This is a genomic window from Vibrio atlanticus, from assembly GCF_024347315.1.
GTDB lineage: Bacteria > Pseudomonadota > Gammaproteobacteria > Enterobacterales > Vibrionaceae > Vibrio > Vibrio atlanticus.
Genome location: NZ_AP025460.1, coordinates 2,537,547 through 2,595,217, shown reverse-complemented (window position 1 = coordinate 2,595,217; position 57,671 = coordinate 2,537,547). Strand labels below are relative to the sequence as shown.

53 protein-coding genes (2 of these 53 cut by a window edge) are annotated in these 57,671 nt (G+C 43.3%); 28 read left to right on the top strand and 25 right to left on the bottom strand.

The window, feature by feature from the left end; translation table 11 throughout:
- The 3 genes from OCV30_RS11490 to OCV30_RS11480 all read left to right on the top strand — a co-directional run.
- A protein-coding gene (locus tag OCV30_RS11490; RefSeq protein WP_065679054.1) for a Dyp-type peroxidase crosses the window boundary here: on the top strand, positions 1–449 show its 3' portion. Its footprint begins 475 nt before the window's first position; only the last 449 of its 924 coding nucleotides appear in the window; its start codon lies off the left edge, out of view; it ends in the stop codon at positions 447–449.
- 120 nt (positions 450–569) lie between these two features.
- Positions 570–1,703: a flagellin gene (locus OCV30_RS11485; RefSeq protein ID WP_017096843.1), complete on the top strand. Its 1,134-nt coding sequence runs from the start codon at positions 570–572 to the stop codon at positions 1,701–1,703.
- A gap of 297 nt (positions 1,704–2,000) precedes the next feature.
- Positions 2,001–3,167, top strand: coding sequence for a flagellin (locus OCV30_RS11480; protein ID WP_065679053.1), 1,167 nt, complete (start codon positions 2,001–2,003; stop codon positions 3,165–3,167).
- A 742-nt stretch (positions 3,168–3,909) separates the two neighbouring features.
- Here OCV30_RS11480 and crr read toward each other — a convergent pair.
- From crr to cysZ, 5 genes are all read right to left on the bottom strand, one after another.
- On the bottom strand, positions 3,910–4,419 hold the full coding sequence (gene crr, locus OCV30_RS11475; protein WP_009847364.1) for a PTS glucose transporter subunit IIA: 510 nt from the start codon (positions 4,417–4,419) through the stop codon (positions 3,910–3,912).
- Between the two features lie 106 nt (positions 4,420–4,525).
- Positions 4,526–6,250 carry a phosphoenolpyruvate-protein phosphotransferase PtsI gene (ptsI, locus tag OCV30_RS11470; protein WP_065679052.1) on the bottom strand — a complete coding sequence of 575 codons (1,725 nt, stop codon included), beginning with the start codon at positions 6,248–6,250 and terminating at the stop codon, positions 4,526–4,528.
- Between the two features lie 153 nt (positions 6,251–6,403).
- Complete coding sequence (locus OCV30_RS11465; RefSeq protein ID WP_004734263.1) at positions 6,404–6,661, bottom strand: HPr family phosphocarrier protein; 258 nt, start codon at positions 6,659–6,661, stop codon at positions 6,404–6,406.
- A 303-nt stretch (positions 6,662–6,964) separates the two neighbouring features.
- Entirely contained in the window at positions 6,965–7,933 is a 969-nt protein-coding gene (gene cysK, locus OCV30_RS11460) for a cysteine synthase A (protein WP_012604562.1), read from the bottom strand.
- A 236-nt stretch (positions 7,934–8,169) separates the two neighbouring features.
- Positions 8,170–8,928, bottom strand: coding sequence for a sulfate transporter CysZ (gene cysZ, locus OCV30_RS11455; protein WP_012604561.1), 759 nt, complete (start codon positions 8,926–8,928; stop codon positions 8,170–8,172).
- Between the two features lie 229 nt (positions 8,929–9,157).
- On the opposite strand from cysZ, the gene zipA reads away from it, so the two are divergent.
- The 5 genes from zipA (at position 9,158) to cueR (ending at position 15,962) form a co-directional block, all read left to right on the top strand.
- The gene (gene zipA, locus OCV30_RS11450) at positions 9,158–10,294 is read left to right on the top strand and encodes a cell division protein ZipA (protein ID WP_065679051.1); all 1,137 of its coding nucleotides are present in this window, start codon (positions 9,158–9,160) and stop codon (positions 10,292–10,294) included.
- Between the two features lie 92 nt (positions 10,295–10,386).
- Positions 10,387–12,399, top strand: coding sequence for an NAD-dependent DNA ligase LigA (gene ligA, locus OCV30_RS11445; RefSeq protein WP_065679050.1), 2,013 nt, complete (start codon positions 10,387–10,389; stop codon positions 12,397–12,399).
- A 524-nt stretch (positions 12,400–12,923) separates the two neighbouring features.
- Positions 12,924–14,078 (top strand): porin, encoded by a 1,155-nt coding sequence (locus OCV30_RS11440; RefSeq protein ID WP_009847358.1) that lies wholly within the window; start codon positions 12,924–12,926, stop codon positions 14,076–14,078.
- A gap of 125 nt (positions 14,079–14,203) precedes the next feature.
- Positions 14,204–15,028: a DUF2057 domain-containing protein gene (locus OCV30_RS11435; RefSeq protein WP_065679049.1), complete on the top strand. Its 825-nt coding sequence runs from the start codon at positions 14,204–14,206 to the stop codon at positions 15,026–15,028.
- A 538-nt stretch (positions 15,029–15,566) separates the two neighbouring features.
- Positions 15,567–15,962: a Cu(I)-responsive transcriptional regulator gene (gene cueR / locus OCV30_RS11430; RefSeq protein WP_009847356.1), complete on the top strand. Its 396-nt coding sequence runs from the start codon at positions 15,567–15,569 to the stop codon at positions 15,960–15,962.
- Positions 15,963–15,999: 37 nt separating this feature from the next.
- On the opposite strand, the gene OCV30_RS11425 is transcribed toward cueR, so the two are convergent.
- The 5 genes from OCV30_RS11425 to OCV30_RS11405 form a co-directional block, all read right to left on the bottom strand.
- A complete protein-coding gene (locus tag OCV30_RS11425) occupies positions 16,000–16,455 on the bottom strand; it encodes an NfeD family protein (RefSeq protein ID WP_009847355.1) in 456 nt (151 codons plus the stop codon).
- 3 nt (positions 16,456–16,458) lie between these two features.
- Positions 16,459–17,388 (bottom strand): SPFH domain-containing protein, encoded by a 930-nt coding sequence (locus tag OCV30_RS11420; RefSeq protein WP_009847354.1) that lies wholly within the window; start codon positions 17,386–17,388, stop codon positions 16,459–16,461.
- 210 nt (positions 17,389–17,598) lie between these two features.
- Positions 17,599–18,453, bottom strand: a complete 855-nt coding sequence (locus OCV30_RS11415; RefSeq protein WP_065679048.1) for a co-chaperone YbbN — start codon at positions 18,451–18,453, stop codon at positions 17,599–17,601.
- Positions 18,454–18,848: 395 nt separating this feature from the next.
- Positions 18,849–19,676, bottom strand: coding sequence for an SDR family oxidoreductase (locus tag OCV30_RS11410; RefSeq protein WP_065679047.1), 828 nt, complete (start codon positions 19,674–19,676; stop codon positions 18,849–18,851).
- Positions 19,677–19,719: 43 nt separating this feature from the next.
- Entirely contained in the window at positions 19,720–20,634 is a 915-nt protein-coding gene (locus OCV30_RS11405; RefSeq protein ID WP_065679085.1) for a TIGR01777 family oxidoreductase, read from the bottom strand.
- A 300-nt stretch (positions 20,635–20,934) separates the two neighbouring features.
- Between OCV30_RS11405 and OCV30_RS11400 the strand changes: the two genes are divergently transcribed.
- From OCV30_RS11400 to yfcE, 5 genes are read left to right on the top strand one after another with little or no spacing between them, the layout of a single operon-like run.
- Entirely contained in the window at positions 20,935–21,669 is a 735-nt protein-coding gene (locus OCV30_RS11400) for a DUF1538 domain-containing protein (protein WP_009847350.1), read from the top strand.
- Positions 21,666–22,460 carry a DUF1538 domain-containing protein gene (locus OCV30_RS11395; protein WP_065679046.1) on the top strand — a complete coding sequence of 265 codons (795 nt, stop codon included), beginning with the start codon at positions 21,666–21,668 and terminating at the stop codon, positions 22,458–22,460. Before OCV30_RS11400 ends, OCV30_RS11395 begins: the two co-directional genes overlap by 4 nt.
- The gene (locus OCV30_RS11390; protein ID WP_009847348.1) at positions 22,450–22,800 is read left to right on the top strand and encodes a P-II family nitrogen regulator; all 351 of its coding nucleotides are present in this window, start codon (positions 22,450–22,452) and stop codon (positions 22,798–22,800) included. The genes OCV30_RS11395 and OCV30_RS11390 overlap by 11 nt, the downstream gene beginning before the upstream one ends.
- Positions 22,797–23,204, top strand: coding sequence for a CBS domain-containing protein (locus OCV30_RS11385; RefSeq protein ID WP_009847347.1), 408 nt, complete (start codon positions 22,797–22,799; stop codon positions 23,202–23,204). Before OCV30_RS11390 ends, OCV30_RS11385 begins: the two co-directional genes overlap by 4 nt.
- A 47-nt stretch (positions 23,205–23,251) precedes the next feature.
- A complete protein-coding gene (gene yfcE / locus OCV30_RS11380) occupies positions 23,252–23,797 on the top strand; it encodes a phosphodiesterase (protein ID WP_065679045.1) in 546 nt (181 codons plus the stop codon).
- A gap of 30 nt (positions 23,798–23,827) precedes the next feature.
- On the opposite strand, the gene OCV30_RS11375 is transcribed toward yfcE, so the two are convergent.
- The 3 genes from OCV30_RS11375 to OCV30_RS11365 all read right to left on the bottom strand — a co-directional run bounded on the left by OCV30_RS11375 (position 23,828) and on the right by OCV30_RS11365 (position 25,702).
- Positions 23,828–24,139, bottom strand: a complete 312-nt coding sequence (locus OCV30_RS11375) for an Rdx family protein (protein WP_017096855.1) — start codon at positions 24,137–24,139, stop codon at positions 23,828–23,830.
- A 134-nt stretch (positions 24,140–24,273) separates the two neighbouring features.
- Entirely contained in the window at positions 24,274–24,789 is a 516-nt protein-coding gene (locus tag OCV30_RS11370; RefSeq protein WP_009847344.1) for a regulatory protein ToxS, read from the bottom strand.
- 1 nt (position 24,790) lies between these two features.
- Complete coding sequence (locus OCV30_RS11365) at positions 24,791–25,702, bottom strand: transcriptional regulator (protein ID WP_009847343.1); 912 nt, start codon at positions 25,700–25,702, stop codon at positions 24,791–24,793.
- 270 nt (positions 25,703–25,972) lie between these two features.
- Between OCV30_RS11365 and htpG the strand changes: the two genes are divergently transcribed.
- The 3 genes from htpG to hemH all read left to right on the top strand — a co-directional run bounded on the left by htpG (position 25,973) and on the right by hemH (position 30,149).
- Positions 25,973–27,877, top strand: a complete 1,905-nt coding sequence (htpG, locus tag OCV30_RS11360; RefSeq protein WP_065679044.1) for a molecular chaperone HtpG — start codon at positions 25,973–25,975, stop codon at positions 27,875–27,877.
- A 388-nt stretch (positions 27,878–28,265) separates the two neighbouring features.
- Positions 28,266–28,910: an adenylate kinase gene (adk, locus tag OCV30_RS11355; protein WP_009847341.1), complete on the top strand. Its 645-nt coding sequence runs from the start codon at positions 28,266–28,268 to the stop codon at positions 28,908–28,910.
- Between the two features lie 276 nt (positions 28,911–29,186).
- Complete coding sequence (gene hemH / locus OCV30_RS11350) at positions 29,187–30,149, top strand: ferrochelatase (RefSeq protein ID WP_065679043.1); 963 nt, start codon at positions 29,187–29,189, stop codon at positions 30,147–30,149.
- Positions 30,150–30,255: 106 nt separating this feature from the next.
- Here the strand turns inward: hemH and OCV30_RS11345 are convergent, their stop codons facing one another.
- Complete coding sequence (locus OCV30_RS11345; protein ID WP_012604544.1) at positions 30,256–31,641, bottom strand: peptide MFS transporter; 1,386 nt, start codon at positions 31,639–31,641, stop codon at positions 30,256–30,258.
- 501 nt (positions 31,642–32,142) lie between these two features.
- Here OCV30_RS11345 and rfaH point away from each other — a divergent pair.
- Positions 32,143–32,649 (top strand): transcription/translation regulatory transformer protein RfaH, encoded by a 507-nt coding sequence (gene rfaH, locus OCV30_RS11340; protein ID WP_012604543.1) that lies wholly within the window; start codon positions 32,143–32,145, stop codon positions 32,647–32,649.
- An 82-nt stretch (positions 32,650–32,731) separates the two neighbouring features.
- On the opposite strand, the gene asnB is transcribed toward rfaH, so the two are convergent.
- The 4 genes from asnB to nagA all read right to left on the bottom strand — a co-directional run bounded on the left by asnB (position 32,732) and on the right by nagA (position 38,659).
- Positions 32,732–34,402 carry an asparagine synthase B gene (asnB, locus tag OCV30_RS11335; RefSeq protein WP_065679042.1) on the bottom strand — a complete coding sequence of 557 codons (1,671 nt, stop codon included), beginning with the start codon at positions 34,400–34,402 and terminating at the stop codon, positions 32,732–32,734.
- Between the two features lie 234 nt (positions 34,403–34,636).
- A complete protein-coding gene (locus OCV30_RS11330; protein WP_065679041.1) occupies positions 34,637–36,223 on the bottom strand; it encodes a cation:proton antiporter family protein in 1,587 nt (528 codons plus the stop codon).
- A gap of 82 nt (positions 36,224–36,305) precedes the next feature.
- The gene (gene nagC / locus OCV30_RS11325; RefSeq protein WP_009847335.1) at positions 36,306–37,520 is read right to left on the bottom strand and encodes a DNA-binding transcriptional regulator NagC; all 1,215 of its coding nucleotides are present in this window, start codon (positions 37,518–37,520) and stop codon (positions 36,306–36,308) included.
- Between the two features lie 2 nt (positions 37,521–37,522).
- The gene (gene nagA, locus OCV30_RS11320; RefSeq protein ID WP_065679040.1) at positions 37,523–38,659 is read right to left on the bottom strand and encodes an N-acetylglucosamine-6-phosphate deacetylase; all 1,137 of its coding nucleotides are present in this window, start codon (positions 38,657–38,659) and stop codon (positions 37,523–37,525) included.
- A 517-nt stretch (positions 38,660–39,176) separates the two neighbouring features.
- Between nagA and nagE the strand changes: the two genes are divergently transcribed.
- From nagE to glnS, 3 genes are all read left to right on the top strand, one after another.
- Positions 39,177–40,694: an N-acetylglucosamine-specific PTS transporter subunit IIBC gene (nagE, locus tag OCV30_RS11315; RefSeq protein ID WP_231847894.1), complete on the top strand. Its 1,518-nt coding sequence runs from the start codon at positions 39,177–39,179 to the stop codon at positions 40,692–40,694.
- Positions 40,695–40,868: 174 nt separating this feature from the next.
- Positions 40,869–42,245, top strand: a complete 1,377-nt coding sequence (locus OCV30_RS11310) for an IS4 family transposase (protein WP_261879028.1) — start codon at positions 40,869–40,871, stop codon at positions 42,243–42,245.
- A gap of 264 nt (positions 42,246–42,509) precedes the next feature.
- Positions 42,510–44,177: a glutamine--tRNA ligase gene (glnS, locus tag OCV30_RS11305; protein ID WP_065680109.1), complete on the top strand. Its 1,668-nt coding sequence runs from the start codon at positions 42,510–42,512 to the stop codon at positions 44,175–44,177.
- A gap of 198 nt (positions 44,178–44,375) precedes the next feature.
- On the opposite strand, the gene fcrX is transcribed toward glnS, so the two are convergent.
- Positions 44,376–44,825 (bottom strand): ferric iron uptake transcriptional regulator FcrX, encoded by a 450-nt coding sequence (gene fcrX / locus OCV30_RS11300; protein WP_004734226.1) that lies wholly within the window; start codon positions 44,823–44,825, stop codon positions 44,376–44,378.
- 207 nt (positions 44,826–45,032) lie between these two features.
- On the opposite strand from fcrX, the gene OCV30_RS11295 reads away from it, so the two are divergent.
- Positions 45,033–45,539 (top strand): DUF4442 domain-containing protein, encoded by a 507-nt coding sequence (locus tag OCV30_RS11295; protein WP_009847330.1) that lies wholly within the window; start codon positions 45,033–45,035, stop codon positions 45,537–45,539.
- A 46-nt stretch (positions 45,540–45,585) separates the two neighbouring features.
- Here the strand turns inward: OCV30_RS11295 and OCV30_RS11290 are convergent, their stop codons facing one another.
- From OCV30_RS11290 to OCV30_RS11275, 4 genes are all read right to left on the bottom strand, one after another.
- Positions 45,586–46,923 carry an IS4 family transposase gene (locus OCV30_RS11290; RefSeq protein WP_065680110.1) on the bottom strand — a complete coding sequence of 446 codons (1,338 nt, stop codon included), beginning with the start codon at positions 46,921–46,923 and terminating at the stop codon, positions 45,586–45,588.
- Positions 46,924–47,087: 164 nt separating this feature from the next.
- Positions 47,088–47,621, bottom strand: a complete 534-nt coding sequence (gene fldA / locus OCV30_RS11285; RefSeq protein WP_009847329.1) for a flavodoxin FldA — start codon at positions 47,619–47,621, stop codon at positions 47,088–47,090.
- Positions 47,622–47,678: 57 nt separating this feature from the next.
- Entirely contained in the window at positions 47,679–47,897 is a 219-nt protein-coding gene (locus OCV30_RS11280; protein ID WP_009847328.1) for a DUF2788 domain-containing protein, read from the bottom strand.
- 108 nt (positions 47,898–48,005) lie between these two features.
- Positions 48,006–48,767, bottom strand: a complete 762-nt coding sequence (locus OCV30_RS11275) for an alpha/beta fold hydrolase (protein ID WP_065679342.1) — start codon at positions 48,765–48,767, stop codon at positions 48,006–48,008.
- 93 nt (positions 48,768–48,860) lie between these two features.
- Here OCV30_RS11275 and seqA point away from each other — a divergent pair, with 93 nt between their 5' ends.
- Both seqA and pgm read left to right on the top strand, forming a co-directional pair.
- On the top strand, positions 48,861–49,400 hold the full coding sequence (seqA, locus tag OCV30_RS11270; RefSeq protein WP_012604536.1) for a replication initiation negative regulator SeqA: 540 nt from the start codon (positions 48,861–48,863) through the stop codon (positions 49,398–49,400).
- An 89-nt stretch (positions 49,401–49,489) separates the two neighbouring features.
- Positions 49,490–51,136, top strand: a complete 1,647-nt coding sequence (gene pgm, locus OCV30_RS11265; RefSeq protein WP_065679341.1) for a phosphoglucomutase (alpha-D-glucose-1,6-bisphosphate-dependent) — start codon at positions 49,490–49,492, stop codon at positions 51,134–51,136.
- A gap of 121 nt (positions 51,137–51,257) precedes the next feature.
- Here pgm and OCV30_RS11260 read toward each other — a convergent pair whose 3' ends face one another.
- Positions 51,258–52,016, bottom strand: a complete 759-nt coding sequence (locus tag OCV30_RS11260) for a DUF1853 family protein (protein ID WP_065679340.1) — start codon at positions 52,014–52,016, stop codon at positions 51,258–51,260.
- 106 nt (positions 52,017–52,122) lie between these two features.
- On the opposite strand from OCV30_RS11260, the gene OCV30_RS11255 reads away from it, so the two are divergent.
- Positions 52,123–52,881, top strand: coding sequence for a Nif3-like dinuclear metal center hexameric protein (locus OCV30_RS11255; protein WP_065679339.1), 759 nt, complete (start codon positions 52,123–52,125; stop codon positions 52,879–52,881).
- Positions 52,882–53,180: 299 nt separating this feature from the next.
- On the opposite strand, the gene OCV30_RS11250 is transcribed toward OCV30_RS11255, so the two are convergent.
- Positions 53,181–54,470 (bottom strand): citrate synthase, encoded by a 1,290-nt coding sequence (locus OCV30_RS11250; RefSeq protein WP_004734217.1) that lies wholly within the window; start codon positions 54,468–54,470, stop codon positions 53,181–53,183.
- Between the two features lie 414 nt (positions 54,471–54,884).
- Between OCV30_RS11250 and sdhC the strand changes: the two genes are divergently transcribed.
- The 4 genes in view from sdhC to OCV30_RS11230 are tightly spaced (at most 12 nt apart) and all read left to right on the top strand, a layout consistent with a single transcriptional unit that may run on beyond the window.
- Entirely contained in the window at positions 54,885–55,277 is a 393-nt protein-coding gene (gene sdhC, locus OCV30_RS11245) for a succinate dehydrogenase cytochrome b556 subunit (RefSeq protein ID WP_012604532.1), read from the top strand.
- On the top strand, positions 55,271–55,618 hold the full coding sequence (sdhD, locus tag OCV30_RS11240) for a succinate dehydrogenase, hydrophobic membrane anchor protein (RefSeq protein WP_004734215.1): 348 nt from the start codon (positions 55,271–55,273) through the stop codon (positions 55,616–55,618). Before sdhC ends, sdhD begins: the two co-directional genes overlap by 7 nt.
- Positions 55,619–57,385 (top strand): succinate dehydrogenase flavoprotein subunit, encoded by a 1,767-nt coding sequence (gene sdhA, locus OCV30_RS11235; protein ID WP_009847321.1) that lies wholly within the window; start codon positions 55,619–55,621, stop codon positions 57,383–57,385.
- 12 nt (positions 57,386–57,397) lie between these two features.
- A protein-coding gene (locus tag OCV30_RS11230) for a succinate dehydrogenase iron-sulfur subunit (protein WP_009847320.1) crosses the window boundary here: on the top strand, positions 57,398–57,671 show its beginning. The gene runs 440 nt beyond the window's last position; only the first 274 of its 714 coding nucleotides appear in the window; it begins with the start codon at positions 57,398–57,400; its stop codon lies beyond the right edge, outside the window.

Genomic DNA, 57,671 nt, shown 5'->3' with positions numbered 1-57,671 from the left:
CACAGCGCGCTGAAGTGGCGATTGTGCCTGAAGGTGAATTCGCGGGTGGTAGCTACGTAATGGTGCAACGTTTTGTGCATAACCTACCTGCTTGGAACCGATTAAACGTATCGGCACAAGAGAAAGTGGTTGGCCGTACTAAGCCAGATTCGATCGAGCTAGATGATGTTCCAGCGGCGTCTCACGTTGGCCGTGTGGATATCAAAGAAGAAGGCAAGGGTCTTAAAATCGTTCGTCATAGCCTGCCTTACGGCACAGCAACGGGCGATCACGGCTTACTGTTCATTGCTTACTGTAACGTTCGTCATAATTTTGATGCGATGTTAGAGAGTATGTACGGCGAAACAGATGGCAAAACAGACCAACTGCTTCGCTTTACTAAAGCCGTTACTGGCGCTTACTACTTTGCTCCTTCAGCTGAGATGTTGAGTGTACTAACGATTAAGTAAGTCGTCTCAAATAGAATAAACAAAGGGAGCCTCATGGCTCCTTTTTTTTAAAGTTTTATATAAATAGGTCGATACAAGAGCAATCGTAAGTTTTATTCATCTTTTTGTAAGTGAAGGTCTATGGCTATAACTGTTAATACGAATGTTTCAGCATTAGTGGCTCAGAGGAATCTCTCTAATGCCAATAACATGCTGAACCAATCTTTGGAGCGCTTGGCTTCAGGGAGTCGTATTAATAGTGCAAAGGACGATGCTGCTGGCTTACAAATCTCCAATCGATTAGAAGCACAGATGAGCGGCATCGATGTTGCGGTTCGAAATGCTAACGACGGTATCTCCATTATGCAGACAGCAGAAGGGGCGATGAATGAAACCACCAATATCATGCAACGCATGCGAGACCTGTCACTGCAAGCGACTAATGGTTCGAATAGCCAATCGGAAAGGACGGCTATTCAAGAAGAAGTAACCGCCTTAAATGATGAGTTGAACCGAATTGCGGAAACCACTTCATTTGGTGGGAAAAAGCTCCTTAACGGCAGTTTTGGTAGCTCGTCATTTCAAATCGGTGGTAGCTCTGGTGAGGCGGTGCAGATAGGTTTGAAAAACATGCGCACCGATGATATCAACATGGGCGGCTTTAGCTATGTTGCCAATGGCATGGCAAGTGACTCGTGGGAAGTTAAATCCAACCAGACAGATATGACGATGGCGTTTACCGATCGTTTTGGTCAGCCTCAAGAGATCAACATTAATGCCAAGGCGGGCGATGACATTGAAGAGCTAGCGACTTATATCAATGGTCAAACGGATCTGGTTTCGGCTTCCGTCAATGATGAAGGGCAGCTTCAGATCTACATGTCAGGCGAAGACACGGCAGGCACGATCTCTTTCTCAGGCTCGTTAGCCAGTGAGCTTTCGATGTCGGCGGGTTATTACGAGTCAGTCGATGATATTAATGTCACTGATGTTGGTGGAGCACAGCGCGCCGTGTCTATTTTGGATACAGCGATGAAGTATGTTGATAGTCACCGTTCTGAACTCGGGGCGATGCAAAACCGCTTTGATCATGCGATTAATAACCTTGAAAATGTTCATGAGAACTTGGGGGCATCAAACAGTCGAATCAAAGATACAGACTACGCCAAAGAAACCACTCAAATGCTCAAACAACAAATACTGCAGCAAGTCAGTACCACTATTTTAGCTCAAGCTAAGCAAGCGCCGAACTTAGCTTTAACGCTGCTAGGCTAATAAATTAGGTCAATTCTTATAAAGGTATTCTCGGTTAACTAAAGTCCTTTGGTTAATTAAAATACAATATTTCCCCCGGCTGACTTTTCGACAACTTTAGCCTTTTTCTCATCTTTTTTTGATAATTTCACTGCCAGTCACGCTTTCTTATCCTTTCTCGCTATTTCTTTAATTTTGTTGCTTTTTTTCTAAAGGTTTCAGCATTCACGCCGTTATTAAAAGTAACTTAGAGATAACTACTTGGTTTTCCGAGACGTCGGAAGCCGCTATACCGGAAAATCAATTGGAGAAATCACCATGGCAGTGAATGTAAATACCAACGTATCAGCAATGACAGCACAACGTTACCTAAACAGTGCAAACAGCGCTCAACAAACATCAATGGAACGTCTATCTTCAGGTTCTAAAATCAACAGCGCAAAAGATGACGCTGCTGGCCTACAAATCTCGAACCGTTTGAACGTTCAGAGCCGCGGTCTTGATGTTGCTGTACGTAACGCGAACGATGGTATCTCTATCGCTCAAACAGCAGAAGGTGCGATGAATGAAACATCAAACATTCTACAACGTATGCGTGATTTGTCTTTGCAATCAACAAACGGTTCAAATACTAAATCTGACCGTGTAGCAATCCAAGAAGAAGTAACGGCGCTTAATGATGAATTAAATCGTATCGCTGAAACAACCTCTTTTGGTGGCAACAAGCTGCTTAACGGTACTCACGGTACTAAGTCATTCCAAATTGGTGCAGACAATGGTGAGGCAGTAATGCTTCAACTGAAAGACATGCGTTCTGATAACGACCAAATGGGCGGCAGCAGCTACCAATTTACAGAAGCTAAAGGTAAAGATTGGGGCGTGAAAGCTGGTGCGAATGACTTAACCATGTCATTAAAAGACAGCTTCGGTGACCAACGAGAAATCAACATCTCTGCTAAAGCTGGCGATGATATTGAAGAGCTAGCGACTTACATTAACGGTCAACAAGACCTAGTAAAAGCATCAATTGATGAAGAAGGTAAACTGCAAATCTTCGCTGGCAACAATAAAGTTGATGGAGAAATTGCATTTTCTGGTGCTTTATCAGATGAATTAGGCATGCAAGCAGGTGCGAAACCTGAGGACCCAAAAACTCTAGAGGGTAAGCAAGTAACGGTTGATACTATCGACGTAACGTCTGTTGGTGGCGCTCAAGAATCTGTAGCTGTTATCGATGCGGCACTTAAATATGTAGATAGCCACCGTGCTGAACTGGGTGCTTTCCAAAACCGTTTCGACCACGCAATTAACAACTTAGACAACATCAACGAGAACGTTAATGCATCTAAGAGCCGTATCAAAGATACCGATTTCGCGAAAGAAACGACTAACATGACTAAGTCTCAGATTCTTTCACAGGCTTCAAGTTCAATTCTTGCGCAAGCGAAACAAGCTCCAAACTCAGCACTTAGCCTACTAGGCTAATCGGTTGAAAGGCCACGTTGACTTTAAGCGTTGTTGATCACAAGCGTCAACGTTAGGCTTCCACAAATTAGCTCGTGGTGAGAGATGAGCGCTAAACAAACCCAGCTTCGGCTGGGTTTTTTATTGCCTGTTATTTAGCGAAGGTGAATTTGGAAAAGTGCCGTAATGCTGAAAGTAGCAAAAGCGCGATTCCCTATCACGCTCGTCCCTCGCTGTAGGGAATAACGGGACCGGGAAATGATACTTCCATCATCTATTGCATTGAAGCAGCCTTTCGTCATTCCAGAACCGAGCAGAGCGAGGTATCAGGAATCTGCTTTTGGTCGAGGCTTGATTCGGATTAGACATTAGGCTCTTGTTGTGGTCGAAAGATAATAAACTAGATAGCGCTAACTGCCTTTCACATAGGTGAATAACCAGGAATAAGTAATGTGGTCAACATTCGTCATCTCTAAATCGAGCTGAGCGAGATATCAGAGATCTGTTGTCTACCTGAAGTCATACCGCATGATCTAACATGCAGGTTCAGCGCCTAGGATGGCGTTTAACTTGGTTTAATAACAAAGTAGGGCGGTTAGTTGGCAATTAAGGATTGGTATTGCTGTGGCTTATTGAGGGGCTGTCTACAATGAGGTGAAGAGCGGCAGTCAGAACCGTCGGTTAAGGAACTCGACAAATATAGCAGGCACAAAAAACGCTACCCTTAGGTAGCGTTTTAATTAAAGCAGATAAGTAATCGGGATTACTTAGTTACTTTAAGAACTGGAGTTTCGCCAACAGTTACAGAACCAGAAAGCTTGTTTAGCTCCTTGATTTCGTCCATGTTAGAGATAACAACTGGAGTAAGCGTAGATTTTGCTTTCTCTTCTAGAAGCGCAAGGTCGAAAGTGATGATTGTGTCACCAGCTTTAACAGATTGACCTTCTTCAGCAACACGAGTGAAGCCTTCGCCTTTAAGTTCAACAGTATCGATACCGAAGTGAACGAAAAGCTCAATACCGTCGTCAGACTCGATAGAGAATGCGTGGTTAGTTTCGAAGATTTTACCGATAGTACCGTTAACTGGAGCTACCATTTTATCGCCAGCTGGTTTGATAGCAATGCCATCACCAACGATTTTTTCAGCGAAAACTACATCTGGCACGTCTTCGATGTTTACGATTTCACCAGAAAGAGGTGCGATGATTTCGATTGCACCAGCATCAGCGCTGTCATCAGATACAAGCTTTTTCAGTTTGTCAAACAGACCCATTGTGTCATGCTCCTAACGTTTAGTTTTATTCTGTAGAATATACTATACCAATCTAACAAATTAGACGACTATTTTTAGCCGTCTAACTTCATTAAGCTCTTGGTGATTACTGAGTTTTCTCAGCGATGAACTTTTCTACACAAGCTTCAATTTCTGCAGCTGTAGGTAGAGATAGTGCTTCGTCAGCCATAGCTTTAACTTCAGCGAAGTTAGAGTTACGGATTACTTTCTTAACTTTAGGGATAGAGATACCGCTCATAGAGAACTCATCTAGACCCATACCAAGAAGAAGTAGAGTTGCACGCTCATCACCTGCTAGTTCGCCACACATACCTGTCCATTTACCTTCTTTGTGAGAAGCATCGATTACTTGCTTGATAACAAGAAGAACCGCTGGAGATAGTGGGTTGTATAGGTGAGAAATCATTTCGTTACCACGGTCTACCGCAAGTGTATATTGCGTTAGGTCGTTAGTACCGATAGAGAAGAAAGATACTTCTTTCGCTAGGTGGTGTGCGATTGCAGCGGCTGCTGGAGTCTCAACCATTACGCCGATTTCGATTTCTTCATCGAAAGCTAGGCCTTCAACGCGAAGTTCAACTTTGTACTCTTCGATTGCTTTTTTCAGTTCACGGATCTCTTCAACAGAAATGATCATTGGGAACATGATGCGTAGTTTACCGTGTGCAGATGCACGTAGGATACCACGTAGTTGGTCACGTAGAATTTCACGACGATCCAAGCTGATACGTACTGCACGCCAGCCTAGGAAAGGGTTCATCTCTTGTGGAAGGTCCATGTATGGTAGGTCTTTATCGCCACCGATATCCATAGTACGGATAATCACTGACTCGCCTTCCATTGCTTCCGCTACTTCTTTGTAAGCAACGTATTGCTCTTCTTCAGTAGGAAGTGCAGTACGGTCCATGAATAGGAATTCAGTACGGTACAGACCAACGCCTTCACCGCCGTTACGCAGAATACCGTCACAGTCTTTTACTGTACCGATGTTGCCACAAACTTCTACACGGTGACCGTCTAGAGTTTCAGCATGTAAATCTTTTAGTTTTGCTAGTTCAACTGCTTCTGCTTCGAAATCAGATTTGATTTTCTTAGCTTCTGCTAATTCAGCGTCAGAAGGGTTGATGATGATCTTGTTGTTCATCGCGTCTAGCACAAGCATGTCGCCGTTTTTAACTTGCTTAGTGATATCGTTAGTACCAACGATAGCTGGAAGCTCAAGTGAACGTGCCATGATTGAAGTATGAGATGTACGACCGCCGATGTCACAAGCAAAACCAAGAACGTAGTCTAGGTTGATTTGTGCCGTTTCAGATGGCGTTAAATCGTAAGCAACTAGGATAACTTCTTCATTGATATCTGCTAGAGATACAATGTTGATGCCTAGTGCATTTTTAACGAAGCGAGTACCGATATCACGGATATCAGTCGCACGTTCTTTTAGGTACTCATCATCAAGCGACTCAAGTGCAACAGCTTGCTCTTCGATCACTGTGTAGATCGCGTTGTCTGCGTGCATTTTGTCTTTCTTGATGAGTGCTAAAATCTCTTCTTCTAGCTCTTCATCTTCAAGCAGCATGATGTGGCCTTCAAAGATTGCTTCTTTTTCTTCGCCAAAAGTTTCAAGTGCTTTTTGCTTTACAACTTCAAGTTGTTGAGAAGATTTGTTACGAGCGTCAAAAAAACGCTGAACTTCTGCTTCAACTTGATCGTCTGAGATAGATTGAGTGTTTAGGACAATTTCATCTTCTTGAAGTAGTAGTGCTTTACCGAAAGCAATACCAGGAGATGCTAGGATGCCTGAAATCATAGCCTTACCTTAGTTGTTCAACTGTAAACGGGAGAATGTGTGACTTTAAGTCGTCGACTAATGTCGCGCTTATTGCTATCTATTTCGAATTGCTATCTATTTCGAACAAAGCCACTTTGCTGTGCAAAATGGCTTTGAAAGAAGGAGACCGTATTAGTGTAGTTGATCCATAAGAGCAACTAGGTGGTCTACAGCTTGCTGAGCTTGAGGGCCTTCAGCTGAAATAGTAACGTTAGTACCTTTTACTAGGCCTAAAGTTTGTAGTTTGAACAGGCTTTTCGCGCTAGCGCTTTTGCCGTTAGAAGTCACTGTGATGTCAGCGTCGAAAGATTTTGCTTCTTTAACAAACTGTGCAGCTGGACGAGTGTGAAGACCGTTTTCTGCTGTGATTTCTACTTGCTTCTCGTACATTTTATATACCCCAATTAATTTATTTTTTGTAAGTTTGTAACCAGATTTAGCTTAACTGCTTTAGCTCAAATGCGCTAGAGGCTAGTACGCCATGTTCGTGTTAGAACTTAGACTGGTTATAAATTTTTATCCAGCCATGGTCGTCTTTTGTTGAGTACTCATGACTTTCAGAATTTGTTTATTGCTTCTTTTATTTTGAAGCGAAAAATAAAACAGACCCGATATTACCAAAGGTGAGGCAGGGATCAACAAAAAAGCCCCTAAATGGGGCTTTTTTGGACGAAAAATTGATTTGACCACATATTATTGTTGGTTCTCTTTTTCCGTAAAGATACCAGCAAATAGGGCCGTACTAAGGTAACGTTCGCCCGAGCTTGGTAGTACAGTAACGATAGTTTTCCCTGCAAATTCAGGCAGTTCCGAAATTCTGTTTGCTGCTACTACTGCTGCACCAGATGAGATGCCCGCTAGGATACCTTCTTCTTTCATTAGGCGTTGAGCCATCTCAATAGCTTCTTCAGAAGTTACCGACTCTACACGGTCAATAATGTCTAAATCTAGGTTGCCAGGAATGAAACCTGCGCCAATACCTTGGATTTTGTGTGGTGCTGGTTTGATTTCTTCACCTGCAAGTGCCTGTGCAATCACTGGAGATTCTGCTGGTTCAACAGCTACAGAAGTGATGGCTTTGCCTTTTTCACCTTTAATGTAACGACTTGTTCCAGTGATAGTGCCACCTGTACCTACACCGGCTACAAACACATCGATCTCACCATCTGTTGCTTCCCAAATTTCAGGGCCAGTTGTCTGCTCGTGAATTTGTGGGTTCGCTGGGTTGTTGAATTGTTGCAGTAGTAGATACTTGTCTGGGTCTGAAGCAACAATCTCTTCAGCTTTAGCAATCGCGCCGTTCATACCTTTTGGTGCTTCAGTTAGCACTAGGTTTGCGCCAAGAGCTTTAAGCAGCTTACGACGTTCTAGGCTCATTGATTCAGGCATTGTTAGTGTTAGCTTGTAACCGCGCGCTGCAGCAACAAATGCAAGAGCAACACCTGTATTACCACTGGTAGGCTCAACAAGCTCGATACCTGGCTTAAGCGTACCTGCTTTTTCTGCTTCCCAGATCATGTTTGAACCGATACGACACTTAACGCTGAAGCTTGGGTTACGAGCTTCGATCTTAGCTAGGACGTTACCTTTGCTTACTTTGTTTAGGCGGACTAGAGGTGTGTTACCAATCGTTAGGGTGTTGTCTTCGTAGATCTTGCTCATGCGATATTCCTTCATTTAATGACAGAACTAAACGTAGTATATCTACCAATTTACCGTCTAGTGTCTTTCGATGTTTGTTTAGCTTGAATTTAGATTAAACAAGTTGAAAAAAAGGTAAAAGGATTAAAAAGTTATATCATATAGAGATGTCGCAGGATTCACGCCTATCTTTATTGAAATCAGAACTTCAAAAAGATAGGCGTTGTTAGAGCAGGCTGTAGAACTATAGGCGATAGCTATAGACGAGAGCGTAGGGCTTGGTCTTTAAACTCTGCAACCCACATTGCAGTAGCGCCGCAGACGGCAACTGGCATCACAATCAGGTTTAAAACTGGAATGGTAGTAAACACGGAAACAAGTGCGCCGAAGCTGTAGCTCTTACCTTGCTTTTGTTTCAAATTATTTCTCATGTCATCGAACTTGATTTTATGGTTGTCGAATGGGTAGTCAGCGTACTGAATAGCTAACATCCATGCAGTGAAAATGAACCATAAAAACGGTGCAACAGTTTGTCCTAGCGCTGGAATTAACAAAAGTAGGAACAAACCGATCGCTTTTGGCAGGATATAGACAAGCTTGCGCCATTCTCTTGCTAAAATACGAGGGGTGTCTTTAAGTACATCCAGTAAACCATCATCATTGACTTTTTTACCACTCAGCAGTTCTTCGACTTTTTCCGCGAGTAATCCGTTGAAAGGCGCGGCAATAAAGTTAGCGAGTGTACTGAAGAAATACGAAAACGTGGCCAAAACGGTTAACACAAGTAGTGGCCATAGGATATATGACAACCACGACAAGAAACTTGGCAATGCACCAATCCAGCCTTCAATCCAAGTGTTTAAGTTGGAGAAAATATAAAATAAAGCACCGCCCACAAGTAACACGTTAGCGATAAGAGGAAGCAGTACAAACTTACGGATACTCGGCGATAAGGCAATTTTAATTCCGAAAATAAAATAGCCAAAGCCAGAGCGAGGAACAGATTCAATAGTCATATTTAAATTGGGTCACATGTGAATTTGGTTAAATAGCAAACATCTCTAGTGTACTCGACCGAAATTAAGAAAAAAAGCGTGGTGAAAATCACACCAAGTAATGAACTAATTGTATTAAGTGGTTCAAAAACAGTGGCTACTTTTGATAGAGTAGTGAGATTAGCCAAATTAACCTAACTTAGTGACAGCGTTTTTATAGCTAGTTGACTAAGAAAGCTGAGAGCGAAAAATGCAGGAATTGCGATTTGTACTCATTATTGTTGGCGCATTAGCTATCGCCGCATTATTGTTCCATGGTCTATGGACGAGTAAGAAAGAAGGGAAAGCAAAGTTTGGAGATAAGCCGCTTGGTAAGCTTGATAATGACAGCTTAGATGAAGCTGAAACGATCCCAAACCGTTCATTCGCTCCTGAGGATGATTTTGAGATAATCCGAAAAGAGCGTAAAGAACCGGATTTTGCTGTCTCACCGTCTGCAACTGATCCGCTGATTGACTCAGACCCATTGTCAGCGCCACAGCAAAAAGAAGCTCACGAAGACGAAATAGAATTGAATGATCTTCCTTCTTTCAGTGTTGAAGACCCGATCGAAGTTAAAGGTGAGCTTGAACAGGTTGAGGAAGAGAAGGTTGTTGAACCTGAAGTTCCTAACTTTGAATTGACTGACGAGCAAAAACAAAATCACGCAGGCTTTAAAGAGCAGTACGGTTCGTTTGAAGAAGCCTCTGATGCGGTCGCTGATCCACTACTTTCTAGCGAAGGCTTAACGCCAAGCGAACCATTTATTGGGAAAGAAGTGGTTGCTGCACAAAGTGTTACTTCGGTTGAAGAAACTAAGTTAGATAAAGATGCTAACTTAGCTGGGGAAGCTCAGTTGGGTAACGAAGTTAATTTAGCTGACGAAAGTAAGTTAGATGAAAAAGCTCACTCAAATGAAGATCTTGGCCTTGAAGTCATTGTTCTTAATGTCCACTGTGCTGGGGAGATCCCGTTTGTGGGTACTGAACTTTTCCGTAGCATGGAGAACAACGGCCTAGCTTATGGTGAAATGTCGATTTATCACTGCTTTGCACAAGCGAGCGATGAGCCAAAAGTTATTTTCAGCGTAGCAAATATGATGCAGCCAGGAACACTAGAACATGACGACCCTGCTGACTTTACCACCAAAGGTATTTCGTTCTTTATGACGCTGCCTTGTTATGGTCAAGCTGATCAAAACTTCAATTTGATGCTGAGTGCTGCACAGAAAATTGCCGACGATATGGGCGGAAACGTATTGGATGAGTCACGTAACTTAATGACGCCAAACCGTTTGTCTGACTACCGCAAGCAAATCCGAGACTTTATGACGGCAGCTAACGCCTAGCCGTATTGTTTAGCCTTGTAAATAATCTATATTTATAGAAAAGGGCTCCTAAGGGAGCCCTTTTTGATATTTCAATCACGACAGAGAATGATATGAAAGAATCGATTCAAGTTACCTTAGAGCAGTTAAGAGAAACTCTGCACTATCATGCCGTTCGTTATTACGTAGAAGATAGCCCTGAGATCCCTGATGTCGAGTACGATCGATTGATGCAACAACTGCTAAAGATCGAAGAAGAGAACCCAGAACTTGTGACGGTAGATTCGCCGAGTCAGCGTGTCGGCGGTCAGCCTCTAGACGGCTTCACTCAAGTGACCCATGAGATCCCGATGCTTTCTTTAGATAATGCTTTCTCTGATGACGATTTAGATGCGTTCAATAAGCGCATGTCTGATCGAGCGCCAACAGCGAACCTAAAGATCTTCTGTTGTGAACCTAAGCTTGATGGTTTGGCGGTGAGCCTACTCTATGTAAAAGGCACCTTAGTACAGGCAGCGACGCGTGGTGATGGTGCGACTGGCGAAAATATTACCGAAAACGTGCGTACCATCAGCTCGATTCCGCTTAAGTTACAAGGTGAAGGCTGGCCAGAACGTATTGAAGTCCGTGGCGAAGTGTTTATGCCAAAAGCGGGCTTCGACAAATTGAATGAGATGGCATTGAAGAAGGGTGAGAAGGTCTTTGTGAATCCACGTAATGCCGCCGCAGGTAGCTTACGTCAGCTTGATTCTCGTATTACAGCAAAACGCCCCTTGGCTTTCTACGCATACAGTGTCGGTGTTGTACAAGGCGCTGAGCTTTCAAATAGCCACTATCAACGATTCCTGCAGCTGAAAGCTTGGGGCTTGCCTATGTGCCCAGAGACAAAGCAGCTAAGTTCTCTTGAAGATGTAAAAGCCTATTACCAAGATATCATGACTCGTCGTGACACCTTGGCTTATGAAATTGATGGGGTGGTGATTAAGGTTGATGACATTGCCGCACAAGAAACTCTAGGTTTTGTTGCACGTGCACCTCGCTGGGCTATTGCTTATAAGTTCCCAGCTCAAGAAGAAATTACTCTGCTCAATGATGTTGAGTTTCAGGTTGGTCGTACAGGCGCTATTACGCCGGTTGCTAAGCTTGAACCTATTTTTGTTGGCGGCGTGACGGTGAGTAATGCAACCCTGCACAACGCTGATGAGATCGCTCGTTTAGGTGTGAAGGTCGGAGATAGCGTGATTATCCGCCGCGCTGGTGACGTCATTCCACAAATTGTAGCTGTTGTACAAGATCGTCGTCCTGAGACGGCTAAAGACATTGTGTTCCCGGACGCCTGCCCTGTATGTAATTCTGCAGTGGAGCGCGTAGAGGGCGAAGCTGTAGCGCGTTGTACTGGCGGTTTAGTGTGTCAGGCGCAGCGTAAAGAGGCACTTAAGCACTTTGTGTCTAGAAAGGCGCTGGATGTCGATGGCCTTGGCGTAAAGGTGATAGAACAGCTTGTGGATCGCGAAATGGTCGAAACGCCAGCGGACCTGTTCAAGCTGAGCGCGGGCGTGATTACTGTTCTTGATCGTATGGGACCTAAATCGGCACAGAATGTAGTGAGTGCACTTAACAAAGCGAAAGATACGACATTGGCGCGCTTCCTTTATTCTTTAGGAATTCGAGAAGTAGGTGAAGCGACGGCTATGAACTTAGCTCAGCACTTTAAAACGCTAGAGTTGGTTCAAGCTGCAACTCATGAGCAGTTGGTTGAAGTGTCCGATATTGGTGACATCGTAGCAAGTCACCTCACGAGCTTCTTCTCACAAGAGAAAAATAGAGCAGTAGTCGACCAACTCATCGATCTTGGAGTTAACTGGCCTGCAATTGAAGCTGTTGCGGATGATCAAGAGCTACCGTTAGAAGGCAAAGTAGTTGTGTTGACTGGCTCACTTTCTAAATTAGGTCGCAGCGAAGCGAAAGCTGCTTTGCAAGCTTTAGGTGCAAAAGTAACCGGTAGCGTGTCTAAGAAAACGGATATCTTATTTGCTGGTGAAGCCGCTGGTTCTAAACTGACTAAAGCACAAGATTTAGGTATCGAAATAAGAACAGAAGAAGATCTAATAGCCCTTATTTCGTAAGTAAATACAGATAAAAAAAGCTCAAAGGCACTCCTTTCAAGGGAGTGCCTTTTTCGTTTCTGATATAAAAGTAATCACTTTTTAATTGTTGAGAAATTTGTTCCTATACGAACTATGAAATCAGGACAGTGATGACGCTCAACATTAATGAAATGTTGTTATAGTTGTTTGCTAAATGCGAGTGATATCAATTTTTAAGAGGCTGCTGTGTTAGTAAGCTTTTGTTTTTTAATGTTTTTACTCTTTGACCCCTCGGTTTTTTCAATTAGTAGATCTGGATCACTAAGTACATGATAAATTTGCACCAACTCATATTTTTTTAGATGAAAATTAAGTTCTCATTGATCTTTTTTGGGGTGAAGTTAGTCTTATTGGCATGGATGCACATTGTGTATAACCAGAAAGGAAATCGAGAATTCGGTGTTTCAGGGTTCTCAAACAAGAAAAGGTATTTCTCTCTACGGCGGCCAACTTTAGGCGGGAAATATTCAAACAGCTATATCCATTTTTAGGAGTTTTATTCCATGGAAAACAAAATTTTCAAACGTACTTTACTTGGTGCTGCAGTTGCGATGATTTCAAGTGGTGCATTCGCATCTGAATCTTCTCAAGTTGGTGTTATCTCAGATTTTAACGTTCAGGCTTACGGTGTAGCAGCAATCTCTGTTGTTAACTACGATTCAGAAAAAACTAAAAACGGCGTAAAAACTGATACAGGTACGGGATACGATTACGAGAATGAATCTCGAATTGGTTTCCGTGCAAGTAAAGACATGTTCGAGAACGTGAACGTATTCATGCAAATTGAATCTGGTTACGTTGGTGAAAACGGTGACGGTGCGACACTAGGTAATCGTGATACGTTCTTAGGCCTGCAAGGTGACTGGGGTAAAGTACGTTTTGGTCGTATGCTGACGCCAATGTATGAAGTAATTGACTGGCCTTATGCTAACCCAGGTTTGGGCGCAGTATGGGACTGGGGCGGCGATGTTAAATACAACCGTGACCGTCATGGTGATATGGCTCGATACGATTCTGCTGACTTGAATGGTTTTACATTCAACCTAGCAACAGGTCGTGGTGACTCAAGTGTTAAAGATAACTACTTCTACGGCGCGGCTGCTCACTACCGTTTAGCTGATACGGTTACTTTCCACGCTGCTGTTGAATCAGAATCAGATCGTCAACTAACAGCTGCAACAGCTGGAACTGCTGCTGGTACATGTTTAGTTGCTACAGGTTGTGATGGTGTAAACTTTGGCGGCGCAACTCCTGCAGTTGCTGCAACTTCTGCTGAAATGGCTGATACATTTGGTTATCTAATCGGTTTTGAAGCGTCACTTCCAGCAGGTTTCGGTATTTCTGCAGCCTACAAAGCGGGTGAGTCAGATGTTCAAGGCGGCGCTAAATCAGAACAGGCTTCATACTCTGTAATCGGTCAGTACTGGAACGGCCCTTGGGGCTTCAAACTAGGCTACGCGGCTAACCTAGAGTCTGAAACTGATGGTGTTAAAAACGCTGATGAAGATAGCGTAATCTCAGGTCAGCTAATGTACGTTCATAACGGCTTTGTTCCTTACATCCGTATTGCACAGCGTGATATCAAAGCTGACGATAAAGGTTCTATTGCTAACACAGATACGTTCGTTACACGTATTGGTTTAGAGTACGGCTTCTAATTGAAACCATGCTTTAAGTAAAGAGATGCGCTGGCTTGTTAGTCGGCGCATATTCATTTCTGGTCCAGCCTAAGAAAGAAAAGGCATCGAAATAATATTATGGGGAAACCCTCGAGGTAGTTAATATGAAAAAAATAGTTTTAGCATCGATTCCTTTATTCTTAATTGGATGTACAACATTAGATTCTAATAGTGATTTTACAGATTCCGTTAAAAGAATAGAGAGTAAGCAAAATTATCAAATCGTCGTTGGTGAGTCGTTGTCTCCTGATGTGCTTGAAGTCAGACAAGGTCAGCTAGTTAACTCGTCTTTAGAGCTAAATTACGTTACTCCAAACAGTACTGTAACGGTACCTGATTCATACATAACGATGGAGCTTCAGTACTTTAAAAATTACAACGAGTATCGCTCTGTCTTAGTTCAAGGTTCTGAAGGTAAAGTGCCATTAAAACCTTATGCGGCTTCAGCTGAAACATGCAGCGATATATGTACTCAAACACAGTATGTGAAATTTCCTGTATCTAATGAAATCTTCAACGAAGCACCTTTTAAAGATCTAATTTTTGATGTCCAGGTTTCAAATGCGAACAGCATTTCGTTTTCTATTCCTGCTGGCTATATCGAAGCAATCGTAAATACGGGTGATAAAAACGCAACAGCTAAGCCAGTGATAGTAGCAGCACCTGTAGCCGCAGCCGCACCTGTAGCTGCAGTTCCCGCGCTTCAGCAAGAGCCGGTAAGCCAAGCTCAAGAGATGTCAAAATATTGGTTTGAACAAATTCCGACGGAACAAAGAGACTCTGTTATTAACTGGTCTGTAGCAAATCGAAATGGTGTTGTTGATTCTTTAGGTGATAATGTCAAAGAGATTGAAATGTTCGAATATTGGTTTAACAAAGCTTCCAAAGAAGAACGTAAAGCGATAATCAAACAATTAATCGAGTTTTAAAGGAAAGGAGCCTAGGCTCCTTTTTTGTTAGTGTAGAACCTTACCATTACTATGCTTGCATATAACGATAGGCATATATTCTACAACACTACTTCCTAAGTCACATTTTATGATCGGCCCAGATGCAGTGCTTCCTACATTTTGGGCGGATACAGAGAAGCTTAAAATTAAGCTAAAAATTAACGCTAGATAACATTTCATAATGACACCTCACTAAAAATCTCTTCAAACAAGAGATATTCATTATTATGTGAGGTATTTCTCAAAAATCAAAAAAATCAAAAAATTTCCTATGAAAAATAACCAATGCCTATTTTGCTATTTCAATCAGTAACTTGTTGATAGTTGGTGTTTGGGTTTGTTGGAAAATCTAAGCTACTCTCATCATTTGATGTAAAATAGCCATAAACAGCAGACTTTATTTTCGAACATTATATTGCTTCAATGTTTTTGTTTCGGTAGTTAGCATTCCTAGATGTTTGAATAATGGTCTTAGGTTTCTAAATAGTTTTTATGCGATATTTACTTGAGTAATATTATGAACATAAGCGAAGTTGCAAGCCTCACGCAGTTATCACCTAAGTCTATTCGTTTGTATGAAGACAAAGGGGTGATATCTGCACCGTTACGTTCTGAAAATGGTTATCGGTCTTATGGTGAGAAGCAGATCAAGGAACTCGGAATCGTAGCGAAAGCGAGAAGCGCTGGTTTTTCGCTTGATGAGTGTCGTGCGCTTGTTGAATTAGCCGACAACCCATGTCGAGAAAGTGCCGATGTTAAAGCAAAAGCGCTAAGTAAATTGGAAGAAGTGAATAAAAAAATTGAAGACTTATTGATCATTCAGAAGACATTGAAAGAGTGGGTTGAACAATGCCCTGGTGACTCAAATAGCCATTGCCCAATTATCGATTCACTTGTAGAGAAAAAGCCATAAGTTGGTTACTTATGGCTTTGAAGGAGGGTTTTCTTGATTATTGTTTAGTAGGGCTTATAGTGAGAACAATGCCATCGACAGCAGTAATCACGACTTCCTCTCCCGCATCAATATCATGTGTACTCATCGCAGACCATGAGCTATCCCCTAGCTTTATCCTGCAGTTACCTTTTTGTACCGGCTCTAAGAGGCGAGTCTTTCTTCCAATCAGTTGCTTCTCTCGCTGATTAAGGTCTCGAGTAGAGTCAGATTGCTTGTCACTAGACAGCTGTCTTCTCCACCACAGCCAAGTGGTGATAAGCGAGAAGCTCGCAAAGGATAGCCATTGCATCTGCCAACCGATTGGTAGTGCGCCTAATAGGGCCCCGACTAGCATGGCAGATATGCCTATCCATAAAAAGTAACCAGCGGTTCCAATTAGCTCAAGTGCTAACAATGCTAGACCAAACGCTAACCAATGCCAGTAGTTTACTTGTTCGAGTAATTCGACCATAAGTTAGTCCTTACTACCTTTGTCATTCTTATGTGCAAACATCTCTGCAATACCCGCAACAGAACCCATTAGTCCAGTCGCTTCGAGCGGTAGCATAATGATCTTACCGTTTTCTGCTTGGCCAATAGACTTCAGTGCGTCGGTGTAACCTTGTGCAATAAAGTAATTGACTGCTTGCATGTCACCTTGAGCAATCGCTGTTGATACCATTTCTGTCGCTTTAGCCTCAGCTTCGGCTGCCCGTTCACGAGCTTCAGCTTGAAGTATCGCGGCTTGCTTTTGGCCTTCTGCTTTTAAGATCTCTGATTGCTTGTGACCTTCTGCTTTCAATATCTCAGCTTGTCGTACACCCTCTGCCTCTAGGATATCTGCACGTTTGTTACGCTCGGCTTTCATCTGAGCATTCATCGCAGCGGTAAGGTCTGCTGGTGGCTGTACGTCTTTGATTTCGATACGCGTAACTTTGACACCCCAAGGGTTTGTCGCTTCATCAACGATATTCAATAACTTGGTGTTAATCATGTCTCGCTGGCTGAGCATTTCATCCAGTTCCATCGAGCCCAGTACAGTACGGATATTGGTGAGAGTTAAATTACGAATCGCGTGCTCAAGATCATTCACCTCATAAGCCGCTTTAGGCGCGTCGATCACTTGAACGAAACACACCGCATCAATAACCACATTTGCATTATCTTTGGAGATGACTTCTTGTGCCGGGATGTCGAGAACACGTTCCATCATACTGATGCGTTGTCCGATTTTATCGATAAATGGAATGATCAGGTTCAGACCTGGTTGGAGGGTTTGTGTATAACGGCCGAAGCGTTCTACGGTCCAGTTATTGCCTTGCGGAACCGTTTTTACTCCGGCGAAAATAAACAATATTGCGACGGCAGTAAAGACGCCGATAGTAATCAATGTATCAATAGCCATACAAAATCCTTTGCAAGTTTAAGTTTTTGATAGTTCAGTATTGATACTGGCTCATATTTAAATTCTGAGCAAATTTATAAATGAGAAATGGGCCATAAAATATTGATTTTATGGCCCATTTTACATTCTATTATTCGATAAACTAATTGATTGAATTGTCAATTTTCGATGAGATATACGATGCTTATCTTTAGTGCTTTTAGGGTTTAGTTAGTAGAGCAGAGAGTACAGCTGTCGGCGGTACTTACTGGCAACTGGGTTACCTTGTCCAAGCGCACTTAAGATATCCATGAATTCTTTTTTCATATGACCATTGCAAGCATTTAGATCTTTTGCAAGGAAAGACCACAACAGTTCCATCGCTTCTTCGTTGCGATTCACTTGGTGATATTGCAATGCTAATTCAGATGCTGTCTTAGCGTCATTTGGGTCTTGTTGAAGAGCGGTTTCTAGCGCTTGAATTTCAGGGCTGTCTGCCGCCTGTTTGTGCAGTTCGAGTTTAGCGACTAAGCCTTTGTAGTAATTGTCTTGATATTCTAGAGGGATAGTCGACAGTTGAGTTTCAGCTAGATCAAACTGTTGCGTTTCTAGTAAACACTCTGCGATCGCCAGTTTTACCTCGCCTTTGCCCGTCAGTTCTATTGGCAATTGTTGCATTGCCGCGAGCGCTTGTGCGTGCTCGCCTGCTTGCATTTGCTCGAGAGCCTGACGCAGTGCGAGCTCGTCTTGGCTAGGAAGATGTTTTCCTAACATTTCAACAATCGCTTCTATGCTTTGTGGGCCACCCAAACCATCAACAGGCTGACCGTTAACAAACAGTGCAATAGTAGGGAGTGCTTGTACGCCAAATTGGCTAGCAATTGCCTGCTCTTGTTCACAATTCAACAGAGCTAAAGTAAAAGCGCCGTTGTATTGCTGAGTTAATGTTTGCAGTTCAGGGATCACCTGAGCACTTTCTTGGCTCATTGGTGCCCAAAAGTGGATGAGTACAGGCGTCTGCATTGAGGTTTCTAATACTTGACGAAAGTTCTGCTCATTAAGTTCAACAATATGCGGAGATTGCATTTACGTTCCTTGAGGTGTGTTTTGTGGGTACGTTGCAAATATGGGGGGAGATGCTGGTAACTTCAAGATCTAACTTGGTTATCTCAAATAAAAAGAGCCAAAATAGAAAAACGCTATGCTTCTATGTTGATAGAGTGGTTATCTCAACAGGGAAGGCATAGCGTTATCATTAAGGTGGTCAGTGAGGCATAGCGTAAGATACTCAAAACAGAATAAACAACGTAATCGCCAGACTCACACCGACCCAATTAAGGCGGTTTAAAGTCATGAAATATCCAGATTAGTTTCATCAATTGGGAATAATTGATGAGATAGGACAATCATGACATCTTATTGTTACGGAAAAATTACATCGTTACATTAAAGTTTGCGACTGTTGATGCAAAGTTAGTAATTTATGCTGCTTTTCTCAAAATAGGGTCTAGCAAGCGACTCGGTAGAATTCTTTTCAATACCGCGAACACTTTAGTTGGGGTCGTCACTCGGTATCTTAGCTTTGGTTTCTCTGCGGTGAGTGCGTGATAAACTGGCTCAACACAACTTTCAGGCGGAAGAACAAAAGCGTTGTTCGATGACTCTTTTTCGAGTCGGTCTTTTTGTTGTTGATAAGCTTCTTGATGAGCGCTGCCAGCAATGGTGATCCATTTATTGAAAGCTTTCAGGGCATTATTTCTAAATTGGGTCTCTATTGGACCTGGCTGCAATAACGAGATATGAATGCCACTACCATGCAGTTCTAAACGTAACGTATCTGTCCAGCCTTCTAGCGCGAACTTTGAAGCGTTGTAAGCGCCACGATATTTCATGGCCGCAAAGCCTAATACGGAACTGTTTTGTACGATTCGACCTTCACCGCGTTCGCGCATGTGCGGGAGGATCTGACAAACAAGATGATGCCAGCCAAAGAAGTTGGTTTCGAATTGCTCTCTGAGACCTTGGGTCGGTAAGTCTTCTAGCGCGCCAGCTTGACCATAAGCGCCGTTATTGAATAAACCATATAATCCGTTAGGCGCTAGCTCAATAGCAAGTTGTGCAGCTTGTTCAATGCTTTCTTGGTTAGAAAGGTCGAGCTGTATGCAGGTCAGTCCCTCATCTTGCAGACGCTGTACATCTTGCGGATGACGACACGATGCAATGACGTAAAAGCCACGCTTTTGTAGTGCATGCGCACATGTGTAGCCAATACCCGTTGAGCAACCGGTGATCAGAATCGACTTGTTCACGCTTAATCCTTCATTAGAGTCTTTATCGCTCTAGGGTAAAGAATTAGTCTTGATGTTGTAACAAGTTTTTTAATGCTGGTTCGATTCTTGAGTAACTAAAGATAAATCCCATTTCAGTGAGTTTCTTTGGTTTGGAACGAATGCTGTCAAAGAGCAAACAAGAAGATTCCCCCATCAGAAGCGACATTGCCCATTTCGGAGTGAATAGGAAATGAGGTCGGCGTAGTTGCTTGGCGAGTGTGCTGCTGAACAGTTTGTTGGTGACAGGGTGCGGGGCACACATATTAAATTCCCCTTGAGCGTGAGGAATTGACAATAAGTGGTTGATGGCTCTCACCATATCAAGCATGTGAATCCAAGGCATGTACTGTTCGCCTGAACCAAGTGGTCCGCCTACTCCGAGTTTGTAGGGCATTAGCATCTTCTTCAACGCGCCGCCATTTTCGCCTAACACAATCCCTGTTCTTAGTAGTATCACACGCGTCTCATCGGATTGGGCTCTCTTGGCTATATCTTCCCAGTACGCGCAGACTTTGTGAGGAAAACTTTCGTCTTCTACTCGTAGTGATTCATCAAATGGGTGTTGCTGTTGATCGCCATAGTAACCCACGGCTGAGCCGCTAATGAAAGCCTGCGGTGGGTTGCTACTGGCATGAATTAACTCGACCAGTTTTTCAGTAATGTGCCAACGACTGTTACAGATCCTCTCTTTTTGCTCCGCACTCCAACGCTTGTCAGCGATCGGTTCGCCAGCAAGATTGACCACGACATCGAAGTCATTGAGATCGCTGAGTTCATCAAGAGATTGAATGTAATGAAGGTTATTCTGGTTCAGGTGATTTAGGTTTTGCTTCGCTTTTTCGGGGCTCCGTGTCAACAATGTCACATCGTCAGTATTCCAACTTTTGACCAATTCAGAACCAATAAATCCCGTACCACCAGTTAACAATATCTTCATACCAATCTCCCTATTAAACATAATTATAGACATGGCTTGTTTTTGAACGCCAATCAATACGAAAAAATCACTATAACGATCAGTTGGTTTCAATTGTGTGATACCCAAATTACGCCGTATCAATTTACGAAAGAATGAAATTAAATTCATCAGGTTAGGATGTATACCGCTATCACACTTATGCACTTTACTCCGATATGTTACCAACTGCGTAATATTTGTCACATAAGGAATGATAAGGATTTGCCATGATTATTAGTAATTAATAACCAGACACAATTTCAATGACTAGGAGTTGCGATGACGGCAGTGCTTGCTTTGTTTCGAGCCATGTTAGGTAGTTTAAGGGATCTCTTGCCGATCGTGGCGGTGATTGCTTTCTTCCAGCTTGCTGTTTTGCAAGAACCACTTCCTCATCTGTTGTCTATTCTAACTGGCTTAGTGCTGGTGGTTTTTGGACTGACTTTTTTTATCTTTGGCCTTGAAATGGGTCTGTTCCCAATCGGCGAGTCGATGGCTCAAGCTTTTGCTCGTAAGGGGAGCGTGTTTTGGTTATTGACCTTCGCTTTCTGTTTAGGGTTTGGTACCACCATTGCGGAACCCGCATTAACCGCAGTGGCCGCCGAAGCAGCAGAAGTGGCCGCTGAAGGTGGTGTTATTCCCAACTCTCTAGACGAAATGGAACAGTACGCCGATGGTTTGCGCTTCACGGTGGCACTGTCGGTCGGCATCGCAATTTTACTTGGTGTGCTGCGAATCTTAAAAGGTTGGCCAATCCAGTACATGATCATCGGTGGTTATATTGGTGTGGTGGTGCTCACCGCTTTCGCCCCTGAAAACATCATTGGGATCGCGTATGATTCTGGCGGAGTGACGACATCGACCATTACCGTTCCGTTAGTGACCGCATTGGGCGTGGGTTTAGCCTCTGCGATTAAAGGGCGAAACCCGATGATTGATGGCTTTGGATTGATCGCCTTTGCTTCACTGCTGCCGATGATGTTTGTCATGGTCTACGGGATGGTGGTGACATGATCAGTGCTCAGCAATTTATCGACACCTTTCTTGGCACTGTCATGGATGTGATTCCGATTGCGATGATCATCTTCGGTTTTCAATTAGCGGTGCTGCGCAAGCCAGTTAATAACTTAGGCAAAGTGCTGATAGGTTTCTTTTACGTCATTCTTGGGTTGTCGCTCTTTTTGATGGGGTTAGAGCTCGCGCTGTTTCCTTTAGGGGAGACGATGGCAATGCAACTCACCGAACCAAATTTATTGACTGAGTTCAAGGTCAGTTCAGGCCTTACCTTGGCTTGGTTTGACTATTACTGGGTTTACCTTTTCGCGTTTTGTATTGGTTTCAGTACCACGATAGCCGAGCCCTCTTTGATCGCCGTTGCTATTAAGGCAAACCAAGTTTCCGGTGGCAGTATCAGTGTTAACGGGCTGAGGATCTCCGTGGCGTTAGGTGTAGCGATTGGCATATCGCTAGGTAGTTATCGCATCGTGGCTGGCGACCCTATTCATTACTACATCATTGCTGGCTATGTCATTGTGGTTATTCAGACCTTTTATGCTCCCAAATTGATTATTCCATTGGCTTACGATTCTGGTGGGGTTACGACATCAACGGTGACGGTACCTTTAGTGACGGCACTTGGGTTGGGACTCGCGTCAACGGTGCCAGGAAGAAATCCGGTAATTGATGGCTTTGGGTTGATTGCTTTCGCGAGCTTATTTCCAATTATATCCGTGATGGGGTATGCCCAAATAACGCAATGGTTAAACCGATCACAATCCTCTAAGGAGAGCAAAGATGCGCTTTAAACTTATCTTAGCGTTTGTAGAAGAGAGCAAGACCGATATCGTGCTCGACGCCGCGCGTGATGCGGGTGCAACAGGGGCAACCGTGATTAACAATGCCAGAGGGCAGGGGCTAAACCAAAAGCGCACCTTCTTTGGTTTAACGTTAGAGGTACAAAAAGATGTGCTGCTGTTTGTGGTTGAAGAACATTTGGCTAGGCATATTCTAGAAACCATTGGTGAAGTAGGGGAGTTCGACCAAGAGTCAGGACAAGGAATCGCTGTCCAGATCGATGTTGAAGATGCTGTAGGCGTTGCGCACCAAGTTGAGACGTTAACCAAGGTTGTGGAGGACGAGTTATGAGTGGCAGTGAAAAAATCCGAGTAAGCGATGTAATGGCTAATACATATGTGATTATCGATGGGCTAACCACTGTGTTGGAAGCGATAGAGATGGCTAAGAAGCACAAAGTGAAAGCTATCATTGTCGATAAGCGCCACGAAGATGACGAATACGGCATCGTATTGATGAATGATATTGCCAAGAAAGTACTGGCTAAGAACCGATCTCCAAAGCGAACCAATGTTTATGAGATCATGACCAAGCCAGCGCTAAGCGTGTCTGCCGATATGAATGTGAAGTATTGTGCTCGCCTGTTTGAACGCTTTGGTATCAGTCGTGCCCCTGTGGTCAGTGACCATAAAATAGTTGGTATGGTTAGTTACAATAATATCGTGATCAACGGTATGGCGAGAGATGACGTGTAGCTGTTAGATACGTACAATAGGCTCATAAATTTTATGGAGAAGTACGTGTGAAATTATTTTTTGCTTCAGACCTACACGGTTCGCTGCCAGCAACAGAAAAGGTATTAGAACTCTACCAAGCGTCTGGTGCGCAATATTTAGTGCTATTGGGTGACATTCTGAATCATGGTCCAAGAAACCCGATCCCTGAAGGATACAACCCGCCGGCGGTTGCAGAGAAGTTGAATGCGTTTTCTCAAGAGATCATTGCTGTTCGTGGTAACTGCGATAGCGAAGTGGATCAGATGTTGTTGTCTTTTCCAATGATGATGGATTACTCGTGGGTACTATTAGAATCAGGCCAACGTATTTTTCTAACTCATGGTCATTTGTACAACACTAATAAACGCCCCGCGCTGAAGGCGGGTGATATTATTGCCCATGGTCATACCCATATTCCTGTTGCTGAATACCAAGATGACATCTTTATCTTTAATCCTAGCTCGGTGACATTCCCACGAGATGGCCACGCAGCTAGCTACGGTGTATATGAAAATAACACGTTCAAAGTTATTAGCCTTGAGGGTGACGTAATTGTGAGTGGCGAGCTTTAAATAAACTCAATCGGCGGCGTTAGAAAAGGCTTACTTTGAGTCTACGTGGCCGAGGTCCCTGTCTGGAGCAATGATGTTTCGCACTCTTTGCTTCAGAACTTTAGCCTCAGGAAAACCGTCGTCCGCTTTTCTTTCCCAAATCTGTATTCCATTACAAAAAACCTCAAATCGACCTCCGGTATCAGGGTGTAAACTCACTTGCTCTATCTCTTCACTGAAAGTATGCAGTAACTCTTGGCATAACCAACTAGAACGAAGCATCCAATTGCATTGACGACAATAGTGTATTGCGATGGTTGCCTTGGTGATTGATGCACTTACCGAGCTTGGTTCTGTATTCATAGATACCCCTAAAAATCCTAAAACAGTAGTTTGATGTCAACAGTTAATAAAAAAGGGGCATCATGCCCCTTTCTATTGGTATATCGTTTAATGATATACAGTAAATCACTGTTGAGTTTTAGCTTAATCTGATTTTAGTTTGAGAATAACACCGTAGAACCATGATTTAGGCTAGTGAGCAGCAGTGCTTTCTGATTAATAATATCAATGCGTCGGCTTTGTTCTGCATCCATTTTAATCACTTGAGTGATCAGCTCGAGTTGCTCTTCCGAAAAATCTTGGCGCTCAGCAGAAGTCACATCTTTAAACTCCGTTGGCGAAATCAGTAAATAGTTATCGTTAATATCCCACTGACCTGTTTCGGAGATATTGATGACGTTTGCGGGTGCAGTCTGAGTGCCATACAGTTTAACTACAGCCATTCTCAGATACGTACCGTTTGGCAAATACTTCGCATTCGATGATAGCTCAACCTTACGCAGTGGCCCGATTGAATCCTCTTGCTTGATATCGCTAATCAGAGTCACCATTTTCGATTGCCATTCGTGTTGCGTAAGCAAGCGTTCTATCTTTGCATCGCTACCCCAGTATAACCAGCCGCTCAAGAAAGCAGAGATAACCAGTAAAATAATGGATAATTTTAATTTCATGTTACTGACCACCGTTACAAATGTCGTGTACATCCGACTGGTTTGCGTAAATTCTTAGAGTTACATTCTCGCTCGAGTAATCTTGAGGGTGAATATAGTTTAGAGCTAGATTGTTACCTTGTCCGCCTGTTGCAATCACCTCAGTTGGCTTTAGCATGCCAGTGTGGCTGGTGTTGTAACGCAATACACATTTCTCTATCGCTGGCAGCCAACTAGTCAGAGTTGGATGGTTGATTGGGGTTTGAACTTTGACACCATTAACCTCTGCTAATGTTCGAAACTCTGACTCTGCTGGGTTCTTTAACGTTAAAACGAGTATTGGCATAATGAAAGCGACAAGTAACATTCCAAACGTTAACCATTTATTCGAACTTTCATCTTTAGGTTTAACCTGATTGGTTACTGGCTCGACTTCGACATGATTTTCTTGAGCCTTTGCAGTTGGCTCTGGATCAATAGTTTCAGTGATGACCTCATCAGCTAATGTGGTATTAGCAAATGTTAAAATAGGCTCTACGTCACTTTCTGCAATTTCAGCTGTTGTTGGCTGATCGTTTGATGACAGTGGTGCTGAGCGCTCAACAGTCGCGATAAATTGATAACCACGTTTAGGAACGGTTTTTACAAATGCTGGAGATTTGGTTGAGTCTTTTAGCATTTTTCTGAGTGTTGATACCGCTTGCGTTAAGCTGGAGTCGTCCACCTCAAAGCCTTGGTCTCGCCAAACATATTCGTGTAATTCGTTACGAGTGATAACTTCATTGGGTCTTTCTGACAGCATTAGGAGAATGCGGCTTTCATTGCTGCCAAGGCGTACGACTTCACCGTCGCTCATCTGATCAACAAGTGAGTTGCTATTTGGGTCGAATACGAACCGCTGTGCGAGAATAAACTTTGTGCCGATATTACTCATTGAATTCTTCTATTTTAGATGATTTGGGGTGTGAAATAGACAAATCTCAGGTGAAGTCCTATTAATTCTTCACCAAATCATGGCTTCTTTTATGTTCTTTTATATTTATAACACTCAAGGATAATAAAAACAGATCAAAAAAACAGTGTTTTTATGCTTTTTGACCTTGAATTTACATTTGTCATCCTCATGTTAATGAACAGAAGAGTGGCATAATGTGCAACGCCCCTATGGTTATTCAACATAAAGTATAGATGTTTTGGAGTAAAAATGAGCGAAACGGCAACGCAAAATAAAGAGACTCGTGGCTTTCAATCTGAAGTAAAACAACTACTTCATCTAATGATTCACTCACTGTATTCAAATAAAGAAATCTTTCTACGTGAGCTGATCTCTAACGCATCTGACGCGGCTGATAAGCTTCGTTTCCAAGCGCTATCAAATGGCGACCTTTACCAAGGCGATGCTAATTTAGGTGTGAAACTTTCGTTCAACGCTGAAGCAAATACTTTAACGATCTCTGATAACGGCATAGGTATGAGCCGCGACAACGTTATTGAGCATTTAGGTACTATTGCTAAGTCAGGCACCGCAGACTTTTTCTCAAAGCTGTCTGAAGACCAAAGCAAAGATTCTCAATTGATTGGTCAATTTGGTGTGGGTTTCTATTCTGCATTTATCGTTGCAGACGCAGTGACTGTTCGCACTCGAGCTGCTGGACTTGCTAATGACCAAGCTGTGCAATGGCACTCTGCGGGTGAAGGTGATTACACTATCGAAGACATCACGAAAGAATCTCGTGGTACAGACATCATTCTTCATATGCGTGAAGACGGCAAAGAGTTCTTAAATGAATGGCGTCTACGTGAAGTGATTGGTAAGTATTCTGATCACATCGGTATCCCTGTCTCTATCTTCACAGCGGTGAAAGATGACGAAGGTAAAGACACCGAAGAGAAGCATTGGGAGCAGATTAACAAGGCTCAAGCGCTTTGGACTCGTAACAAGTCTGATATCGAGAAAGAAGAGTACCAAGAGTTTTACAAGCACGTATCTCACGACTTTGCTGATCCACTAACGTGGAGCCATAACAAAGTTGAAGGTAAGAACGACTACACAAGCCTACTTTACATCCCAGCTAAAGCACCTTGGGATATGATGAATCGTGACCATAAGAGCGGCTTGAAACTATACGTGCAACGTGTGTTTATTATGGATGACGCAGAGCAGTTTATGCCATCTTACATGCGTTTCGTTCGTGGCTTGATTGATTCAAACGATTTACCACTGAACGTGTCTCGTGAAATCCTGCAAGATAATAAGGTAACTCAGTCTCTTCGTGGCGCATGTACCAAGCGCGTACTCACTATGCTTGAGCGCATGGCGAAGAATGACAACGACAAGTACTTGGAGTTTTGGAAAGAGTTCGGCCTAGTACTGAAAGAAGGCCCTGCTGAAGACATGGCGAACAAAGAAAAAATCGCTGGTCTACTTCGTTTCTCATCAACGGAAGTGGATTCTGTTGAGCAAACCATCAGCCTAGCATCTTACGTTGAACGCATGAAAGAAGGCCAAGACAAGATCTATTACCTAACAGCAGATAGTTACGCTGCCGCTAAGAACAGCCCACACTTGGAGCAGTTCAAAGCAAAAGGTATCGAAGTTGTTCTCATGTACGATCGTATCGATGAGTACGTAATGAATTACCTGACTGACTTCGACGGTAAACAGTTCCAATCGATCACTAAAGCAGGCTTAGACCTAAGCAAGTTTGAAGGTGAAGAAGAGAAAGAGAAGCAAAAAGAGACAGAAGAAGAGTTCAAATCTGTTGTTGAGCGCACTCAATCTTACCTAGGTGGTCGTGTTAAAGAAGTTCGTACTACTTTCAAGCTCGCAACAACACCTGCCGTTGTGGTGACTGATGACTTCGAAATGGGCACGCAAATGGCTAAGCTTCTTGAAGCTGCGGGTCAAGCGGCACCTGAAGTTAAGTACATCTTTGAGATTAACCCTGAGCACGCACTTGTGAAACAGATGGCTGATGAAGCGGACGAGCAAGCGTTTGGTCGTTGGGTTGAGCTACTACTTGGTCAAGCTATGCTGGCTGAAAAGGGATCAATGGAAGATCCGTCACAATTCTTAGGTGCAATCAACGAACTACTGACAAAACGTTAGTCTTTCGACTTTGGGCTAAGCTCATAATTATAAATAAAAGCTCGCTAATGCGGGCTTTTTTTGTGAACGTCGCTTAACTTCATCGAAATGTCACTAAAGTTGCCAATGAGACGAACGCAAACGCTGTCGATACATTCTTTAGTCTTAATTTCAGCAAAATTGAATATTAATGTGATAGAATGCTCGACCTAATCAGCTGGCACTACGAACCTATCATCTCCAGTTGTATGATTTTTAAACGTTATACCGAAACTTACCGTTTTGCTTCTGTTTACAGTTGTGCTTAGCCTCAGTTGTTACCTAACCTCTCTTGTTCGACTTAAATTGAACCAGAAAGGCGGGATAGTGAGCTTCGGTATAAATCATAATTTTTATAAGAGGATTAAACATGCGCATCATTCTTCTAGGTGCTCCTGGCGCGGGTAAAGGTACTCAAGCTAACTTCATCATGAACAAATTTGGTATCCCTCAAATTTCAACTGGTGACATGCTACGTGCTGCTATCAAAGCGGGTACTGAGCTTGGTAAGCAAGCAAAATCAGTAATCGACGCTGGTCAGCTAGTTTCTGATGAAATTATCCTTGGTCTTATCAAAGAGCGTATCGCTCAAGATGACTGTGAGAAAGGTTTCCTACTAGACGGTTTCCCACGCACAATCCCTCAAGCTGATGGCCTAAAAGAAATGGGTATCGCAGTAGACTACGTTGTTGAATTCGACGTAGCTGACGATGTGATTGTTGAGCGTATGGCTGGTCGTCGTGCTCACCTACCTTCTGGCCGTACATACCACAATGTGTACAACCCACCTAAAGAAGAAGGTAAAGATGACATCACAGGCGAAGAGCTAGTGGTTCGTGATGACGACAAAGAAGAAACAGTTCGTGCACGTCTAGGTGTATACCACGATCAAACAGCTCCGCTTATCTCTTACTACGGTAAAGAAGCTGAAGCAGGTAACACTAAGTACCTTAAGTTCGACGGTACTAAGCAAGTTGCTGAAGTTAGTGCAGAACTTGAGAAAGCACTAGCATAATTGGCTAACAGCCAGTTTTAGAATTTGATATATTGGAAGCGACCTTAAGGTCGCTTTTTTTGTTTCAATTTTTAGTCATATACCAATCTAGATAAACTCGATTGTGCACTGTTTCCGTGGTACGGCTTAGATTCGCGCGGCTAACGATCAATGTGATGTTGTGATCACCTAGGTTAAGAACGATTATTCTTAAATTTAGTAGCACAACAATGATCTTAAACTTATGTAGATTAGTATATTACGTTCCAAAAAATCACATATTGGTCTCAGGTATCTATGGAAAATAATAAAAAGCAGGGCGTTTTACTGGTGAACTTAGGAACACCAGACTCAGCGACCCCAGCTGGCGTTCGTCGATTTTTGAGTGAATTCTTACACGACAAGCGAGTCGTAAACTTAACGCGTTGGTTGTGGTGTCCTATTTTACATGGGGTGATCTTACCGATTAGAGCGCCGAAAGTGGCTAAGCTGTATCAGTCTGTTTGGATGGATGAAGGCTCACCACTGCTTGTGTACTCTCAAAGACAAGCCGAAAAGCTCCAGAAAAAATTACAGATACCCGTAGCGCTGGGTATGACCTATGGTAACCCAAGCCTTAAAACGGGCGTTGAGCAATTAATGGAGCAGGGCGTTGAAGACATCATCGTATTGCCTTTATATCCTCAATACTCAGGGACAACCACAGCGGCCGTATCTGATGGCTTAACCAAGGCCTTTAAGCAGATGTCAGTGATTCCGAGCTATCGCTTTATTCGCGACTACTACGCGCACCCAAGCTACGCAAAAGCATTGGCTGAAAGCGTGCGTAGCCATTGGTATAAAAATGGTAGAGCCGATCATTTAGTTTGTTCTTTCCACGGTATTCCGAAGCGATTGGCTGATGAAGGCGACATCTACCCACAGCATTGTGAAGCGACAACAAAGCTGCTTGCTGCTGAGTTAGGCTTATCAGCGGACGATATCACCATGACATACCAATCTCGATTTGGTCGAGAAGAGTGGTTGAAGCCATACACTGACGAGACACTTGAATCATTGCCAAGCAAAGGCATCAAAAAAATCGATATTATGGCGCCTGCATTTTCTGTGGATTGTTTAGAAACGTTAGAAGAGATTTCGGATCAGTGTAAAGAGACCTTCATTGACGCTGGTGGTTCAGACTTCAGCTACATTACGTGTCTGAATGATAGAGACTCGCACATCGATATGATGGCGGAGTTAGTGGCGCTGTATCGTTAAATACGACTTCGCCTAAACTGTCATGCATATCTAAAAATAACAAAAGGGCTGCTCATTGAGCAGCCCTTTTTGATCTGGATGTTTCTTCTTGAAATAGGTCTAGATATTAAGCAACCGAAGTTTCTGCTTTTGGCTCTGCTTCAAGCATCATGTTGCTTTCTACGCCATGCATCCATGATACAAGCTTGCCAGCACAAAGAAGCAGTAAGACGCCACTTATTGTCGCTGTAATTGCGATACCACCGAAGATAGACATTGCGCCAAGCTCACCAACGTGAGAACCCACAAGGCCAGCTACGTAGTTTGCGACAGCGTTGAAGCCAAACCATGCCCCCATCATTAGCGATGCGAGACGAAGCGGAGCTAACTTAGTGACCAACGACAGGCCAATAGGAGATAGACAAAGTTCGCCAAGGGTGTGGAAGAAGAAAGCACCGACTAGCCACAGCATTGATGTTTTCACTGTTAGGTCGCCACCTTGCTCCATTACAGCGCCCATCATGCACACAAAACCAAGAGCTAGGAAGAACAAAGCCATTGCAAATTTCACTGGAGAATTTGGTTCACGCTTACCAAGCTTAACCCAAAATGCAGCAATGATTGGTGCAAGTGTAATGATGAAGAATGGGTTCAGAGATTGGAACCACGCCGCTGGGACTTCAAAGCCACCAATCATGCGGTCAGTATATTGTTGAGTATAGATATTCATCAGACCGCCAGCTTGTTCAAAGCCCGCCCAGAAAACTATGACGAATAGACCCATAACCAGAATAACTTTTAATCGATCGAACTCTTCTTTGGTTAGTGGCGTTTTTTCTTTTGATTTGTTCAGTGCTTTTGCTCGCGCAGCTGCGGGCACTGAACCAATGTTACCTAACCAAGATTGAGCCATTGTCATTTGCATGATTAAGCTAATAACCATACCAATACCAGCGGCTAAGAAACCTGCTTTCCAGCCGAAAGAGTCGACAGCAGCGCCTGAAATCAAGCCACCTAATAATGCACCTAAGTTGATGCCCATGTAGAAAATGGTGAATGCACCGTCACGGCGGTTATCGCCTTCTTGGTATAGGTCGCCAACCATGGTCGAGATGTTTGGCTTAAACATACCGTTACCACTGATAAGGAGTGCTAAACCTAGATAAAGAGCATTTACTTGGTCTAAGCCAATAGCGCCGTTAGGAAGAGCGAGTGTAAATTGGCCGAGTGCCATTAATACACCACCCACTAGGATCGATTTACGTTGTCCTAAGTAGTTATCGGCAATCCAGCCACCGATCAATGGCGTGATGTAGACTAAGCCAGTGTAAATACCGTAGAGATCAAGTGCGTCTTTCGTTGACCAACCAAGCCCACCGTTGAGGGTCGTGTCAGTCAAAAATAAAACAAGGATGGCACGCATCGCGTAGTAGGAGAAACGTTCCCATAGCTCTGTGCTAAATAATAAAAATAGGCCTCTAGGGTGGCCAAAGATGTTGTGATTGCTTGGCATAAGTTTTACTAATTTTAGGTATTAAAAGATTTTATAGTCATTCATGTATACACAGTAGGGTAAAAGTCTGCAATAGGCGTATTTTGTGGTCACGATAACTTAGTTTTTCTAAGGTTTTGATATTAAATGAATTTACTTTTAATGTGGCCCATTCTGCTTGTGCTGCAAACTAATTTTCCATATTTGACCTGGTTGGTTAGTAACCTTTTTTAAGATCCTATCCAATAAAAATGTTTAGATCTATTGCCCTAGCCTATCGTTATGATCTTATAGGGAATGTTATTCATATTATCTGCGATATACATATGCTTACAGCAATGAGTCTTTTGATCTCTAAATGTTCCTTGTACAATGACTGACCAAATTTTTTACCTATGACTTTTTGGTTGATAAGTCTGTCTGTTGCGCGTAATTTCTCGCTGATCAGGACTCATTTATTAACGGCGACTAAACTGTTTTAGGCTGTGGTTAAATGTCCAAAGAACGAAGATGGCGAGTTAAATGAAACGTTGGTATTTACTTTACTGTAAGCGTGGTGATCAAAAACGCGCTCAACAGCACCTAGAAAACCAGGGGGTTGAGTGCTTTTACCCTCAAATAGAAGTCGAAAAGGTAGTGAGAGGAAAAGAGAAGCTGGTCCAAGAACCGCTGTTCCCATCCTATATCTTTGTCCGTTTTGATTATGAGCAAGGCCCAAGCTTTACTACCGTTCGTTCAACTCGTGGTGTTGTCGACTTTATTAAGTTCGGTGCAAGGCCGTATGAAGTCCAAGGTGATTTGGTTTTTGAGCTAAAAGAGTTCGAGAAGTGTTGCAGTAGCGAAGTTGAAGATTGTTGTGTTGAATTTGAGACAGGGCAAGTTGTCAAAATTAATAGTGGCCAGTTTGCGGGTGTTGAAGCTATTTACCATCAGAAAGATGGCGAAGCTCGATCCATTATGCTCGTAAAAATGATCAGCCAAGTGGTTCCGATCAGTATTGAAAACGAAGCACTACAAGCTCACGTATAAGTGAAATATTAAAAAGTAAAAACTAGGCTTAAAACAAAAAGGCGCATAATGCGCCTTTTTTAGTATTTGATTTTTCAAACGCTTAAACGTTATAGGCGTCGTTGTGAACGGCTTGTACCGCACGGCCTGATGGGTCTACACAGTTTTTGAATGACTCATCCCACTCGATCGCTTTTGCTGATGAACAGGCAACTGAAGGGCCGCCAGGTACACACTCTGCCGCCGATTCTAGAGGGAATAGCTCCTCAAAGATTTCACGGTAAGCATAACCTTCTTTGGTTGTTGGTGTGTTGTAAGGGAAACGGAACTGAGCAGCTTCCATTTGTTGATCCGTTACTTTTTCTTCAGCCGTTGCTTTCAATGTATCAATCCAGTCGTAGCCAACACCATCAGAGAACTGTTCTTTTTGGCGCCATGCGATTGAATCTGGTAAGTAGTCTTCAAAACACTCACGTAGGATGTGTTTCTCCATTTTACCGTTACCGCACATTTTGTCTTCAGGGTTTAAACGCATAGCCACATCGATGAACTCTTTATCCAAGAATGGTACACGACCTTCTACACCCCATGCCGCCAACGATTTGTTCGCACGAGCACAATCAAACATGCTTAAAGCAAGAAGTTTACGCACCGTTTCTTCGTGGAACTCTTTCGCGTTTGGTGCTTTGTGGAAGTACAGGTAGCCACCAAAGATTTCATCAGCACCTTCACCAGAAAGTACCATTTTGATACCCATTGCTTTGATCTTACGAGCAAGCAAGTACATTGGCGTCGATGCACGAATGGTCGTTACATCGTAAGTTTCGATGTGGTAGATAACATCACGGATTGCATCTAAGCCTTCCTGAATGGTGTAAGTCATCTCATGGTGTACAGTACCGATTTTGTCCGCAACTTCACGTGCAGCAATCAGATCAGGCGCATTTTCTAGGCCAACAGCAAATGAGTGTAGTTGTGGCCACCAAGCTTCTGATTGCTCGTCATCTTCGATACGCATTGCTGCAAAACGTTTAGCGACTGCAGAAGTGATTGATGAATCAAGGCCACCAGATAGAAGTACACCGTAAGGAACGTCAGTCATTAGTTGACGCTTAACAGCAGCTTCTAGCGCTTCAGTTAGCTCTTCTTTGCTTGTGCTGTTACCTTGAACGGCTGTGTATTCGTTCCAATCGCGGATGTAGTAGCGTTGAGGTTCTGCATCTTTAGAAGAGTAGAAGCTACCAGGAGGGAACTCACTGATCGTCTTACAAACTGGAACCAGTGCTTTCATCTCTGAAGCAACGTAATAGTTGCCGTGCTCATCGTAGCCTTGGTAAAGTGGGATGATACCGATGTGATCACGACCCACTAGGTACTCGTCTTTCTCTTCGTCATATAAAACGAATGCGAAAATACCGTTAAGTTCTTCTAAAAGGTCCGCGCCCATTTCTTGGTATAACGCTAGGATAACTTCACAGTCTGAATCAGTCTGGAACTGGTACTTATCTTCATAGCGTGCGCGAAGTTCTTTGTGGTTATAAATTTCGCCGTTCACTGCAAGAATGTGCTTTTTATCTTGGCTGTATAGTGGTTGTGCACCACTGTTTAAGCCGACGATAGCCAAACGCTCGTGAGCAAGGATTGCTTTTTCACCGGCATAGATACCAGACCAGTCTGGGCCACGGTGACGAAGCTTTTTAGACATTTCTAAAGCAATAGGGCGAAGTGCTGCGGCATCACTTTTAATGTCGAGAATGCCAAATACTGAACACATAGAACTTCCTTTTAAATAATTTCTAAATCAACTGCATTCAATTTGCCATTCTGGCTAAAAAAAGCAACCGAATGTGAGCAAAAAAATAATATAAAGGGGTTTATATTAGAAAATATCTAATTTAAAGGTGGTTTTGGTGAGTGATGTCTAATTGTGGTTGGTTTTTTGAACAAAAACCTCTCAAAAGTGCAAAAAAAGCGCAATTTTGAGAGGTTAAATGGAATATGTTGAATATTATATTTTATTGATGTTCGGATTCAATTGTTCACAAACATGTCGGGCAAAACCGCTGCCAGCTTCGCTGTAAATGTTAAATGCCGCATCGACGCCATTCTCTTTCAGTGTTTCGAGCTGATCTGGATATTCGGCAATTGCCGCTATTTGACCTTTAAAGTTTCGTGATTTTAATTGTTCTAAGGCGGTTTGATTACCTTGGTGGTGAGGCATAGCCAAGATCACCAGTTTTACGTTTGCTGTGTCTAAGATTCGTTCCCAGAAATCCGGGTCAGTTGCGTCACCAGAAATAACGTTTCTGCCATGGCTTCTGTGGTTATGTGCCGCGTCTTCACGAACTTCTACACCTAAACTCACTTTGCCGTAGCGTGAGCGTAATTCGTCGTAGGCACCAGTACCAATGCGTCCCATACCCAGGATCAGTACTTGGGCTTGCCCAGGGTTAATAAGCTGATCGCGTTGGTTGAGACTTTCTGCTGCATGTTCTTTCAGCCATTTTCCTGATTGCTGGTAGAGCTTATGGCCTATACGGTTAATCGGCGCGGCAATGATAAATGAGAGGGATATAGTCAGTGCTAATGCGATCAGAATATCACTCGACATCCAACCGTTCTTAAAGGCTAATCCGCCAACAATCAGGCCAAATTCACTAAAGTTAAAGAGTGATAGAGACGTTAGCAGCGATGTTCTAACGCGGAATTTGTAGGCATTGAGTACCAAAAAGTAAAGAATACCGTTAATTGGTAGCAGTAATAGAAATAGGATCGAAAGAGAGATCGCAGAGAGGGTAGGAGCTCCCGATAGACCGATACTTAGGAAAAAACATACCAGAAGTAGCTCTTTAATATTAAACAAGGATTTTGACAGTTCTGATGCTTTGCTATGACCTGCTAGCAATATACCGAGTATCAGAGCACCTAAGTCGGGTTTGATACCGACGAAATTGAACAGACCAGCGCCAACGACTAAGCCGAAGAATACGCCGCAGAGAACCAACATTTCTCCATGACCGACTTTATCCAGCAGGCGATAAAAAAGAGGGCGCAAAATTGGTAGTACGAATAGGAAGATAGCGTACCATTCTGGAACTTTGCCCGTTGATATGGTTAGGAAGAGAACTGCAAAGATATCCTGCATAACCAAGATACCGATTGCTAGCGTACCGTAGGTTGAATTCATTTCACCTTTTTCGTGCAGAGTCTTAACTGCAAAAACGGTGGATGAAAAGGATAGGGCGAACGCGAGTAATACTAATTGCTCGATAGGCATGGTTGCTAGGCTAGATATACCGAGAAACTTGAAAAAAAGCAGCGCTGCACTAAAGGATAGTGTTGAAAGAAGGTTGTGAAACGTAGCACCTGCCCAAATTTCTTTGGATAGTAAGACCTTTACATCGAGTTTTAAACCAATGGTAAAGAGCAGCAGCGTTACCCCGAGGTCGGCTAGAACGGTGATAGTATCATTAGTTTCAAAGCCAAACGCTTGAAGTCCAAAACCTGCTAGCAAAAAACCGACCAGAGGTGGAAGGTTGAATTTGAGAGCGATAAAACCTGCTAAAAAAGCAGTCGTGATTAATATTAGTTCCATAGATTTATTTTATTGAATCCCTAGCTGTAAAAACGGGCCGTGTTTATACAAACACGGCCCGTTGGTCAATCTGATTGAGACTTTAGTCTTCGAGAAGCTTCTGCAGTAACACACCGTTGAGCATGGCGCGCTTAATCATGGCAAAGGCTCCCATCGTAGGATGTTTATCGATCTGTGATGCTACAATAGGCAGGCCGCTATGGAAAGTCGTTAACGACTGATTCTCTACATTGCGCTTAATTGCAGGGAAAACAATCTCTTGTGCCTTCGTAATATCACCAGCAATGATAACTTTCTGAGGGTTAAACAGGTTAATCGTCATCGCGATAGCCTTACCTAACTGGTTTCCTACTCGGACTAAGCTTTGCTTCGCGAGTTCATCTCCATTGATTGCGTGGTCACAAACATCTTGAATTGTAATATGTTCAAGTTCTGTTAAAGAAGATTCATAGCCTTGCTTAATGAGCTTTTGTACTCGATCAACAATGGCAGGGTTTGCCGCTACGGTTTCAAGACAACCGAAGTTACCACACTGGCATTGTTCTCCTAGCGGATCAATTTGGATATGACCAATTTCACCCACGTTACGGTTATGGCCTAAGAAAACCTGTCCATTAACGATAATACCAGCACCCGTACCACGGTGCACACTGACCAAAATAGAATCTTGACTGTCTTTACTTGCACCGAAGTAGTGCTCAGCAAGCGCCATTCCTCTAACGTCATTACCAACAAAACAAGCCACATGGAAAGTATCGCGAATAATATCGCTCAATGCGAGGTTATCGATGTCCGTGTTTGGCATGTACTCGACAACACCGGTTGTTGGGTTAACCAATCCTGGAAGGGTGACACCAATGGCAATCAGTTGGTCGATCTTTGGCTGATGCTCAGCAATGAAAGCCTTGAGGTTATTGACCAAGCCTTGTGTAAGGTCTGATTGGTCTGAATAATCTAGGTCTTGTTGTTGGAAAGCCAACTCACGACCGCCAAGGTCATGAAGGCTTATTTGAATATAGTCTCTACCTAAGCGTACAGCGACAGAATGAAAAGGGTCGACTTCTGTGGTTAGGGAGATCGCGCGTCTACCGCCAGTAGACGCTTGTTGCGCAACCTCTTTAATGAGGCCGCGCTCCAAAAGTTGGCGGGTAATTTTTGTAACACTTGCCGGTGCGAGTTGGCTTACATCAGCCACTTGTATACGACTGATAGGCCCTTGCTGGTCTATTAGTCGGTATACCGCCGCACTGTTTAGTTGTTTAACTAAGTCTACGTTACCTATTTGTCCGCCATTCATACTTAATTGTGCTCGTATTGTCCATTAACAACAGTCGCTTTAACGTTAAAGTCTCGGTCAAATACAGCTAGGTTTGCAACCATGCCTTTTTTGATTCGACCTAGCTTGCTTTCTACACCGATAGCCGTAGCTGGGTATAGCGTAGCCATGCGAAGAGCTTCGTCTAAAGCGATACCAGCGTGCTCAACTGTATTCTGAACTGCTTCAATCATAGTCAGAGCTGAGCCGCCCAGTGTGCCGTTTTCATCAACACACTTACCATCTCGGTAATATACTTTCTTACCGACAAAAATAAAGTATTCCATGTCAGCACCTGCAGGAGCTGTGGCATCCGTCACTAATACTAGCTTTTCTCCCTTGATTTTGTGCGCAATTCTGATGTTTGCGTAATCAACGTGGAAGCCGTCAGCGATGATACCAGCATAAACTTCTGGCGTGTCGTAAATCGCGCCAACAACGCCAGGTTCACGACCGACCATAGGGGTCATTGCATTGAATAGGTGAGTAGCGAAAGTGATACCAGATTCGAAACTTTGTCTAGCTTCTGTGTAAGTCGCGTTTGTGTGGCCGATAGAAACGACAACGCCAGCTTTGTGTAGGCGCTCGATATGTTCAGGATCATTAAGTTCTGGTGCCAATGTTACTTTTGCAACTAGGTCGCTGTTCTCGCAAATCAGTTCAATCATTTCGCTGTCTGATTTACGAATGTGATCGACGCTATGAATGCCTTTTTTTGCAACGTTTAGATATGGACCTTCAAGGTGCAGACCTAGTGATTGGTTTTGGTACTGGTTGTGATATTCACGAGCTGCAGTAATAACTGCACGCATATCTTCGTCTGAAGAGGTGATGAGCGTAGGCAAGAAGCTAGTACAGCCTGATTTAAGGTTTGCTTCGTGCATGATCTGCATTGTTTCTGCCGTGATCTCATCGTTAAGCATTACACCGCCACAACCATTCAGCTGTAAGTCAATGAAACCTGGGCTTAGGTTTGCTCCGTTTAGATCGCGAACCTCGATTCCTTCTGGCAATTCAGAGATAGGACAGACTTTTTTGATCAGTTCATTTTCTATTACGACGGCATGATCGGTTAGAACATCACTACCAGTGTAAATTTTACAGTTACTTAGCGCGTACATAGTCAGCTAATCCTTATTTCGTGAGATCTTTTAAATTTGTTCGTTACCTAAATGTGGACTTAGTTTGCGAGCATCATTTACGTAACGATTTATCTTTTATGGGCGAACGGCTTCAAAATGGGAAGCTATTTAAGTTGTTGAAAAACATATGAACAATTGATCTTTATTATACATTCAGGTTCATTGTTAATGATTATTCATAGGGTAATCTAAAATTAGGAATATCATGTTTTTTCCTAATGATTAGATTTGAATTTTATCTATAAACGCTCATTTTTTTGAATGATAAAATAAGTTTTATGATCTCGCTAGCAAAAACCTCTGGATTTGGTAAAAACTGGTGATTAGGATCACAAATGGTAAGGTTTTAATTTGCGGGGCAAAATTAATTGAATACACTGAATAGGACTAAATTGAGCGACTAAAATAAGTTTCTCAAATGAATTCTAAAAAATCCTATAGGGGGAAACAACTGGTGAATATTCTAGGATATGCACAGAAGCTAGGTAAGGCATTAATGCTACCTATCGCAACACTTCCGATTGCGGCGCTTCTACTACGTTTAGGTCAAGGCGATCTACTTGATATTCCATTCATGGCGCAAGCTGGTGGAGCTATCTTCGGTAACCTACCATTGCTATTTGGTCTAGGTATCGCGATTGGTCTTTCTAAAGACGGTAACGGCGCAGCAGGTCTTGCTGGTGCAGTTGCTTACTTCGTACTAACAGCGACAGCAACAACAATTAACGCTGACGTAAACATGTCATTCTTCGGCGGTATCTTCGCAGGTATCATCGCAGGTCACTCTTACAACGCTTTCCATGCAACACGTCTTCCTGAGTGGCTGGCTTTCTTTGCGGGTAAACGTTTAGTACCTATCATGGCTGGTCTATTTGCACTTGTTGCAGGTGCTGTGTCTGGTGTGGTTTGGCCTGGTGTTCAATCTGGTCTAGACGCACTGGCTCACGCAGTATCAACGTCTGGCGCTATCGGTCAATTCGTTTACGGTACTCTTAACCGTGCACTTATCCCTGTAGGTCTACACCACGTATTGAACTCATACTTCTGGTTCGGTATGGGTACATGTCAAGAAATCATCGTTGCTGGTCAAGGCGCATTCGCTAACATCACTCAACTTTGTGTTGACCCATCACTAGCTAAAACTCTAGTTGTTGGCCAAGAGCACACATTCACATTCGCTAACTCTGTAACTCCAGAAATCACTACTGTAGTTAAAGAAGTGACTGAAACTGTTAAATCTGGTGACCTACACCGTTTCTTCGGTGGCGATAAAGGCGCTGGCGTATTCATGAACGGTTTCTTCCCAGTAATGATGTTCGGTCTACCAGGTGCTGCACTTGCAATGTACCTAGCTGCTCCTGCTGAAAAACGCAGCCAAGTTGGTGGCGCACTGTTCTCAGTTGCATTCTGTTCATTCCTAACAGGTATCACAGAGCCGCTAGAATTCATGTTCGTATTCCTAGCTCCTGCTCTATACGCAATGCACGCTGTGTTTACAGGTCTGTCTCTAGTAGTTGCAAACATGTTTGGTACTCTGCACGGTTTCGGTTTCTCTGCTGGTCTTATCGACTTCGTATTGAACTGGGGTCTAGCAACTAAACCATTCGTACTACTACTAATCGGTCTTGGTTTCGGTGCTCTATACTTCTTCACTTTCTCTTTCGCAATCCGCGCTTTCAACTTGAAATCGCCAGGTCGTGAAGATGATGACGAAGCTGTAGCAGCTCCTGCTGGCGACGCACCAAAAGGTGAAGTTGCACGTCAATACCTAAAAGCTCTAGGTGGTCACGACAACCTAACTTCAATCGACGCTTGTATCACTCGTCTACGTCTAACTCTAAAAGACCGCTCTATCGCAGATGAAGCTGTTCTTAAGAAACTTGGCGCTAAAGGTGTGGTTAAACTAGGTGAGAACAACCTACAGGTTATCCTAGGCCCACTAGCTGAAATCGTAGCTGGCGAAATGAAAGCTATCGGTGCAGGTGAAGACCTATCTGATGTAAAACTTCCATAGTGACGGAAGTACTTAATTAAGAAGTAAAGTTACTCTTAAGTAAGTTTCAAATTGAAAGCCTCCCAAACGGGCTGTCTCTTATACACAAATCCCTAAGCCACGCTTGGGGATTTTTTTTGAACTATTTTTAGGTTTCATGATCTGATCATCTAAGCAATGACAAGGATGATTATCATGACCTATATAGAGCCAACCCTTTGGGCACAAAAACAGTTCGGTCAAGCCCACCTTAATGACCCTAGACGCACTCAAAGACTCGTTGCTCTCGCAGCCTCACTGGCCGAGCAACCTGGCGTACCCGTCTCGAAACTCATTATCTCCCCTGCTGAAATGGAAGGGGCTTATCGCTTCATCCGTAATGAGCAAATCAAAGCAGAAGATATCGCAGAAGCGGGTTTTTATGTCACTGCACAAGAAGCATTAGAGCAACAGACACTTCTTGCCTTAGAAGACACCACTTCTCTCAGTTACTCCCATCGCAGCATTCGAGATGAACTCGGGCACTCCAATCAAGGTAATCGACATCGCGCCATGTTCGTACACTCAACCTTACTTTTTGCTCCCGACACTCAATCTGTTATTGGTTTAATTGAACAACAGCGCTGGACTCGTGATATAGAAAAGCGAGGTCAAAGGCACCAGCATGCGACTCGACCATACAAAGAGAAAGAAAGTTATAAGTGGGAACAAGCCTCTCGCCATGTCGCTGAGCGACTTGGCGATAAAATTTCGGATGTCATTTCTGTGTGCGATAGAGAAGCCGACCTATTTGAATACCTCACTTACAAGCGAGAGCAACAACAAAGGTTCCTCGTTCGCTCAATGCAAAGCCGCTGTATTGAAGAGCATGATAATCGTCTTTATAGCTATGCCTCTACCCTGTTATCAGCCGGAGAGAAAGTGCTCGAAATACCGCAAAAAGGCGGTCGTAAAGCTCGCAAGGCTCATTTAGATATCAAATATGCCCCCGTGACACTCAAGTCTCCTGCTAACAAGAAAGAGTTCGATAACATTCCGCTTTACTACGTGGGATGTATAGAACAAGGAGAGAGTGGTAATAAGCTCGCATGGCACTTACTGACTTCAGAGCCGATAACGAGCAAGGAAGAGGCACTCAAAATCGTCAGTTATTATGAGCGGCGCTGGCTAATAGAAGATTTTCATAAAGTCTGGAAAAGTGAAGGGACTGAAGTTGAGCAACTGAGAATGCAAAGTAAGGATAACTTAGAAAGGCTCAGCGTCGTTTTGGCTTTTATCGCGACTCGGTTACTCCAATTGAGGTTTATGAATGAATCAGACGAGTTATCTAAGACCAGTTGTGAGCAGGTATTAAAAGGCAAAGCGTGGAAGTTAATGTGGCTCAAGTTGGAGAGCAAAAAACTACCGAAAGAAGCGCCTAATATATCATGGGCTTACAACGGTATTGCTCGGTTAGGTGGTTGGAAGAATACCAAGCGAACAGGTCGCGCTTCTATAAAGACGTTATGGCAAGGATGGCTTAGGTTACAAACCATCCTTGAAGGGTATGAACTCGCTAAGTCTCTTGATTAACCAGACTTGTGATCAAGAGACAGCCCAAACGGGAGGCTTTTTTGTGCCTACTGTTTAAGGTCAATGAACCCGGTTCGTTCTATTCTTCATCGAATAGCAGAAATAATCGCAATTAACGGACGGTTCTTATTGTGCAAAGGCGAAGAATTGTGGATGATTAGCAACAATGATCTTTCTATCTTTGACTGGCGCTGTAAGCGACCATTTTCATTGGTATAAAAGATAACTTTCTCTGACAATACTAAATACATAGAGGTGCTATAGATGAGTGAAGCTGAGGCTCGTCCATCGAATTTCATTCGCCAAATTATCGATAAAGATTTAGCGGATGGTACACACAGTAGCGTGCATACTCGTTTCCCGCCGGAGCCAAATGGCTACCTGCACATTGGTCACGCTAAATCTATTTGCTTGAACTTTGGTATTGCTCAGGACTACCAGGGACAATGTAATCTTCGTTTCGATGATACAAACCCTGAAAAAGAAGACGTTGAATACGTTGAGTCAATTAAGAATGATGTAAGCTGGTTAGGCTTTGAATGGTCTGGTGATATTTGTTACTCATCAAACTACTTCGATACGCTTTACGCTTATGCTGTGGAATTAATTAATAAAGGCTTAGCGTATGTTGACGAGCTAAGTCCTGATCAAATCCGTGAGTACCGTGGCACGCTAAAAGAGCCAGGTAAAGCGAGCCCATACCGTGATCGCAGCCCTGAAGAGAACTTAGCGTTGTTCGAAAAAATGCGTGACGGTGGCTTTGAAGAAGGTAAAGCGTGTCTACGTGCTAAGATCGACATGAGCTCTTCATTCATGGTTATGCGCGATCCTGTTATCTACCGTGTTCGTTTTGCTCACCACCATCAAACTGCTGATAAGTGGTGCATTTACCCAATGTACGACTTTACTCACTGTATCTCTGATGCGCTAGAGGGCATTACGCACTCTATCTGTACGCTTGAATTCCAAGATAACCGTCGTTTGTATGACTGGGTTCTAGACAACATCACGATTGATTGCCAACCTCGTCAGTACGAGTTTAGTCGTCTGAATCTTGAATACACGGTAATGTCGAAACGTAAGCTGAACCAACTTGTGGTTGAAAACCTAGTTGAAGGCTGGGACGATCCACGTATGCCAACTATCTCTGGTCTACGTCGTCGCGGTTTCACTTCAAGCTCTATCCGTGAATTCTGTAAGCGTATTGGTGTGACTAAGCAAGAGAACATGATTGAGTTCGGTTCACTAGAATCTTGCATTCGTGATGATCTGAACGAAAATGCACCTCGTGCAATGGCTGTTCTGGATCCAGTTAAGATCGTTATCGAAAACTACGAAGCGGATGCAGTAGAAACGTTAACCGTTGCAAACCACCCGAACAAGCCAGAAATGGGTACTCGTGAAGTACCATTTACACGTGAAGTTTGGATTGAGCGTGATGACTTCCGTGAAGAAGCAAACAAAAAGTACAAGCGTTTGGTTCTAGGTAAAGAAGTTCGTCTACGTGGCGCTTACGTGATCAAAGCTGAACGTATCGAAAAAGATGCAGAAGGCAACATTACGACTATCTTCTGTTCTTACGACAATGAAACATTGGGTAAGAACCCTGCAGATGGCCGTAAAGTGAAAGGCGTTATTCACTGGGTATCTGCTGATAAAGCGTTGCCTGCTGAGATTCGTTTGTACGATCGTCTATTCACAGTGCCAAACCCTGCCGCTGCTGATGATTTCGCTGCAACGTTAAACCCTGAATCACTTGTTACGCTAAACGGTTTTGTTGAACCTAGCCTAGCAGAAGGTGTGGCAGAGCAAGCGTACCAGTTTGAACGTACAGGTTATTTCTGTGTAGATTCGAAAGACTCTAAAGCAGGCGCGCTAGTATTCAACCGCACGGTTGGTCTACGTGACACTTGGGGTAAAACTGAGGCTTAATGGCTTTGTTTTTCTCTACTCTATTTTTCCAAGCTCTGTTTCTCGGAGTTTAGTTTCTCAAGAGACGCTTAATAAAAAACCGGCTTAGAGCCGGTTTTTTTGTGCCTGGGAAATAATCAAATTGTGGGCCAAGCTACTGTGATTCTTAATACAGTATCAGCCCAAATAAAAAACGCCGGCCTAAGCCAGCGTTCTGTGTTACTTCTTCGCTTTATGTGCGTCTGGGTTGCCTTTGCAATCCCCAGTGATGCTTTTACCATACAGATACAAACTGTGGTTAGTTAGCTGTACATTGTAGCGTTGAGCGATTTCTTTTTGTCTTTCTTCGATAAGATCATCAGAGAACTCGATAACTTCACCGCAGTCTAAACATACTAAGTGATCATGGTGATGCTGTGTTGAAAGTTCGAATACAGACTTACCACCTTCAAAGTGGTGACGAGTTACAATGCCGGCATCATCGAATTGGTTCAGTACGCGATAAACGGTCGCAAGACCAATCTCTTCACCTAAGTCGATCAGCTTTTTATATAAATCTTCAGCACTAATATGTTGGCAGTCTGGTTGTTGTAATACTTCTAAAATTTTGAGCCGTGGGAGGGTCACTTTAAGACCAGCATCTTTTAGCGCTTGATTATTGTCTGACATATACTTTCCTGTTGATGATCTGCAGCAATTAACAGAATTCAATATTAATACCATTATAGTTTAGTCAGGCATAACAATAAACCACGAACTTCAAAGGGTTACTCACTGACATCACAATCTGTTTTGTAAATTGGAAGTATCTCACTTATAGTGGAGGTACGACCAGTCAGGTGGCGGTATTTTTTGATATGAACATGGATTGTTGTTATGAATAAGCAACTCGCAAAAATATATAAACCCAATATTGTAAAATTTGCACTCAATATTTGGCCTCCCTTTTGGGGCTCGGGAATTCGAATAGCTCACATTAGCGCTGACTTTAGGGTTGTTAAGACGGTGCTCAAGTTGCGGTGGTGGAATAAGAACGCTAATCGGACTCAATATGGAGGCAGTATCTTTTCTCTTACCGATCCCGTTTACTCGTTAATGTTAATGGGGATTTTAGGTGAGCGATATTATGTTTGGGATAAAGAGGCGAGTATTAACTTTATCAAGCCTGGTCAATCCGACTTGTATGCAGACTTTGAGATAAGCCAAGGGCAACTTGAGGATATCTATCGTCAGACACAACTTGGTGAGAAGTGTTTCCCCGAATTTATCATCCACGTTAAAGATAAGCAGGGAAGTGTGGTTTCGGAAATTCAGCGAACTCTCTATGTGAGAAAGAAGCCACAATTTAGAGAGGATGACGAAGCATTAGAAGCTGAGTGTTGATTGATAAACATTGAATAGAAAAAAACCTCCCATAAGGCAACACCTATCATTTAAGGTGTTTAGATCGCACAGTGTAGCGAGTCTTACTAAAACGAACGGTCCTATCTTTGGGCCGTTTTTGTTTTTCGGGCAAAATATAACGTTTCACTCGCTCTCTCATAGCTCGCAGCTTTTTGGGAACCGAACCTGGGGAGGCGATAGCACACCACATTAGCTCATCTTGAATATCTCGAAGTGCCATCGTAAAGCTTATCCTAAGTGGTGAGACTTCAGCCTCTTTTGCTATTCGGCTAATCTCCAGGCGGATTAAGTTATACGCGATAAGGATACCCCATATCTCTTGCTCTACACCCTCTACAGATTGACTGCGGAGCAGAATTTCATCGTCAAGCATGTCATGCTTAATCTCGCCATAACTATTCTCGATTTCCCACCTTTCGAAGTACACATCTAATAATGATTTTAAACTGTATTTTCTATCTGTTAGAGAAGTCAGCAGCCCTTGTATATGATTGGGTTGTTGTTCACCATCATCGGGGTATAGAGCCAGCCTAGCTTTCCACGTTTCCGGGAGGCTCGGGTCTTGCTTTCTAGCTTGTGGAGAGACTTTCATCTCTACAATCAGATCTCGCCCATCATCATCGAGTTGCTCGATGGTTTCATATTTCACATTCGACTTTATTGGCGTCATCCAGTGACTTGTCCCATGCTCTTGTTGCCAGTTAAGCATAAGTTCTGCGCTCAAGTAGCAACGGTCAAAAATGGTCAATGAATTCGGGACTGCTGATGAAATTAAATCTTTTGCATAGCTGATTTCACCTTTAGAACTTTCCCCAAAAGCCACATCATGAATAAGTCGACTCCGTAGTGATGTGAGTGCGCACATTCGAACGATTGGATATTCAGTGTGCCTGTCTTTTCGGTAGTAAACATATTGATAATGCTCAGCTAAGCTTGGATTGTCGTGAGTTCTAAACTGTGTGCCATCGATTGAAAATAGGCTCAAACCATTCCATTTATCACCCGCATCTTCCGACTGTGTCCAGTGCTTTGCTGTGATTGAGAATAATGACTTTAAAGGCTTAGCGGTGAGGCGTTTTCTTGCCTGAGGAATTGCACTAGGTGCAATTGTTTCACCCAATGAATTAGACAATTTGAGGTCGAGTTTATCGAGTACATCAGTAATCGGTCTATCTCGATATAGACCAATACCAACGACTAACCATACAACAAGTTCGGCAGGTAACTTTCTACGGCGCATGCTCGCTTTGTTCGTTTCAGATAAAGCTTGGTTTATCCAATCTAGCGGAAGGTCTTTTTGGAACAAAGAAAGAGATTCTGGATTAGCAAAATCGTCAACATCGATTAACCAGTGTGACAGCATAAAAAAATACCCTTAAACAAAAGTGCTTAAGGGTATTGTTAACCATCTGTAGGATCGTTCAACTGATCAGGAAAATGCTTAAATGATCAGTGTTATCCCATAAGGAGGTTTTTTCATATCTACATAACGGTCATTAATTGTAACAATTAACAACCGCTAATGAATTAGTCTTCTAGCTCTGCTAGGCACATCTCTTCGTGGATTTGTTTAACCCAGTTAGATACACGCTCATCAGTCAGCTCAGGTTGACGGTCTTCATCGATACATAGACCAACGAACTGGCTGTCATCGCCTTCAACTAAACCTTTCGATGCTTCGAATTCGTAGCCTTCAGTTGACGTGTGACCTAGGATAGTACCGCCTTTTGCTTCAACGATATCACGGATAGTACCCATAGCATCGCAGAAGTATTCTGCGTAATCTTCTTGGTCGCCACAACCAAAAATAGCAACAAGCTTAGTTGAGAAATCAATAGCTTCTAGCTCAGGGAAAAAGTCATCCCAATCACATTGTGCTTCGCCGTAGTACCACGTAGGGATACCAAGCAGCAGCAGATCGAAGTTATCGATATCTTCTTTGCTGCTTTTTGCAATGTCTTGAACTTGAACGAGCTGCTTGCCCAATTGCTTTTGAATCATCTTAGCAACAGCTTCAGTGTTACCTGTATCGCTACCAAAGAAGAGACCTACACTTGCCATAGAATCATTACCTTTCATTTTGTCTGTTGTCGGTGTAATAAAGTTCGGAGGAAATCGTTAGATTCCAGTTCCTTCCCAGCTTAGTTGGATTATCCCTTTTGCGATAAAGCCTGCGCAGCCAAGGAAAAGTACTAACCATACGATACGACGACCAAATGCAGGAACATTTCCCTGCTTTAGAACGTCTTTAATTGCCATTCCGATTAGAAAGAAAATCGCGGCAAACAGAAGATCTAAACCAACAGATTCAATGATGTTCATGTAGTCGTAAAGCATGGGAACCTTATATACCAAATTTGCTTGGGCGCACTATATCACTGTTGTGAGATAAAGTTAATCTGCTGTGATTACACAGCTCTCATTTATATCGACTAATCAACCTATCTAAGTGATGAATTTTCTTATTGCACGGAGCACTTCAGCGGGCTTTTCCGCGTGTAGCCAATGTCCAGTATTGGCGATAACATGTGCCTTTGCGTTGGAAAACTGCTGTTGAACGGCGGTTTGATGTTCAGCCGTCAGGTAATCTGAGTCACCACCCTTGATTAGCAAGGTTTTGATCGAGGTTTTGTCAATCGGTTCCCAACCAATAATCTGTGGGTAGTTGTTTAATAGCGAGGCAACATTGAAACGCCATTCCATGATGCCTTGTTCTGATTTGAACAAAGATTTCGTTAAAAACTGGCGAACCCCATCAATTTCGATATGTTTTGCGAGGACCTTAAGCGCCTCTGAGCGTGATGTCGGTTTTTCTTCTATCACAGCTTGTAGGCCTGCGAATACGTTGTCGTGACGACTTTGGGTGTACGCGACTGGTGCCATATCTAAGACAATCAATTTACGCAGCGTCAGATGTTGTGTCAGTGCCATCGCTACCTTGCCACCCATCGAGTGACCAATCACAGTGACATCTTCTAGCTCAAGAACATTCAGCAGTTGAGCCACATCTTGTGCCATAACTTGATAATTATGAGTGTCATTATGGAAAGATTGACCGTGGTTACGTAGATCGATGCTAAGTACCTGATGATCGGCTTTTAGATCCCTAGCGAGCAAGCCAAGGTTGTCCAAATTTCCGAATAATCCATGGATCAAAACAATGGTGTGACCCTCACCTTCAATTTTATAGTTGAGCTGTACTGACATTTTTATCTTATTCATGGTGGGTTTGACGTAGAGTATCCGCGCGGATCTCGCTATAATCCCTCAGAGTTTAAACATTGAGATTGTGAAAAGCGAATGAAAACAATTGAGGTTGATGAGGACCTATACCGTTTTATTGCGGGTCAGACAGAACGTATTGGCGAAAGCGCTTCAGATATTCTGCGCCGCTTGTTACTGGTTGATAACCAAGGCACGGTTCCGATTGAAGAGATCGTTGAGCCAAAAGGTATCGTTGTTAGCAAAGAGGTAGGCTTTACTCCAGAGAAATTCGATGGCGTTAAAGAAATGCGCTCACTACTAATATCAGATGAGTTTGCATCACTAAAGAAAGCCATTGATCGTTTCATGCTTGTGTTATCAACACTGCATAAAATCGACCCTTTAAGCTTTTCAGAAGCAACTCAAGTAAAAGGCCGCAAGCGTGTTTACTTTGCAGACAACGAAGCGACGTTGTTAGCAAATGGCAACACAACTAAGCCTAAAGCTATTCCACAAAGTCCTTTTTGGGTTATTACGAATAACAATACAAGCCGAAAAAGACAGATGGTTGAACAGCTTATGAGCCGCATGAATTTCCAAGCAGAATTGATAGAAAAAGTAACAGGTTCAATTTAACGAAATCTGATTTAAACCTCATAATATCCATGGCTAAGAAGATATTATGAGGTTTTTTTGTTTTTAAATTTTATATAAGGATGTCGATAATGGCTATGCACCCTCGTGCCGGGCAGAAAGCTCTGCAGGAAGATCTTCATAATATCCCGGCTTTAGTTGCAAACTATTTCTTACAGCAACCGGATGCTACTAACCCAGATCATAAAGTACTGTTCGGTACTTCAGGTCACCGCGGTACAGCAGACAAATCAACATTTAATGAAAACCACATTCTAGCGATCGCACAAGCGGTTGCTGAAGTTCGTGCCGATCAAGGTACCACTGGTCCACTTTTTCTAGGTAAAGATACTCACGCTCTATCTGAGCCTGCTTTTTCTACGGTTATTGAAGTGCTAGTTGCAAACGGCGTTGAAGTTATCGTTCAAGAAAACAATGGCTTTACTCCAACTCCAGGTATCTCGCACGCGATTCTTACGCACAATCTAGTGAATGATAAAAAAGCCGACGGCATTGTAATCACGCCTTCACATAACCCACCTCAAGACGGGGGCATTAAATACAACCCGACACACGGTGGCCCTGCTGAAGCTGAACTGACTCAAGCGATTGAAGATCGTGCGAATGTGATCATTGCTGAGCAAATGCAAGGCGTTAAGCGCACTCCTATCGCACAGGCTAAACAGTCTGAGCTAGTGAAAGAAGTTGATTTAGTTGCTCCTTACGTTGCTGACTTGGTTAACGTGGTTGATATGGAAGCAATCCAGAAAGCAAACATCAAGATTGGTGTTGATCCACTGGGTGGTAGCGGTATTGATTACTGGCGTAAAATTGGCAAAGCGTACAACCTAGACCTGACTCTGGTCAGTGAAGCGGTTGATCCTTCGTTCCAATTTATGTCTCTAGACAAAGATGGTGTGGTTCGTATGGACTGTTCTTCTCCATACGCAATGGCAGGTTTACTGGCACTTAAAGACGACTATCAACTAGCGTTTGGTAACGACCCTGATTACGATCGCCACGGCATCGTTACGCCAAAAGGCCTGATGAATCCAAACCACTTCCTAGCGGTTTGTATTGACTATCTATACCGTAACCGTGAAGGTTGGGGCAAAGACGTTGCAGTGGGTAAAACACTAGTATCAAGTGCACTAATCGACCGTGTTGTTGCTGACTTAGGTCGCGAGCTTTGCGAAGTGCCAGTGGGATTCAAATGGTTCGTTGATGGCCTATATAACGGTCAGTTTGGTTTCGGTGGTGAAGAGAGTGCGGGTGCATCTTTCTTACGTAAAGACGGAACGCCTTGGTCAACAGATAAAGATGGCCTAATTCTTTGCCTGCTTGCGGCTGAGATCACAGCAGTAACGGGTAAGAACCCACAAGAATACTACGAAGAGCTTGCTGCTAAACACGGTGAGTCTAAGTACAACCGTATTCAAGCAGTAGCTAACGGCGCACAAAAAGACGTGCTTAAGAAGCTATCTCCAGAGATGGTTTCAGCTGAGACGCTTGCTGGTGATGCAATTACTGCACGCTTAACGCACGCTCCAGGTAATGGTGCTGCGATTGGTGGCCTAAAAGTGACGACTGAAAACGGTTGGTTTGCTGCTCGTCCATCAGGTACAGAAGACATCTACAAGATCTACTGTGAAAGCTTTAAAGGTGAAGAGCACCTGAAAGCAATCGAAGCAGAAGCTCAAGAGATTGTTAACCAAGTATTTGCAGCCGCTGGCCTATAATCGAATACAGATTAGTAGAGTCATCAAGTAAATAGTGAAAGGGTTGATGTGAAAGCATCAGCCCTTTTTATTTGTCTGTGAGTAAGTGGCTAATACTAAATCAACTCAATGGCTGAATGGATTAGCCGTGTGGCCAGCTTTGTGGCATCACAAACCAAAACTGTCCTGATTTGGTTTGCCCATGAACGAAGCGATCACCAAGCTCGGTGATAGGCTCGCAGGTGAAATCATCAGTGCCCGCTGCCCATTGCTCTTTGGTGAGAGGGTAGAGCACTTCAGTAATTAAATGAGCTTGGTTTTGATAGCACCAAAAACCGTTTACTTGGCTTGGATTAATGTCGTAACTCAAACATTCAGTCGGTACGTTTTGCTCCAAGAATGGGTTGGTATAAAGGCGACCTTGCATGAGGAGATGTTTTGAGTCGACATCGATCTCTGGATATTGTTCAACAAAGGCAGTTGAAGACGACATACCCAGTTGGTGGCTTAGCATCCTATCGAGCTTCTTATCTAATTGGTCGTGAGAGTTGGGTCCAAACCATGTTTGTTCGTGGAGCAAATAAAACTTAATTGCTACTTCCCAATGTTGCAGCTTTTGGTTGCTCTCTTTTTCGAGAATAAAGTCGATAGCACCTAGCGTTCTGCCATCCACATTGATCTGAATTTCATCGTACTTGATCGAATAATCAGGTGAAGCTTCGACGACTTGTTCACATAGATGCTGGTAGAGGAAACCTAACCTAGGATTACCATTGTATGTATGTGATGAATCCATGGTATGAGGGCTTGAGAAGGCTCTGAGATCAGAAACGGGTGGTTTGAGTTCCAGTAATGGCGGTGAGTCGATGACCCATTGGTAAAAACGTTGCAGTGCTGTCATCTGTTCCTCATAAACTAGCTCTTTATAAACATAACCCTGGGGCTTTCGACATTCTACCCGTAAATTGATATAACGACGTTATTATAAAGGTAAGCTGGAAATAAAAATGAATAACTTACAATTAGAAAAGCTACTTAACGAAAAACTGCAGCCACAGCAAATTAAAGATTACTGTCCTAATGGTCTTCAAGTTGAAGGTGCAACAGAAGTGAAGCGAATCGTTACTGGTGTGACAGCTTCTCAAGCCTTGATTGATAAAGCGGTAGAACTGAACGCAGACGCTTTGTTAGTCCATCACGGCTTTTTCTGGAAAGGCGAGTCAGAAGCGATTCGTGGCATGAAGGGCAAGCGCATTCGTACCTTGATTAAAAATGACATCAACCTTTTAGGTTATCACTTGCCGCTTGATATCCACCCTGAGCTTGGTAATAACGCGAAACTGGCGGAGTTACTTGAGATAGAAGTCGAAGGCGGTTTGGAAGGGCACCCACAATCTGTTGCGATGTTTGGCAAGTTGAGTGCGCCAATGACGGGTGCAGAGTTCGCAGAAAAGATTGGCCAAGCTTTGAACCGCAAGCCATTACACATTGCTCCAGAGAACCAAGACAAAATGATTACGACTGTCGGTTGGTGCACCGGTGGTGGTCAAGATTACATTGAGTTAGCGGCTTCTCAAGGTATTGATGCATTTATCTCTGGTGAAATTTCAGAGCGCACAACTTACTCAGCACGTGAACAAGACATTCATTACTTTGCCGCAGGCCACCACGCAACAGAACGTTATGGTGTGAAGGCATTAGGTGAGTGGCTAGCGAAAGAGCATGGCTTAGCTGTTGAGTTTATCGATATCGACAACCCGGTATAAAAAGAAAATATGGGATGTAGGATACGAGTCACTATAAATTTGTACCCGTCGATGAGACTGGCTAGTTAGAACTCTAATGGATTTTATTTCGAGAGATCTCAAGTAATTCGTCATTCCCTAGACTGACGAAGGAAGGAGTAGGGAATCTCTAAAAGCTTGTCGATACAATTAGTGAGATCCCCAACTCGCTCGTCCCTCACTCTTGAGGATGACGGAGTTGAGAGCATATAAAAGAAAAGGGTTGATGTTAATACATCAACCCTTTTTGATTTTAATCGATTAGAAAAGTCGAAACTTTACTATTCGCGCTCGTGTAGAGCTTGGAAATCACGCTGTTCTTCACCAGTGTACAACTGACGAGGACGACCGATGCGGTTCGTCGGATCGCTGTGCATTTCGTTCCAGTGTGCAATCCAACCGATAGTACGAGACATCGCGAAGATTACTGTGAACATTGATACCGGAATACCGATCGCTTTCAGAATGATACCTGAGTAGAAATCTACGTTCGGGTATAGTTTCTTCGATACAAAGTACTCATCAGAAAGAGCGATGCGCTCAAGTTCCATTGCAACGTCAAGTAGTGGATCTTGAATGTTCAGCTCTTTAAGTACTTCGTGGCACGCTTCGCGCATTACCGTTGCACGTGGATCGTAGTTCTTGTAAACACGGTGACCGAAGCCCATTAAACGGAATGGATCATCTTTGTCTTTTGCTTTTGCTACGTACTCTTCAATGTTGTCTACGCTACCGATCTCTTCAAGCATCATTAGACAAGCTTCGTTAGCACCGCCGTGAGCCGGACCCCACAAAGAAGCGATACCAGCAGCAATACAAGCAAATGGGTTTGCGCCCGAAGAGCCAGCTAAACGAACTGTTGACGTTGAAGCATTTTGTTCGTGATCTGCGTGTAACGTAAAGATTTTGTCCATTGCGCGAGCAACAACAGGGTTCACTTCATATTCTTCACATGGATTCGCATACATCATGTGCAGGAAGTTTTCTGCGTAGCCTAGGTCATTGCGTGGGTAGATAAACGGTTGACCGATAGAATATTTGTAACACATTGCAGCCAGTGTTGGCATTTTTGAAATTAGGCGGTATGCCGCAATTTCACGGTGTGTGTCGTTATTAACATCTAATGAATCATGATAGAACGCAGCAAGCGCACCTACCACACCACACATAACAGCCATTGGGTGAGCATCACGGCGGAAGCCGTGGAAGAAACTAGCAATTTGCTCATGAACCATGGTGTGACGCGTGACAGTCGTCTTGAACTCTTCGTATTGAGCTCGAGAAGGAGCTTCGCCGTATAAAAGAATGTAACAAACTTCTAAGTAATCAGCGTTATTGGCCAGTTGATCAATTGGATAACCACGGTGTAGAAGGATACCTTTTCCACCGTCAATATAAGTGATTTGCGATTCACAAGATGCAGTGGCAAGAAAACCAGGATCAAAAGTGAAAAAACCATTAGAACCCAGTGTACGAACGTCGATGACTGGAGTACCAAGTACACCTTCTGTAATCGGCAATTCGATCGGCGCTTGACCTTCAATATGAAGGGTAGCTTTCTTATCCGCCATAACAATCTCCTTTGTTATTATTAATCCGTCCAGGATGTTTATGTGCCATTTTTTTACTGGTCTTACGTCAGAAAGTCAATTTTTCTGCAGCTTTGTGTGCACTTGTTAGTGTTTTTTACATTAAATTCGTTAAAAGTCTGTGCTGTGTAGCATTATTTGTTGCATCAATTGTATTAGAATGTTGCCAGCCGTATAGTGGCGCTGAAAAGTTTGGTTAAAACCTTATAAATGCAAGGCTAAGAAGAAATGTGAGGTGTCTTCGGAAACCTAGCTGTTAACAATTATTTTACAATTATCTAAGGCTCAACTTACGTTATTTGTTAAGTTAATGTTAAATTTTGAGGGTTTGCAATCAAATTTTGTCCATAACAATACATAAGGTTATTTAATGACCATCATGCTCAATGGAGCTGAGTGAGCGAGCCCGTGAAAGAAAGAAAGACAAGACCTGTTAATTTAGATTTACAGACCATCCACTTTCCTATCACAGCAATAGCTTCCATCCTACACCGTGTGTCTGGGGTGATTACTTTTGTTGCGATCGGAATTCTGCTTTGGTTACTATCCATTTCCCTCTCTTCCCCTGTAGGCTTTATGGAAGCTAGCGACATTGTCGACGGTTTCTTCGTGAAGTTTATTCTGTGGGGCATTTTAACCGCTTTGGCTTACCACATTGCTGGTGGTATTCGTCACCTTCTTATGGACCTTGGTCACTTTGAAGAGCTGGAATCTGGCGCTAAGAGCGCGAAGGTTGCATTCGCAGCAACAGCGGTATTGTCTCTACTAGCGGGGATCTTAGTATGGTAAACAACGTTTCTACTTTTGGTCGTAATGGTGTGCATGATTATCTATTGATTCGTGCAACAGCCATCATTATGACGCTTTACACTATCTACCTAGTGAGCTTCTGTGCTTTCTCAGGTGATATTTCTTACGCATCTTGGACGCAATTCTTTGGTGGTACTTTCACTAAAGTCTTCACCATGTTAGCGCTTACTTCAATTTTGGTTCACGCGTGGATCGGCTTGTGGCAAGTACTAACTGACTACATCAAATGTGCAAAATTGCGCGTTGGTCTTCAAGTCGGTGTTGTTGCGGTTCTTCTAGGATATTTCTTCTCTGGTCTGTTTATTTTGTGGGGTGCGTAAGTGACTATTCCTGTTCGTGAGTTTGATGCTGTAGTAATTGGCGCTGGTGGTGCTGGTATGCGCGCCGCGCTACAAATTTCTGAGCAAGGCCTATCTTGTGCGTTGCTTTCTAAAGTTTTCCCAACTCGTTCTCATACTGTATCTGCGCAAGGTGGTATCACCGTTGCTCTTGGTAATGCGCATGAAGATCACTGGGAACAACACATGTACGATACGGTAAAAGGTTCCGATTACATCGGCGACCAAGATGCTATCGAATACATGTGTAAAAATGGTCCTGAGTCGGTTATCGAACTAGAAAAAATGGGTCTTCCATTTTCTCGTTTTGATAACGGCAGCATTTACCAACGTCCGTTTGGTGGCCAATCTAAGAATTTTGGTGGTGAGCAAGCGGCTCGTACCGCAGCTGCAGCCGACCGTACTGGTCACGCACTGTTACACACGCTTTACCAACAAAACATTAAACACAAAACGACGGTTTTCTCTGAGTGGTATGCACTGGATCTTGTTAAAAACGAAGATGGTGCAATCTTAGGTACTACCGCGCTTTGTATGGAGACGGGTGAGGTTTGCTACTTCAAAGCGAAGGCAACAATCCTTGCTACTGGTGGTGCTGGTCGTATTTACGCATCAACAACCAATGCTCACATTAACACTGGTGACGGTGTTGGCATGGCGATTCGTGCAGGCGTTCCAATGCAAGACATCGAAATGTGGCAGTTCCACCCAACGGGTATCGCTGGCGCAGGTGTTTTGGTAACAGAAGGTTGTCGTGGTGAAGGTGGTTACCTTCTCAATAAAGACGGCGAGCGCTTCATGGAACGTTATGCTCCGAATGCTAAAGATTTAGCTGGTCGTGATGTTGTAGCTCGTTCGATGATGGTTGAGATTCGTGAAGGTCGTGGTTGTGATGGTCCATGGGGTCCACACATCAAGCTGAAACTCGATCACCTAGGTAAAGAGACGCTTGAATCTCGTCTACCGGGTGTATGTGAGCTTTCTCGTACGTTCGCTCACGTTGATCCTGTTAAAGAACCAATTCCTGTAATCCCAACGTGTCACTACATGATGGGTGGTGTTCCTACACAGGTTTCTGGTCAAGCAATTAAACAAACTGAAGACGGTACAGACGTTGAAATTCAAGGTCTATTCGCTTGTGGCGAAATCGCTTCAGTATCAGTACACGGTGCAAACCGTCTAGGTGGCAACTCGCTACTTGATTTGGTTGTGTTCGGTCGTGCGACAGGTCTTCACCTTGGTGAGACTTTGAACAAACAAGCTGAAGCAAAACCTGCAACTGAAGCTGACATTGAACGTTCACTAGAGCGCTACAATCGTTGGGAAAACAGTACTGACGGTGAAGATCCTGCGGTAATTCGTAAAGACCTTCAGCAATGTATGCAGAACAACTTCTCTGTATTCCGTGAAGGTAAAGCGATGGCTGACGGCTTAGAAGAGCTGAAAGTGATTCGTGAGCGTCTTAAAAATGCACACCTTTCAGACAAGTCGACTGAGTTCAACACGCAACGTATTGAGTGTTTAGAGCTTGAAAACTTGATGGAAACGGCATTCGCAACCGCGGTTGCAGCAAACTTCCGTACAGAGAGTCGTGGAGCGCATGCTCGTTTCGACTTCCCAGATCGTGATGATGAGCAATGGCTATGCCATTCACTGTACAACCCTGAATCAGAAAGTATGACTAAGCGTGGCGTGAACATGGAGCCTATCCATCGTGAAGCATTCCCGCCGAAAGCACGTACGTACTAAGGAGATATGACCATGAAACTGAATTTCTCTTTATACCGTTACAACCCAGATGTGGACCAGAAGCCTTACATGAAAGAGTACACCCTAGAGGTGGAAGAAGGTTCTGACATGATGCTTTTGGACGCGCTTATTCTTTTGAAAGAGCAAGATCCAACGATTTCATTCCGTCGCTCATGCCGTGAAGGTGTATGTGGTTCTGATGGTTTGAACATGAATGGTAAAAACGGATTGGCGTGTATCACGCCACTGTCTGCACTTTCTGGCCAAGATAAGATCGTAATCCGCC

Excerpts from the sequence above, each read along its gene's own strand:
- OCV30_RS11280 (WP_009847328.1), bottom strand. The coding sequence starts at position 47,897 with ATGCTTTACGACTACATGAACATCATTGAATCTGTTGGTTTAGATCTT.
- fldA (WP_009847329.1), bottom strand. The coding sequence starts at position 47,621 with ATGGCAAGTGTAGGTCTCTTCTTTGGTAGCGATACAGGTAACACTGAA.
- ptsI (WP_065679052.1), bottom strand. The coding sequence starts at position 6,250 with ATGATTTCAGGCATCCTAGCATCTCCTGGTATTGCTTTCGGTAAAGCA.
- OCV30_RS11375 (WP_017096855.1), bottom strand. The coding sequence starts at position 24,139 with ATGAATACAGAACCAAGCTCGGTAAGTGCATCAATCACCAAGGCAACC.
- OCV30_RS11465 (WP_004734263.1), bottom strand. The coding sequence starts at position 6,661 with ATGTACGAGAAGCAAGTAGAAATCACAGCAGAAAACGGTCTTCACACT.
- OCV30_RS11255 (WP_065679339.1), top strand. The coding sequence starts at position 52,123 with ATGAATAACTTACAATTAGAAAAGCTACTTAACGAAAAACTGCAGCCA.
- OCV30_RS11295 (WP_009847330.1), top strand. The coding sequence starts at position 45,033 with ATGAATAAGCAACTCGCAAAAATATATAAACCCAATATTGTAAAATTT.
- seqA (WP_012604536.1), top strand. The coding sequence starts at position 48,861 with ATGAAAACAATTGAGGTTGATGAGGACCTATACCGTTTTATTGCGGGT.
- OCV30_RS11390 (WP_009847348.1), top strand. The coding sequence starts at position 22,450 with ATGCGCTTTAAACTTATCTTAGCGTTTGTAGAAGAGAGCAAGACCGAT.
- OCV30_RS11345 (WP_012604544.1), bottom strand. The coding sequence starts at position 31,641 with ATGCCAAGCAATCACAACATCTTTGGCCACCCTAGAGGCCTATTTTTA.
- nagE (WP_231847894.1), top strand. The coding sequence starts at position 39,177 with ATGCTACCTATCGCAACACTTCCGATTGCGGCGCTTCTACTACGTTTA.
- OCV30_RS11480 (WP_065679053.1), top strand. The coding sequence starts at position 2,001 with ATGGCAGTGAATGTAAATACCAACGTATCAGCAATGACAGCACAACGT.
- OCV30_RS11395 (WP_065679046.1), top strand. The coding sequence starts at position 21,666 with ATGATCAGTGCTCAGCAATTTATCGACACCTTTCTTGGCACTGTCATG.
- rfaH (WP_012604543.1), top strand. The coding sequence starts at position 32,143 with ATGAAACGTTGGTATTTACTTTACTGTAAGCGTGGTGATCAAAAACGC.
- OCV30_RS11400 (WP_009847350.1), top strand. The coding sequence starts at position 20,935 with ATGACGGCAGTGCTTGCTTTGTTTCGAGCCATGTTAGGTAGTTTAAGG.
- OCV30_RS11365 (WP_009847343.1), bottom strand. The coding sequence starts at position 25,702 with ATGAGTAATATCGGCACAAAGTTTATTCTCGCACAGCGGTTCGTATTC.
- pgm (WP_065679341.1), top strand. The coding sequence starts at position 49,490 with ATGGCTATGCACCCTCGTGCCGGGCAGAAAGCTCTGCAGGAAGATCTT.
- OCV30_RS11405 (WP_065679085.1), bottom strand. The coding sequence starts at position 20,634 with ATGAAGATATTGTTAACTGGTGGTACGGGATTTATTGGTTCTGAATTG.
- adk (WP_009847341.1), top strand. The coding sequence starts at position 28,266 with ATGCGCATCATTCTTCTAGGTGCTCCTGGCGCGGGTAAAGGTACTCAA.
- cueR (WP_009847356.1), top strand. The coding sequence starts at position 15,567 with ATGAACATAAGCGAAGTTGCAAGCCTCACGCAGTTATCACCTAAGTCT.
- fcrX (WP_004734226.1), bottom strand. The coding sequence starts at position 44,825 with ATGTCAGACAATAATCAAGCGCTAAAAGATGCTGGTCTTAAAGTGACC.
- OCV30_RS11415 (WP_065679048.1), bottom strand. The coding sequence starts at position 18,453 with ATGCAATCTCCGCATATTGTTGAACTTAATGAGCAGAACTTTCGTCAA.
- OCV30_RS11440 (WP_009847358.1), top strand. The coding sequence starts at position 12,924 with ATGGAAAACAAAATTTTCAAACGTACTTTACTTGGTGCTGCAGTTGCG.
- nagC (WP_009847335.1), bottom strand. The coding sequence starts at position 37,520 with ATGAATGGCGGACAAATAGGTAACGTAGACTTAGTTAAACAACTAAAC.
- OCV30_RS11275 (WP_065679342.1), bottom strand. The coding sequence starts at position 48,767 with ATGTCAGTACAGCTCAACTATAAAATTGAAGGTGAGGGTCACACCATT.
- OCV30_RS11310 (WP_261879028.1), top strand. The coding sequence starts at position 40,869 with ATGACCTATATAGAGCCAACCCTTTGGGCACAAAAACAGTTCGGTCAA.
- crr (WP_009847364.1), bottom strand. The coding sequence starts at position 4,419 with ATGGGTCTGTTTGACAAACTGAAAAAGCTTGTATCTGATGACAGCGCT.
- OCV30_RS11250 (WP_004734217.1), bottom strand. The coding sequence starts at position 54,470 with ATGGCGGATAAGAAAGCTACCCTTCATATTGAAGGTCAAGCGCCGATC.
- sdhD (WP_004734215.1), top strand. The coding sequence starts at position 55,271 with ATGGTAAACAACGTTTCTACTTTTGGTCGTAATGGTGTGCATGATTAT.
- glnS (WP_065680109.1), top strand. The coding sequence starts at position 42,510 with ATGAGTGAAGCTGAGGCTCGTCCATCGAATTTCATTCGCCAAATTATC.
- asnB (WP_065679042.1), bottom strand. The coding sequence starts at position 34,402 with ATGTGTTCAGTATTTGGCATTCTCGACATTAAAAGTGATGCCGCAGCA.
- OCV30_RS11370 (WP_009847344.1), bottom strand. The coding sequence starts at position 24,789 with ATGAAATTAAAATTATCCATTATTTTACTGGTTATCTCTGCTTTCTTG.
- cysZ (WP_012604561.1), bottom strand. The coding sequence starts at position 8,928 with ATGACTATTGAATCTGTTCCTCGCTCTGGCTTTGGCTATTTTATTTTC.
- OCV30_RS11290 (WP_065680110.1), bottom strand. The coding sequence starts at position 46,923 with ATGCTGTCACACTGGTTAATCGATGTTGACGATTTTGCTAATCCAGAA.
- OCV30_RS11425 (WP_009847355.1), bottom strand. The coding sequence starts at position 16,455 with ATGGTCGAATTACTCGAACAAGTAAACTACTGGCATTGGTTAGCGTTT.
- OCV30_RS11435 (WP_065679049.1), top strand. The coding sequence starts at position 14,204 with ATGAAAAAAATAGTTTTAGCATCGATTCCTTTATTCTTAATTGGATGT.
- OCV30_RS11385 (WP_009847347.1), top strand. The coding sequence starts at position 22,797 with ATGAGTGGCAGTGAAAAAATCCGAGTAAGCGATGTAATGGCTAATACA.
- zipA (WP_065679051.1), top strand. The coding sequence starts at position 9,158 with ATGCAGGAATTGCGATTTGTACTCATTATTGTTGGCGCATTAGCTATC.
- OCV30_RS11260 (WP_065679340.1), bottom strand. The coding sequence starts at position 52,016 with ATGACAGCACTGCAACGTTTTTACCAATGGGTCATCGACTCACCGCCA.
- OCV30_RS11485 (WP_017096843.1), top strand. The coding sequence starts at position 570 with ATGGCTATAACTGTTAATACGAATGTTTCAGCATTAGTGGCTCAGAGG.
- htpG (WP_065679044.1), top strand. The coding sequence starts at position 25,973 with ATGAGCGAAACGGCAACGCAAAATAAAGAGACTCGTGGCTTTCAATCT.
- OCV30_RS11420 (WP_009847354.1), bottom strand. The coding sequence starts at position 17,388 with ATGGCTATTGATACATTGATTACTATCGGCGTCTTTACTGCCGTCGCA.
- OCV30_RS11330 (WP_065679041.1), bottom strand. The coding sequence starts at position 36,223 with ATGGAACTAATATTAATCACGACTGCTTTTTTAGCAGGTTTTATCGCT.
- cysK (WP_012604562.1), bottom strand. The coding sequence starts at position 7,933 with ATGAGCAAGATCTACGAAGACAACACCCTAACGATTGGTAACACACCT.
- ligA (WP_065679050.1), top strand. The coding sequence starts at position 10,387 with ATGAAAGAATCGATTCAAGTTACCTTAGAGCAGTTAAGAGAAACTCTG.
- hemH (WP_065679043.1), top strand. The coding sequence starts at position 29,187 with ATGGAAAATAATAAAAAGCAGGGCGTTTTACTGGTGAACTTAGGAACA.
- nagA (WP_065679040.1), bottom strand. The coding sequence starts at position 38,659 with ATGTACGCGCTAAGTAACTGTAAAATTTACACTGGTAGTGATGTTCTA.